The 48646-nt window shown below is 47.5% G+C and carries 39 protein-coding genes, 1 pseudogene and 2 riboswitches; of the genes and pseudogenes, 29 read left to right on the forward strand and 11 right to left on the reverse strand.

Going from position 1 to position 48646, the window contains the following annotated elements:
* The 3 genes and pseudogenes from PAEAM_RS19150 to sdaAA all read left to right on the forward strand — a co-directional run.
* Positions 1–1000 (forward strand): annotated as a pseudogene (locus PAEAM_RS19150) (collagen-like triple helix repeat-containing protein); the annotation flags it as partial.
* 135 nt (positions 1001–1135) lie between these two features.
* Positions 1136–1260: riboswitch (glycine riboswitch) on the forward strand.
* 4 nt (positions 1261–1264) lie between these two features.
* Positions 1265–1401, forward strand: a riboswitch (glycine riboswitch).
* A gap of 136 nt (positions 1402–1537) precedes the next feature.
* Entirely contained in the window at positions 1538–2227 is a 690-nt protein-coding gene (sdaAB, locus tag PAEAM_RS19155; protein ID WP_074093257.1) for an L-serine ammonia-lyase, iron-sulfur-dependent subunit beta, read from the forward strand.
* Positions 2217–3194, forward strand: coding sequence for an L-serine ammonia-lyase, iron-sulfur-dependent, subunit alpha (sdaAA, locus tag PAEAM_RS19160; RefSeq protein WP_100528607.1), 978 nt, complete (start codon positions 2217–2219; stop codon positions 3192–3194). Before sdaAB ends, sdaAA begins: the two co-directional genes overlap by 11 nt.
* Before the next feature lie 183 nt (positions 3195–3377).
* Here sdaAA and PAEAM_RS19165 read toward each other — a convergent pair whose 3' ends face one another.
* A complete protein-coding gene (locus tag PAEAM_RS19165) occupies positions 3378–5138 on the reverse strand; it encodes an alpha-glycosidase (protein ID WP_100528608.1) in 1761 nt (586 codons plus the stop codon).
* Between the two features lie 226 nt (positions 5139–5364).
* On the opposite strand from PAEAM_RS19165, the gene PAEAM_RS19170 reads away from it, so the two are divergent.
* The 5 genes from PAEAM_RS19170 (at position 5365) to PAEAM_RS19190 (ending at position 10053) form a co-directional block, all read left to right on the forward strand.
* Positions 5365–6048: a response regulator transcription factor gene (locus tag PAEAM_RS19170; protein ID WP_017690959.1), complete on the forward strand. Its 684-nt coding sequence runs from the start codon at positions 5365–5367 to the stop codon at positions 6046–6048.
* A gap of 26 nt (positions 6049–6074) precedes the next feature.
* The gene (locus PAEAM_RS19175; RefSeq protein ID WP_243391407.1) at positions 6075–7604 is read left to right on the forward strand and encodes a HAMP domain-containing sensor histidine kinase; all 1530 of its coding nucleotides are present in this window, start codon (positions 6075–6077) and stop codon (positions 7602–7604) included.
* Between the two features lie 85 nt (positions 7605–7689).
* Positions 7690–8604 (forward strand): ABC transporter ATP-binding protein, encoded by a 915-nt coding sequence (locus PAEAM_RS19180; protein WP_036672188.1) that lies wholly within the window; start codon positions 7690–7692, stop codon positions 8602–8604.
* Positions 8601–9317 carry an ABC transporter permease gene (locus tag PAEAM_RS19185; RefSeq protein WP_036672187.1) on the forward strand — a complete coding sequence of 239 codons (717 nt, stop codon included), beginning with the start codon at positions 8601–8603 and terminating at the stop codon, positions 9315–9317. Before PAEAM_RS19180 ends, PAEAM_RS19185 begins: the two co-directional genes overlap by 4 nt.
* A 1-nt stretch (position 9318) precedes the next feature.
* Positions 9319–10053, forward strand: a complete 735-nt coding sequence (locus PAEAM_RS19190) for an ABC transporter permease (protein WP_036672186.1) — start codon at positions 9319–9321, stop codon at positions 10051–10053.
* A 93-nt stretch (positions 10054–10146) separates the two neighbouring features.
* Here PAEAM_RS19190 and PAEAM_RS19195 read toward each other — a convergent pair whose 3' ends face one another.
* Positions 10147–10707: an acyltransferase gene (locus tag PAEAM_RS19195; protein WP_100528610.1), complete on the reverse strand. Its 561-nt coding sequence runs from the start codon at positions 10705–10707 to the stop codon at positions 10147–10149.
* Positions 10708–11386: 679 nt separating this feature from the next.
* Between PAEAM_RS19195 and PAEAM_RS19200 the strand changes: the two genes are divergently transcribed.
* A complete protein-coding gene (locus PAEAM_RS19200) occupies positions 11387–14095 on the forward strand; it encodes a PAS domain-containing hybrid sensor histidine kinase/response regulator (RefSeq protein ID WP_100528611.1) in 2709 nt (902 codons plus the stop codon).
* 163 nt (positions 14096–14258) lie between these two features.
* On the opposite strand, the gene PAEAM_RS19205 is transcribed toward PAEAM_RS19200, so the two are convergent.
* The gene (locus tag PAEAM_RS19205) at positions 14259–15212 is read right to left on the reverse strand and encodes an L-lactate dehydrogenase (RefSeq protein WP_036607494.1); all 954 of its coding nucleotides are present in this window, start codon (positions 15210–15212) and stop codon (positions 14259–14261) included.
* 545 nt (positions 15213–15757) lie between these two features.
* Here PAEAM_RS19205 and PAEAM_RS19210 point away from each other — a divergent pair.
* From PAEAM_RS19210 to PAEAM_RS19240, 6 genes are all read left to right on the forward strand, one after another.
* Complete coding sequence (locus PAEAM_RS19210) at positions 15758–16444, forward strand: hypothetical protein (protein WP_053061335.1); 687 nt, start codon at positions 15758–15760, stop codon at positions 16442–16444.
* A 135-nt stretch (positions 16445–16579) separates the two neighbouring features.
* Complete coding sequence (locus PAEAM_RS19215) at positions 16580–17401, forward strand: serine/threonine protein kinase (RefSeq protein WP_133120462.1); 822 nt, start codon at positions 16580–16582, stop codon at positions 17399–17401.
* Between the two features lie 160 nt (positions 17402–17561).
* On the forward strand, positions 17562–17810 hold the full coding sequence (locus PAEAM_RS19220; RefSeq protein ID WP_036672183.1) for a hypothetical protein: 249 nt from the start codon (positions 17562–17564) through the stop codon (positions 17808–17810).
* Complete coding sequence (locus PAEAM_RS19225; RefSeq protein WP_100528613.1) at positions 17811–18086, forward strand: hypothetical protein; 276 nt, start codon at positions 17811–17813, stop codon at positions 18084–18086.
* Between the two features lie 561 nt (positions 18087–18647).
* Complete coding sequence (gene map / locus PAEAM_RS19235; RefSeq protein ID WP_036607489.1) at positions 18648–19394, forward strand: type I methionyl aminopeptidase; 747 nt, start codon at positions 18648–18650, stop codon at positions 19392–19394.
* A 174-nt stretch (positions 19395–19568) separates the two neighbouring features.
* Positions 19569–20582, forward strand: a complete 1014-nt coding sequence (locus PAEAM_RS19240) for an NADP-dependent oxidoreductase (RefSeq protein WP_076215938.1) — start codon at positions 19569–19571, stop codon at positions 20580–20582.
* Between the two features lie 119 nt (positions 20583–20701).
* On the opposite strand, the gene PAEAM_RS19245 is transcribed toward PAEAM_RS19240, so the two are convergent.
* On the reverse strand, positions 20702–21187 hold the full coding sequence (locus PAEAM_RS19245; RefSeq protein WP_176873064.1) for a CcdC family protein: 486 nt from the start codon (positions 21185–21187) through the stop codon (positions 20702–20704).
* A 217-nt stretch (positions 21188–21404) separates the two neighbouring features.
* Between PAEAM_RS19245 and PAEAM_RS19250 the strand changes: the two genes are divergently transcribed.
* Genes PAEAM_RS19250 through PAEAM_RS19260 form a run of 3 tightly spaced genes read left to right on the forward strand, consistent with a single transcriptional unit; the run spans position 21405 to position 25167 of the window.
* Entirely contained in the window at positions 21405–22559 is a 1155-nt protein-coding gene (locus tag PAEAM_RS19250) for a HEAT repeat domain-containing protein (RefSeq protein ID WP_076254450.1), read from the forward strand.
* Entirely contained in the window at positions 22540–23982 is a 1443-nt protein-coding gene (locus PAEAM_RS19255) for a glycosyltransferase family 2 protein (RefSeq protein WP_100528614.1), read from the forward strand. The genes PAEAM_RS19250 and PAEAM_RS19255 overlap by 20 nt, the downstream gene beginning before the upstream one ends.
* Positions 23983–24036: 54 nt before the next feature.
* On the forward strand, positions 24037–25167 hold the full coding sequence (locus PAEAM_RS19260) for a hypothetical protein (protein WP_100528615.1): 1131 nt from the start codon (positions 24037–24039) through the stop codon (positions 25165–25167).
* Positions 25168–26243: 1076 nt separating this feature from the next.
* Here the strand turns inward: PAEAM_RS19260 and PAEAM_RS19265 are convergent.
* Positions 26244–26816 carry a TetR/AcrR family transcriptional regulator gene (locus tag PAEAM_RS19265; RefSeq protein WP_036607476.1) on the reverse strand — a complete coding sequence of 191 codons (573 nt, stop codon included), beginning with the start codon at positions 26814–26816 and terminating at the stop codon, positions 26244–26246.
* Positions 26813–27544 carry an MBL fold metallo-hydrolase gene (locus PAEAM_RS19270; protein WP_100528616.1) on the reverse strand — a complete coding sequence of 244 codons (732 nt, stop codon included), beginning with the start codon at positions 27542–27544 and terminating at the stop codon, positions 26813–26815. The genes PAEAM_RS19265 and PAEAM_RS19270 overlap by 4 nt, the downstream gene beginning before the upstream one ends.
* Before the next feature lie 430 nt (positions 27545–27974).
* Here PAEAM_RS19270 and PAEAM_RS19275 point away from each other — a divergent pair, with 430 nt between their 5' ends.
* The 3 genes from PAEAM_RS19275 (at position 27975) to PAEAM_RS19285 (ending at position 29329) form a co-directional block, all read left to right on the forward strand.
* Positions 27975–28439, forward strand: coding sequence for an RrF2 family transcriptional regulator (locus tag PAEAM_RS19275; RefSeq protein ID WP_047840338.1), 465 nt, complete (start codon positions 27975–27977; stop codon positions 28437–28439).
* 15 nt (positions 28440–28454) lie between these two features.
* Positions 28455–28637 (forward strand): hypothetical protein, encoded by a 183-nt coding sequence (locus tag PAEAM_RS19280; protein ID WP_047840337.1) that lies wholly within the window; start codon positions 28455–28457, stop codon positions 28635–28637.
* Positions 28638–28702: 65 nt separating this feature from the next.
* The gene (locus PAEAM_RS19285) at positions 28703–29329 is read left to right on the forward strand and encodes a nitroreductase family protein (RefSeq protein WP_036607468.1); all 627 of its coding nucleotides are present in this window, start codon (positions 28703–28705) and stop codon (positions 29327–29329) included.
* A 199-nt stretch (positions 29330–29528) separates the two neighbouring features.
* Here PAEAM_RS19285 and PAEAM_RS19290 read toward each other — a convergent pair whose 3' ends face one another.
* Positions 29529–30212: an S-layer homology domain-containing protein gene (locus tag PAEAM_RS19290; RefSeq protein WP_100528617.1), complete on the reverse strand. Its 684-nt coding sequence runs from the start codon at positions 30210–30212 to the stop codon at positions 29529–29531.
* Between the two features lie 146 nt (positions 30213–30358).
* The gene (locus tag PAEAM_RS19295; RefSeq protein ID WP_165789972.1) at positions 30359–31219 is read right to left on the reverse strand and encodes an AraC family transcriptional regulator; all 861 of its coding nucleotides are present in this window, start codon (positions 31217–31219) and stop codon (positions 30359–30361) included.
* A gap of 235 nt (positions 31220–31454) precedes the next feature.
* Here PAEAM_RS19295 and PAEAM_RS19300 point away from each other — a divergent pair, with 235 nt between their 5' ends.
* From PAEAM_RS19300 to PAEAM_RS19325, 6 genes are all read left to right on the forward strand, one after another.
* Positions 31455–32510, forward strand: a complete 1056-nt coding sequence (locus PAEAM_RS19300) for a lactonase family protein (protein ID WP_100528619.1) — start codon at positions 31455–31457, stop codon at positions 32508–32510.
* A gap of 368 nt (positions 32511–32878) precedes the next feature.
* Complete coding sequence (locus tag PAEAM_RS19305) at positions 32879–34756, forward strand: rhamnogalacturonan lyase (protein WP_100528620.1); 1878 nt, start codon at positions 32879–32881, stop codon at positions 34754–34756.
* A 482-nt stretch (positions 34757–35238) separates the two neighbouring features.
* Positions 35239–36318 carry a sulfate ABC transporter substrate-binding protein gene (locus PAEAM_RS19310; protein ID WP_100528621.1) on the forward strand — a complete coding sequence of 360 codons (1080 nt, stop codon included), beginning with the start codon at positions 35239–35241 and terminating at the stop codon, positions 36316–36318.
* A gap of 87 nt (positions 36319–36405) precedes the next feature.
* Positions 36406–37242, forward strand: a complete 837-nt coding sequence (cysT, locus tag PAEAM_RS19315) for a sulfate ABC transporter permease subunit CysT (protein WP_100528622.1) — start codon at positions 36406–36408, stop codon at positions 37240–37242.
* Positions 37243–37309: 67 nt separating this feature from the next.
* Positions 37310–38185, forward strand: a complete 876-nt coding sequence (gene cysW / locus PAEAM_RS19320) for a sulfate ABC transporter permease subunit CysW (RefSeq protein WP_100528623.1) — start codon at positions 37310–37312, stop codon at positions 38183–38185.
* 156 nt (positions 38186–38341) lie between these two features.
* On the forward strand, positions 38342–38581 hold the full coding sequence (locus PAEAM_RS19325) for a YezD family protein (RefSeq protein ID WP_036607453.1): 240 nt from the start codon (positions 38342–38344) through the stop codon (positions 38579–38581).
* 98 nt (positions 38582–38679) lie between these two features.
* On the opposite strand, the gene PAEAM_RS19330 is transcribed toward PAEAM_RS19325, so the two are convergent.
* Together PAEAM_RS19330 and PAEAM_RS19335 are read right to left on the reverse strand one after the other, a co-directional pair.
* Positions 38680–40218 (reverse strand): extracellular solute-binding protein, encoded by a 1539-nt coding sequence (locus PAEAM_RS19330; protein ID WP_100528624.1) that lies wholly within the window; start codon positions 40216–40218, stop codon positions 38680–38682.
* 344 nt (positions 40219–40562) lie between these two features.
* Positions 40563–42884 (reverse strand): helix-turn-helix domain-containing protein, encoded by a 2322-nt coding sequence (locus PAEAM_RS19335; RefSeq protein ID WP_100528625.1) that lies wholly within the window; start codon positions 42882–42884, stop codon positions 40563–40565.
* A 364-nt stretch (positions 42885–43248) separates the two neighbouring features.
* Here PAEAM_RS19335 and PAEAM_RS32540 point away from each other — a divergent pair, with 364 nt between their 5' ends.
* Positions 43249–45960, forward strand: coding sequence for an S-layer homology domain-containing protein (locus tag PAEAM_RS32540; protein WP_165789974.1), 2712 nt, complete (start codon positions 43249–43251; stop codon positions 45958–45960).
* Between the two features lie 983 nt (positions 45961–46943).
* Here the strand turns inward: PAEAM_RS32540 and PAEAM_RS19345 are convergent.
* On the reverse strand, positions 46944–47831 hold the full coding sequence (locus PAEAM_RS19345; RefSeq protein WP_100528627.1) for a hypothetical protein: 888 nt from the start codon (positions 47829–47831) through the stop codon (positions 46944–46946).
* A gap of 111 nt (positions 47832–47942) precedes the next feature.
* On the opposite strand from PAEAM_RS19345, the gene PAEAM_RS19350 reads away from it, so the two are divergent.
* A complete protein-coding gene (locus tag PAEAM_RS19350; RefSeq protein ID WP_036607442.1) occupies positions 47943–48371 on the forward strand; it encodes a GNAT family N-acetyltransferase in 429 nt (142 codons plus the stop codon).
* The last annotated feature ends 275 nt before the right edge of the window (positions 48372–48646 follow it).

Below are 48646 nucleotides of genomic sequence, written 5' to 3' on the forward strand. Positions count from 1 at the left end.
TACAGGTGCAACAGGCGTAACCGGAACAACCGGGACGTCCGGAGTAACGGGAGCAACGGGAGCGACCGGAGTCACAGGGGTTACAGGTGCGACAGGCGTAACCGGAACAACCGGGACGGCTGGTGTAACGGGAGCAACGGGAGCGACCGGAGTCACTGGGGTTACAGGTGCGACAGGCGTAACCGGAACAACCGGGACGTCCGGAGTAACGGGAGCAACGGGAGCGACCGGAGTCACAGGGGTTACAGGTGCCACAGGCGTAACCGGAACAACCGGGACGTCCGGAGTAACGGGAGCAACGGGAGCGACCGGAGTCACAGGGGTTACAGGTGCCACAGGCGTAACCGGAACAACCGGGACGGCTGGTGTAACGGGAGCAACGGGAGCGACCGGAGTCACAGGGGTTACAGGTGCAACAGGCGTAACCGGAACAACCGGGACGGCTGGTGTAACGGGAGCAACGGGAGCGACCGGAGTCACTGGGGCTACAGGTGCGACAGGTGCGACGGGAACAACCGGGACGGCTGGTGTAACGGGAGCAACGGGAACGACCGGAGCCACTGGCGCAACAGGAGCTACTGGATCGACAGCAGCTTCTGCCCCTGCGGATTCTTCCTTGTTTGCTAACAGTCAGACAGCGGCATTGGCTCTTCCATTGACCGGTGAAACGACCATTCAGACACTTAATGTACCCGTGGTGGCAGGTCAACGCGTGAAAATCGATAATAGTACACAAGTAGCGGTAGTTGTAGGGTCTAACTGGAGTATCGCATATAACGTTAACCTGAGACGTAACGGAGTTCTAATTAATCAATTGCAGCTCTCACGAACCGGTAATGCTTCGGGAACGTTGAGGTTTCTTTCTTCCAACACCTACGTGGATACTGCTCCTGCAACAACTACTAACGTATATACAGTAAGTATTGAATTTACGACAACTAGTAACGTCACGAGTGCCTCAGCGGAAGTGAGAAATATTAATGCTATTCGCTTCAGTTAAAATAGACATCGGACTTATGGTAATTACACGTTACTTTTGTTGACATATATGATATTGTGCATTACTCTATGGGTATACTTGATCAAAAATTTAGAAATGTACCAATTCGAATCGAATTAAAATAAATACAGCGGATGATAACGAGCGGGAGAGACCTGGATTAGCCGAGCACAATGGCTAGTGTTCAGGCACCGAAGGAGCAAGCTGCTGTGCACCCGGCGCAGTGGTTAATCTCTCAGGTAAATGTACCATCGTTGGACGCAACTCTGGAGAGTGCGCGAACTGCGCCACCCAAGGGGTATATGATCAGTCAGCCCGGTGAACTTGTCTGTAATCGCAGGCAGTTCACCCTTGTCGTGAGACACTGCTGATCGTGAAACTCTCAGGTATCGAGGACAGAGAGAGGGCCTAAGGCCTTCTTCTGTCCTTTTTTGATGTCATCATATCTAAATAAGGGACATTGTGGTGAAACTCCTGGATCGAAATGACGAATACATTTTACAAATATGAATCATGATTAATAATGGAGGGTTACAAGTGCGATTTAAAGATGTTTTCTCAATTATTGGTCCATCGATGACGGGGCCTTCAAGTTCACATACAGCTGGTGCGGCAAGGTTAGGAAGAATTGCTCGTCAGTGGCTGGGATGTACGCCAGATCGTGCCCGGCTGACGCTGTACGGTTCATTTGCAGATACGTATCAGGGGCACGGAACAGATTTGGCACTGATCGGTGGTCTGCTGGATTATGTCACAGACGATCCGCGTATCCCGGATGCAGAGCAATACGCAGAGGAAGCGGGCATGGAGGTTGAGTTTTATACAAGTGGCCTACCTGCTCCTCATCCAAATACGGTCAAAATTGAGTTGTGGCATGGAGAACGTGCCTGCTCCTTAATCGGTGCATCCATTGGTGGTGGAAGCGTATCCGTGCATTCGATGAATGATTTTCGTGTTCAGATTAGTGGTGAGTTTCCAACACTTGTTCTGCGACATGCGGACAAAGCAGGGGTGCTTGCATCGGTAACGTCCACGATCAGTTCATCCGGGGTTAACATCGGGTATATGCAGGTGGACCGGAAAGCCCGTGATGGCGAAGCGCTTACCGCGATGGAAATGGATGGTGTGCCTAATCCTGATATGCTCAAGCGTCTAAGGGAGCTGGACCATGTATTGGACATTCGTGTCATTGATTTGAAGAGAGGAGTTGATTCGGATGCGGTTTAAACATTTGCACGAACTGAATACGATCTGTACAGCAGAATCCAAAACCATTGCTCAGCTGATGATCGAGGAGCAGGTTCAGGAGACCAATACACCGGAAGCGGATGTTGTGAAGCAGATGTCTGAATATTATCAGGTGATGAAGGAAGCGGTACGCAAAGGGTTAACGGAAGATACGACATCACGCAGTGGATTAACAGGTGGAGACGGCAAAAAAATGGCTGAGTACATTCGCAAGGGTGAGACTTGCTCGGGAGATGCTTCCGCACTTGCCATGGCGTATGCCCTGTGTGTATCTGAAGTGAATGCCTCCATGGGCCGGATCGTGGCAACACCAACAGCCGGTTCCTGCGGCATTATCCCGGGTGTGTTTATTAGCTCACAGGAGCGGTTTGGCTGGACGGACGAACATTTGGTGAACGGGTTGTTCTGTGCGGGGGCGATTGGTTATGTTATTGCCAACAATTCATTTATCTCCGGTGCCGAAGGTGGCTGTCAGGCGGAAGTGGGTTCCGCTATTGGCATGGCTGCGGGTGCCATGGTTGAACTGCGTGGAGGTACACCGGAACAGGTTGTTCATGCCGTTGGTTTGGCGTTAAAAAATACACTGGGCCTTATCTGCGATCCGGTCGCAGGCCTTGTTGAAATCCCGTGCATCGTCCGTAATGGACTGGGTGCAGTTACGGCGCTGGCTGCGGCTGACATGGCCCTGGCCGGAGTGCGTAGTGCCATTCCGTCAGACGAAGTCATCGATGTCATGCTGGAAGTAGGCAGTGCGATGCCGAGCCGCCATCGGGAGACAGCCCAAGGCGGGTTGGCCCAGACGCCAACAGGCCGCAAAATGATGCAAAAGCTGGCTAAACCAAAGGCAAAGCGTGCCGAGCCTGAGCAGGAGTCGAAACCAGCGGATTCTGACACAACTACAAGTGGGGCGGACAATGCTCAAGTGGACAAGGGTACTCAGGTTTAAGCTGAACCGGGACCACCGATATATAAATCAGTGACATTATGATGTATAACGGCGAATACAAAAATACAAAAACAAGCGTCCGCGAACCCGAATCCGGGTTATGCAGGACGCTTGTTTTATGCTACCAGATGAAGCGAAGTTAGGATACTTATATTTGACTTCAGATGAATGTGTATTATGACTCTAGTTCTGGCTCACAGCCGTACTCAGTACGGCATATCCATACGCGGGCAATTCAATGGCGAGTACGCCATCTTCCTTGGCAGTACGATGGTTTCCGCCGAATAACTCGGTCCATTCCTCGTCACCAGCCTCCAGCTCGACAATAGCCGTCTCTTCTGATCGATTGAACAGAACCAGAATGCGTTCCTCCTCATTTTGCCGTTCAAATACCAGTTGGCTGCCATCATGACGAGCCTGCAGGAAACGAACGGTGCCTTCTGCACGCAGGGCAGGATGAGCATGACGCAGGGAGATCAGCTTCTGATAAAAGTCGAACAGCTCTCGGTCCTGCTTTGCTTCATCCCATTCCATGCATTTACGGCAACCCGGATCATGTTCGCCATCCATGCCAATCTCGTCTCCGTAATAGATGCACGGAGCACCCATGTAACTGAACTGGAATAACGCAGCCAGCTTCATCTTGCGCTGGTCGCCTTCACACAGCGTGAGCAGCCGCGTGGTATCGTGGCTGTCCAGCAAGTTAAACGCCACTTCGCTGGCCTGAAGCGGATAACGGGATAACTGTCGCCCGATGGAGTTTGCGAACTGTTCGGCGTGCATCGTATTTTTCACAAAGAATGCATTCACGGCATCGGTAAACGGATAGTTCATGGACGCATCGAACTGGTCGCCTTGCAGCCAGGAGGAAGACTCGTTCCATACTTCGCCCAGAATATAGGCATCCGGATTAGCCGCTTTGACTACACGGCGGAAATCACGCCAGAATGCATCGTCCACTTCGTCTGCCACATCCAGCCGCCATCCGTCCGCACCTACTTCCTTGATCCAATACTCGGCAACCTCCAGCAGATAGGCCTTAACCTCAGCATTCTCCGTATTCAGCTTTGGCATATGCGCTTCGAATCCGAAGGTCTCATACGTAGGAATGCCGTCCTTCACGTCCAGCGGGTATTCATGTACATGGAACCAGTCCTTATATTTGGATTGTTCTCCGTTCTTCTGTACATCTACAAACGGCGCAAATGTCTTCCCGGAATGGTTGAACACAGCATCCAGAAGTACGCGAATTCCGCGTGCATGGCACAGCTCGACCAGTCGTTTCACGGTATCTGCGTCACCAAAGTGCCGGTCTACCCGCAGGTAGTCTTCGGTATCGTATTTGTGATTGGTGGTGGCTTCAAAGATGGGGGTGAAGTAGATCGCATTAATGCCAAGATCGCTGATGTAATCCAGATGGTCGATTACGCCCTGAAGGTCACCGCCGAAGAAATTGAAAGGTGTCGGCTCACCACCCCACGGCTCTACCTTTTCCGGACTAATATCCGGGTTGCCGTTGGCGAATCGTTCAGGGAAAATCTGATAGAACACTGCATCCTTAACCCATGCAGGGGGTGTGAATACAGCTCCAGCATGAATATAAGGGAACTGGAACATACGACCCGGATCGTCCGGTTCTTTTTCCTGGAAGTCCGTCTCGGTCATCCAGATCTGTTCGTCTCCGTTTTTGAGCAGAAAAGAGTATTTCAGTCGGTGGTAGGGAGGTTTCACCTCACCCTCGAAGTAATCGAACATGGAGTCAGAGGTGAACTTTGTTAAGGGAACCAGCGCTTTGGTTGCATCCCACGCATATTTATCCCCGGTCAGGGCATGTACCTCGGTCAGATCATTCTTTTTGGCACGCAGGCGCAGATGGATTGTATCTTGGTCATAGGCATAGGCCCAGTTTCGTTTCGGTTGATGATAAATAGCTTCCAGCAACATAATGATTTCCTCCCGTCAGGTGTAGAACTAGTATGTACTTGGTAGACTTGATGGATATGACGTTACCCAAGGTAATGGATAAGCTATAATTAGCATGTGTGGTAACGTAAAGGCTTCAACATTGTTTCAACAAGACATGAATCCATATGTTATAGACAGCTTTTATCATGAAGATGTTCAGATATATCATTAACCCAATGGGGGCAGAAAGGAAACGAATATTCGGATGAAAACCAAACTGTTATATATTGAAGACGATACGGAAATTGCGACTTGGGTCAGAGCCGATCTGGAGGAGCGCGGTTATGAGGTGGTATGGCTCGGCAGTGGTGAAGGTGCAGCGGAGGCTGCTGTCGGTTGTTCACTCATTATTCTTGATGTCATGCTGCCTGGGCTGGATGGATTTACGGTGGGCCAGCGACTGAAAAAAGAACATCCCGCCGTGCCCATTGTCATGCTCTCGGCCAGAACGTCCATTGACGATAAGTTGCACGGTCTTGATTTTGCCGATGACTATGTGACCAAACCATTTCACCCCGATGAACTGGCTGCCCGGATTGAAGTACAACTGCGTAAGGCAGGAACAGCGGTCTCATCGGATACAGCCCTGAAGCTGGATCATCTCTCCATCTATGAGAAGGACAACCGGATCGTCAATGAGGAGACGGGAGATGAGATTATTTTATCGGGAAAACAGTTCCACATCTTCGCCTACCTGCTACGACATATGGGCATGATTCGAACCAAAGAGCAGATCTATGAAGCCGTCTGGAACGAGCCCTATCTGGATGGGGACAAAACTTTAATGGTACATATTCGACATCTACGCGAAAAGCTGGAGCTTGATCCGGCCAATCCTGTAGTTATTCAGACGGTCCGTGGTGTGGGATATCGTGTGAAGAAGCCATGATTCGGTTGTTCAGAGAACGGAAGATCATGAAGGGAGAACGAAGCATGGAGCAAAAGCAATCCGGGCGGCGCAAGCTTCGCTTTGGGCGGTCCTTGATGTCCAGATACATCCTCCTGATCTTGGCGGCTGTATTATTTGTGCCCGTTGTACTTCCGATCATATCCGTTATATATATTGTTGTAGTGAATAACACGGACACGAATATGAACCACGCCGCGCCTTACGGTGATGTTACTAAGATCAGTAACCTCTGGTCACATGAAGCGAAGAACCTGGATGGTGCTTCGGATGAAGAGATTAAGGCCCGGTTGGAGCAATTACATGGCTCGTATCCCAAAGCTTCCATGTATCGTGTGAAAGCGAGCGGTGAGACCCTCTTTATTCTCGGTAGTGAAGATGTAACGCTTCTGAAATCCACGTCGCCGGATGGCAGGACAGACACGACATTGAGATGGTCACTGGATTCCGGGCAAACGGCAGAGACCCGAATTCCAGCCTTATGGAATGTAAACAATACGGTGCAATTCATGAAAGAAGCTTCTTTTCGCGATCCACTGACCGTAGTTGCATATATTGGCGGAGCTGAGCAGGACAAAGGACAGGGATTCATGATCATTGAAGTGCCACGGTCACTTCTGCAAATGAATCAGAGTAACTGGCCGATGGAACTCTTGTATCTTGGTATCGTAATGACCCTCATCTTTCTGATCTTTATCATTATGTCGATTCTCTTCTTCGCACGCATTCGCAAACGACTTATTCGGTTGCAGACGGCCATGATGACCACAGGCAAGGAAGGTCTCCCGCTTCCGGTAGATATCCGCCGGACAGACGAGATTGGTCAACTAGAGGAATCCTTCAATCAGATGGTGCATCAACTGTCCGACAGCCGCCACCGTGAACGCGAAGAAGAACAATTGCGCAAACGTCTCATTGCAGGGCTTTCCCATGATCTGCGCACCCCGCTAACGGTGATTCGTGGACATATGCATGCTTTGCACAAGGAAGAGCTGAGCGAGCAAGGTGACCGTTCATTACATCGCATGGAAGCAAAGATGGAGGACCTCGGCGGGCTCATTGACAACATGTTATCCTACAATTTGCTCACAAGTGGGAAATATACACTGAAGCTGGAAGAGAAAGATATACTTCGGATCGTCAGGGAAACGGCGGCCGCCTGGTACCCGGTCTGGGAGAAAGAGCAATTCGATATTGATATTGACCTGCCAGAGGAACCGTTGATTTGGCATATGGATGAACAGGGCATGCGCCGTATTCTTGATAATTTGTTCCAAAACGTGATCCGTCATGCCGCCAACGGGAAATATATTGGTATATCTACTCAGGAGATTCAGGGTGAGACGGCCATCGTTATTCAGGATCGGGGTCCGGGAATGCAACAGAATTCCGACACAAAAGGCACAGGTCTAGGCTTATCCATTGTAGACCTGTTGATTCGTGAGATGGGTCTGCGCAAGCGGGTAGAAAGTTCCGATACGGGTGTCCAGACATATATCTACAGTGGTAAGGGAAACAGGGAAACAACAAACCGCTGAATTAGCTTTTTTAAACTAAACTTAAACTAGAGACTACTTTGGCTTTAACCTTGGAAGGTTACGATAGTTCTGAGGTGATCATACAGTGAGTGAAAATATTATTCAAACGGCTAATCTATGGAAAACATACCGGGACCGTGCAGCGGTCCGTGAACTTGATCTGCATATTAAAAAGGGAGATATCTACGGCTTCCTCGGTCCCAACGGCGCCGGCAAAACAACAACGATTCGCATGCTTCTCGGCTTGATTAAACCAACCAAAGGTGTGATCCGTGTCTTCGACAAGGATATCCGCAAGGATCGCATGGATATTTTGCGCCGTGTGGGTTCCTTGGTCGAATACCCGTCCTATTACGGCCATCTGAACGCAGTAGAGAATCTGGAAACTTTGCGCCGCATCATCAATGTACCAAAATCCAGAATTGCTGAAGTGCTGTCCATTGTAGATCTGACCAAGGATGCCAAACGTTCAGTGAAGGGGTATTCCCTTGGGATGAAGCAACGTCTGGGTATTGCCAGCGCTTTGCTGGGTGAACCAGAGCTGCTGATTCTGGACGAACCAACGAATGGGCTTGATCCTGCCGGTATTCAGGAGATTCGGGAACTGATCAAACGCATGCCGCTGGAACATGGCATTACCGTTCTGGTTTCCAGCCACTTGCTGAGTGAAGTCGAACAGATGGCAAGTCGTGTTGGTATTATCCGTGAAGGCAAGATGGTGCTTCAGGATACCATCGCAAGTCTGCATAGTCAGACGGGTAGCTCTATCCGATTAACGGTTTCCGAGCCGGAAGAGGCTATGAAGCTGGCGAGAGAACAGGGCCAATTTGGTCAGCAACAAGGTTCTGCATTAACTTTTCCTTATATGGATAACAGTTCAGTGGCACTGCTTGTGCGCCGATTAATTGAGCAGGATCATGATGTGTATCGTGTAGAGGAACAGCGTCAGTCGCTGGAAGATCTGTTCATGCGGGTCATTGGCGAGGGGGCTTCCATATGACCGGGCGTGCATTATCGTCAGACTGGCTCAAGATTCGGGGGAAAGGGATCTGGTTTCTTGTCTTTCTGGCCCCTCTTGGATTGACAGCGATGCAGGCGCTTAATTTTGGCTTACGGCTGGACTATCTGAAAGAGCAGTATGCAGATAACCTGTGGGGCGGATTATTGGGCAATGTGGTTGTCTTTGTGCCCTTGTCTCTGATGCTGGGAGCAACCATTCTCAGCTCCATGATCGCTAATGTTGAGCATGAACAGGGATCGTGGAAACAGTTGCTCGCGATGCCCATTCCCAGACCAGCCGTGTATTTAGCCAAGTTCCTGCTTGCTTGTGTGCTGCTGGTGATCTCCTGCCTGCTCTTAACCGCAGGCATTGTAGGTCTGGGTCTGATCCTCGGATTCCATGCCAGCGAAATACCTTGGACACATGCGATCAAGCTGGGTCTATTGCCTTTGGCTGGTGCACTTCCGGTGTTGTCACTGGAGTTGTGGCTCACGATGGTTAACAAAAATCAGGCGCTTCCCGTCACCCTGGGCATCGTTCTCGCGATAACGGGTATGTTCTCACTCAGTATCTCACCAATCTTTCCGCTCGCATGGGCACAGATGGCCTGGAATGGGCCTAATCCATACCTGTATGCAGGCATGGGGGCAGGTCTAGGGTTATTAATCCTGTTGCTGGGTATGATGCATTTTAGCCGGAAGGATGTGGCCTGATATGAGCTTTGCGACAACGTACTTCCGAATCTTGTCCGCTGAACGATTGAAAATGAGCAAATCGCCCATATGGCTCCTGATTCTGCTGAGTCCACTCATTGCGCTGCTCATCGGACTGTTGTCCACGCCATCGGGAAATTGGCAGGTATTGATGACCACGATGGTTTTCCTGCACGGATTGTTATTGTTACCGATGCTTACTGGTGTGTTTACGTCCTTTGTCTGCCGTTTCGAACATGCAGGTGGAGGGTGGAAGCAGATGCTGGTTTTACCGCTCACACGTTCAGGTGTATATGCAGGTAAACTGACGATTGTACTCATGCTTCTGGCGGGCACGCAAGTATTGTTGCTGATGTCCATTCTGCTGGCAGGCATGTTTCACGGCATTACGATGCCAGTACCTTGGGGATTCTTGGTAGGTAAACTGCTGCTTGGCTTGCTGGCCTGTATACCCCTGGCTGCCCTGCAGATGTTCGTTTCATTGGTGTGGAGCAGCTTTGCCGCACCGCTCGCACTGAATTTTGCATTGACCATACCGAATATTCTCATTGTAAACTCGGCGACATATGGGCCGTATTATCCATGGGCACAACCGATGATTCTGATGACACCAGTGGACGGCGCAGGTTTCGGAGCCTACAATGTTCCACTGATCACAATGCTGGCGGTTGTTGGAGGCAGTGCTGTTATTTTCATTGGAATCGGCATGATGTATTTTGCAAAAAAAGAAATCTGAAAAATCCGTTACACCCTTGGTTATCGTAGATCAAAATCCTCTTTAAGCAAAACATGCAAGCTCTATTGTATGTAGGCTTCAGGAGGATTTTTTCTAATGTCTGACCCACCCATCATGAATGGTTAACTCCCGAATGATTTTGGCTGGTGCCCCGGCTACAAGTGTATTTTCGGGTACATCTTTGGTTACCGTGCTTCCTGCTGCCACAACTGCATTTCTGCCAATGGTCACTCCGGGCAAAATAAGCGCGCCTGTACCAATCCAGGCATTATCATGAATCACAATCCGCTTGGCAGTCTGGCTCCCGTCATCCAGCGAGTCAATCCGGTGGTAGGCACTGTCGAATATGCTTGTTCGAGGACCAATCATGACATTATTGCCGATGGTCACTTCAACGTTAGCGGCAATCCCCACACCTGCATTAATCATGACGTCATCGCCAATCGTTAATCGCGCGCCTTTGACCACCGTTAACTGGGTTCCCCAAGGTTTTCCTATGATGTTAAGTCGTTTTCCTACCTGCAAATCACCCAATTTATTCAGATAAACCTTACCCCTGATTCGTGGCAGCAGGCCCATAGAGGGCTGAATTTTACCAAAGATGGCCAAACCTCTTAGTTTACCGTAAACAATTTTAACTCTGTTGGGCAGCATGATTCATCCGTCCTCTCCGTAATCAAAAAAACTTTTTTTAAAGATTATAGCCTTTTCGATACAAAATGTATCGTTAATTTTATATCGAGGCATCATAAGAGCGGCTTATCTCTCTTTCTTTGAGAAAATTTGTTTCAGGTGGGGGTCGGGTTCATCCTCTCAACTCCCTAACGAACCTGAGGAGTACTATTCAAGGATTTGAAGTGATCTCAGCAATCTAAGGAACCTGAGACATGTTATATCCAATGAAACAACCGTTTGCAGCGTATATAACAGGAGATTATGGAGATTAACGTGTCTGATGTTCCTTAAAATTTACAAAGGGCACATGGACGCCAAATAAGATGTCCTGGGTTCTTTAGAAAATCGTTTAGCCATCCGCCAGAATCGGCTGACTTGGACTTGAACTTCAAGCTTGTTAGAGGCTTAATTTGATCCTTGTATAAAATGTCTGCCTTTGCAGGCACCTCCTAAGTAAATCAAAATTCCAAGTATTACCTCACACATCATGTGAATTGAACCATAGATTACAAGCAAAATGAGACGAGAATCTGGTAAAATAAAAAAAGCTGTTTCTAGGCAGGCTTACATGGTTATTCGAGGGTAGGCCCATTTTTGTAAGGGATGATTAATCCCTCCTGTTAGATGAAGATATTGGCTGAGAAAAGAGGGGTAAGCCTTGGATATTAATAAAACGGAAACCCTGAAGCGCATTATTTCTGAGGGAAGTTCTTACCAATCACTGTTTTTTAACCATCCGGATGCCATTTATGTAATGGACATCCATGGAAACTATATTGATGCTAATCCCTCGGTAGAGCGGATATCTGGGTATACACTGGATGACTTGATTCGTATGAATCAGAGTGAGATCTGTCCTCCGGACAGTGAAAATTCACGCAAACAATACATTAAAGAGGTACTGGCTGGACGTTCAGTCAGTAATCCCATTACTTTTTATCATAAAGATGGTTCCCTGAAACAGGCAGAGATAACGTATGTGCCTATAACGGAGGGAAAAGAAGTTGTAGGAATCTATGGCATTGCCAAAGATGTTACCGATATCCTGGAAGTGCAACGTGAGCTTAAGGAGGCACAGGAGAAATATCAGGTGCTGGCTGACCATGCACAAGATCTGATTACAACTTGTGCTACGGATGGCGAGTTGTTATACGTTTCCCCTTCCGTGTACACCTTGCTGGGTTATAAGCCGGAGGAAGTCATAGGTAAGTCCTTCAAGGATTATTGTTATTCGGGAGATTATCCGGACCCTATGGATCTTTCCAAGATCGGCAATGGCTGCAAGATGCGTGTGTTGCACAAGAAGGGACATTATATCTGGATGGAGACATTGGCGAAACCTGTTGCTGGAGAGCGTGGCAAGAGTGTCCAGATTGTAAGCATCAGCAGGGATATCACCCAGCATAAGGATGCGGAAAGACGTCTTCGGGAAAGCCGTCAGCGATACAGATCGTTGTTCGAACATAACCCGGCAGCTGTGTATTCATTGAATCTGGAAGGTAAATACAGCGCAGTGAACAGCAAACTGGTGCAAATGTTGGATATTCCGCGCAATAAGCTTATTGGCCAATCTTTTTTATCCAATCTGGATAAATGCGAAGTGCAACATGGCAAACATTATTTTGACATGGTGAAGCAAGGCGAACCGCAATATTATGAGACCCGAGTCGTCAATTCAAGTGGTCGGAAGATTGAAGTATCTGTTACGAATGTGCCCATTATTGTGGATAAGGAAATGGTGGGCGTCTATGGGATCGTGTCCGATATTACCGAGCGCAAGGAATACACGGAACGGATTCAGGAGCTCAGCAAGCAACATGAGCTGATTCTCAACACGGTTACGGAAGGAATATTTGGTTTGGATGCGGATGGAATCACCATGTTTATGAATCCAGCAGCAGCTTCGATGTTCGGTTATGAGGCGAAAGAATTCATTGGCAAAAACTCACATCCCATCATCCATCACACCCGTGCAGACGGAAGTCATTTGCCACAAGAAGAATGCCCGATCCACATGACCGTGTTGGATGGACAGATACGTTCAATCAAGGAAGATGTGTTCTGGCGTAAAGATGGCAGCAGCTTTCTGGTGCAGTATCAGGTGACGCCGATTATTGAACAGGGACAGATTCAGGGCGCGGTGGTTGTATTTAATGATGTGACTGGCGAACGTGAAATTGTACGTGCCAAAGAGACAGCTGAGCTGGCAGCTCAGGCCAAGTCGGAATTTCTGTCGATGGTTAGCCATGAGATCCGGACACCGATGAACGGGATCGTGGGGATGACAGAATTGTTGATCGGTACCGATTTATCGGAAGAACAGCGTGAATATGCCGAGATTATTCGAGACAGCGGCGATGCTCTGCTGAACATCCTTAATGATATTTTGGACTTCAGTAAGCTGGAATCCGGGAAAATGGCACTGGCTTATGAACCATTTGCATTACGCAAGATGCTGGAACAGGTTGCCGAACTGTTTAAACCGCGTGCAGATGAGAAACATCTGGAGATCAGATATCGTCTCAATCCAAGCATTCCTGAGTTCATGGTTGGTGACGCCATACGTATCCGGCAGATTCTGGTGAACTTGGTTGGAAATGCGCTCAAGTTCACAGATCAGGGAAGTATTGAGGTTGCCGTGGATATTATCAAGGGCAGAAAGCCTGAAGACAGTGTTCTTGATTTTGCGGTGCAAGATACGGGAATTGGCATCCCCGCTGACAAGCTGGATCAGTTGTTTCAGTCCTTCTCTCAACTACACCCGGTGATTAACCGGAAGTATGGTGGTACCGGACTGGGACTGGTCATCTCCAAGCGACTCGTGGAGATCATGGGGGGCAGTATCAGTGTCGAGAGCATAGAAGGGGAAGGCTCGACCTTCCGGTTTGCTGTTCCTGCGGCGAGTGTAGATGCTTCAGCAGAACAGACAGCAAGTCAGTTCCATCATGATCGCACACGTCAAAGTGATAAGGTGGCCATGCGTATTCTGGTGGCGGAGGATCATCCGGTGAACCGGAAGATTTTGCGAGAATATCTGGAGAAGCTCGGATACCACGCAGATGTATGTACTAATGGTGTGGAGGCAATTGATGCCATCTCTCAGAATGCTTATGATATTGTCCTGATGGATATTCATATGCCTGTGATGGATGGACTGAAGGCGACAGACCTTTTACACCGCCTAATTCCACAGGATCGCATACCTCCAATCATCGCAGTTACAGGCAATGCCAAACGTGAAGATAAGGAAGCTTGTCTGGAGATTGGTATGCGTGACTTTATTAGCAAACCGGTTATGCTGAGTGAGTTGAAGCGGGTGTTACAGCAGTGGGGGCCAAGGGACGAACCTCAGCTTGCACCAAATTGAACAACTACTCAAATCAATTATGAAATTGATTCATCTGGCTGTGAAAAATAATAAACGCAAACATGCCAATAACACTCCATGCGAGGAGTCTTATTGGCATGTTGCGTTGGCAGGCTTTTGAAGTTGAGCTGAAGCATACAAAGTGGAGTTGTATACGAATGGCTTATACCAATGTCAGACGATTGATGTTACCTGATAGGATTTCACAGGAATTGTTGAATTTCTCACGTTCCGTTGCATCCAGATTCAATTCGATAATCTCCTGAATGCCATTGCCACCGATGATTGCAGGAACACCGACGCAGACGTTGTGTTGCTCGTACTCTCCGTCCAGAATAGCCGATACGGCGATGATCTTGTGTTCGTCATTGAGGATGGAACGAGTGATATGCGCGAGGGCGTTGCCGATCCCGAATTGGGTAGAGCCTTTACGGGTAAAGATCTCCCAGCCGGCATCCTTTGTTTTGCGTGCGATATCCTCCAGATCCAGATGTTTGAAGCGCTCCTTGTGCTGATCCATAATGTGCATAATCGGTTTGCCACCAATGGTCACATGGGACCAGGCCACGAACTGGGATTCTCCATGCTCCCCGAGAGCATAACCATGCACACTTCGTGGATCGATGGAGAAGACTTCAGACAGCAGTGTTTTGAGTCGTGAAGAGTCAATGGACGTGCCTGTACCGATGACGTGTTCGCGCGGGAGGCCGGATAATTTCCATACCATATAAGTTACTATGTCAACCGGATTGGCAGCGACGACAAAAATCCCGTTAAATCCACTGTTCATGATCGGGACCACGATGTCTTTGGCAATCGATTCCGCTTCCTCCAGAATATCCAGCCGTGTCTGTCCTGGCTTGGGATTTGCCCCGGCAGTTAAGATAATAACATCCATATTGCCACAATCGGCGTACGTGCCTGCATATACCTTGGTGCGGTTATGTGTGAAGTCCATACAATGGGAAAAATCCAGTGCCTGTGCTACAGCACGGTCATACGTCCGGTCCACCATCATAATTTCCCTGCATATCGATTGATTAATCATGGAATACGCACAACTCGAACCGACAAGACCCGCCCCGATCACCGCTACTTTGCCTGATTTGCCTAACACTGCCGTTCAGCCCCCATTTAGATTGATATTTATCCGTTACTCATGCGTCCTATGTTAAGTATAGTCCTTTATTTTATGCTGGAATCCACTTCTACGTTACATAAGATAACACATGAAAAAGCTGTGCAGCAATGATATCCGCTATCGCGGGAGCGTATTGGAGTAACGGAGTTAACAAAATTGACATGAATAATCCATAATCATAAGATTTGACGGCGTTTGCACCTGTGTCATTCGACATGACAGCATTCATGCTCGTTGTCGGATTGGGGGTTATTTGTGCGGATCATATACCTGACAAAACTTCTTAGGAATCCGCAGAAACAGAACAAAACCGCCAAAGGGATCTGCCGAGAAGCTGACGAATACATACGGACAAGCAAAAGATAAGCATACTTGATCCATGAGACAGGTTGCCCCGATCCGATGACGGTTCCATAAAGGAACGCTGAAGCCATAATGTTTTTATTCAAGAATCAATTTCATAACTCACTAAAGGTATTATGAAATTGATTCCCAAAAGACTTCATTCCGGGAGGGAATTAATGATGATTGAAGAAGCAGGAGCAACGACGGAAACGGCCAAGAGCCTGGGCATAGGTGCCAGTACTCTTCGTAAATATGCGGCGGCACTGGAAGAACAGGGATACCGGTTCGAACGGTCAGCCAACAAATCCAGACTATTCAAGTCCGACGACATCGAGTGCATTGAACGGCTGATGACTGAACTCAGAGAGCATAATCTACCCTTGGCTGATGCTGTGGTGACTGTATTGGCTCCAGAAGCACCTGTAGCTGTAGTAGAGGTGGATGTACCGGTGGTGGGAATTGAAGGTCTGTCAGAGGCGGAATGTGCAGCGACAGTCATGTCATCTGTACTCCCTGAAGAACCTGAAATAATGGGTAATCTGAGATCCTATGAAGGTCTGGGGCAACTGGTAAGTGAGGTGACTTATGGTGCTGTAGAACAACAGCAGGATGATCGGGTACAGCTGCTGCAACAGCGGGTCGATGAACTGGAGCTGACCCTTCAGCATCTGGCGGAGACACATATGGCGCTTCAGGAACAGATGGAGAAACAGCGTCTATGGATGAACGAGAAGCTGGAAGAGGAGCGGGATCGTGAACTCGTAACCAATCTGCGCAGTTTCCAGGGAAGAAAACGCAAACCCAAAGGAGTATCCCTGCGTATGTTGTTCGGGTTCCTGCCCAAGAAGCATAAGGAAGCTTGAGCAACAGGCATTTACCCATCGTGATTTTGCATTATGGGCCTGATATAATAAGCTCCATACAACATGAAGACTGGCAACGAACTGCTCAGTATAGATAAAGACTGAGTGGATTAGGAAGCTGGCGTGGGAGGATCTGTGGAGCTGCGACGAAGTTGGCAAAGATTGCTCGGACTATGGACGGATCGTCCTCGGCGGAAAGGCACGACCATTGCTGAGCGTTATACAATACAGGAATTGCTGGGTATGGGGAGCTATGGGCTGACATACCTGTGTACAGATGACCAGAACGGCAGGGAAGTGGCATTGAAGGAGTCCAAACCTAGCAAGGGCAGACTCTCTGCGCACCTGTTGGAGCGGGAGGCGGACGTGATGAGACGTCTGCATCATCCAGCGATCCCTGATCTATTGGATGTGTTCACATCCGGGAGACGAAGTTATATCGTTACCGAGTATATTCGTGGACAGACGCTGGAAGATTGCATATTTGAGCAAGGTCTTCGATATACGGAGCGGGAATGTGTGGAATTGGCAGGTCAACTGCTGGCTCCAGTGGCTCATGTGCATGAGCAGGGATATATTCATGGAGATGTGCGAATTCCCAATGTTATTTTACGTGAAGGGACGGTGCATCTGATTGACTTTGGCCTGGCGAGACGCTTGGGGGAGCCGTTGTTGCCGGAGCTAAAGCGACGTATGCGTGAAGTCCCTGAGCCTGAAGATGAACCGGCTACACCGGATCATGATTTGCAGGATATCGGCCACTTTCTTCTCTTTATGCTGTATTCGGCTTATGAGCCAGAGAAGGGCCGTGAACCCGCCAGCTGGCAGGAGGAACTTAAGCTTACGCCGGAATTGCACCAGATGCTGGAGCGACTCCTTGGACTCCGTCCAGGTTATGAAGGCGGAGCGATGGAGTTACAGGCAGAAATTGAGAATGTGTTGCTGAAATTACAATGAATAAGCTCTATAGGCGGACCTATATTTGTTATCTGTGACCTCTTCGTATTATATCTGCAGGGGTCTTTTTCCTTTTTGCTGAAAATGCAAAACGTATCAAAACAGTGGGTTAAATGATATAATGGATAACAATTACACGTTGAAGGAGGCGATTCATCTTATGCTTAAAAAACTGGAAGGCGATCATGCCGAATTATTCAAAACATGGTTTCATAGCAAAAAAGACACCATTGTGGATATTGAAGGTAAGCATTATTTAATCAAGCCGCTGGAAAACGTGGTTCAGGAAGAAATAGAAAGTGATCTGGAGCTCAAAGCTTTAATTATGCAAGCCAAAAAAGATATTTCTTCGGGTAGGGTCTACTCTACAGATGATATAATTGACGCAATTGAAAAAGGGAATTTATAGATGTTGATCCAGTGGACACCTTCAGCAAGACAGGCTCTCGCTCAAATCAGAAGTGTTCGTTTTACTCAGGAAGAGACAAAGCTCTATAAGATTGAACTAGTTCGAAGAATTGAGATGAAAGTGGCTGTCATGGCGGAATCCATGCCAGCTCAGGAACCATCCTGGCAAGGGACGTACCGGATATTAGTTGATAAATTTAAAGTGTATTATTCGTTCTCCCTGGATAAGCGAATTTGCTATATTGAAGCATTAAGACATCAAAATCAGCAAAATTGATACATACTTATATAGAAACAATAAAGGGGTGTTCTGTTAGCCGTGTGTATGGCTAGCGAACACCCCTTTATTACATATTCATTTATTGTAGGGTCCAATAAGCTGGTGTGATCATTACTCTTTAAAAGCAGTCGTGAAAGCCGCTTAGCTGGAGCTATATTTTCTGCTTTTGTAATACCCGGAGCCACTACGGCTATCCCGGTATTTCACATCTGAAGAAGAATAGCGCTTGTAGGAACGCTTGCCTGAGGAGCTGCTGTGACGTTTATATGAGCGCCTGTCTGAGGAGCTATGACGTTTGCGGTGAGATGAAGATTTGGAATCGATAAGTTTGCCGATAATCTTTTTGAACATGAGCTTTCACCCTTTCGACTTCAATTGTTTTAAGCATATACGTGGCTAGATCAGAAGGGGTTTCGATTTTTTCATGGATAATTGTATTCAATGGACAGGAGCTTGGCGTATAATAGGATGTTGCTGATTGCGCGGAATTTTTTATTTTGAGTGTTTAGCGTTACAATAGAGGACAGGATAAGATTTTAACGGACAGGAGTAGTTGTTATGATTACAATAAAGACCAAAGAACAGATTGAATATATGAAAAAAGCCGGAGAAATTCTCGCCGCATGCCATAGAGAAATTGCAAAGATGATTCGTCCAGGCATTACGACACAGGAGATCGACCAGTTTGCAGAAGCTTTTATGAAGAAAAATGGCGCTACGCCGGAACAAAAGGGATATAACGGATACCAATATGCGACATGTGCGTCGGTTAATGATGTGATCTGTCACGGGTTTCCGGGAAAATATGCATTGAAAGACGGCGATATCGTTACAATCGACATGGTGGTTAATCTGAATGGCTGGCTGGCGGATTCGGCTTGGTCATATGCTGTAGGTGAAGTGACTCCGGAAGCACAACATCTGCTGGATGTAACCAAAAACTCTCTGTACAAAGGCATTGAACTTGCCGTGGTGGGCAACCGGATCGGAGATATCTCCAATGCGATTCAAGTGTATGCAGAAGGTGAAGGCCTATCGGTTGTGCGTGAGTTTATCGGACACGGCATTGGTGAGAAGATGCATGAGGAACCACAAGTCCCTCACTACGGTCCGCCTCATCGGGGTCCGCGTCTCAAGGAAGGCATGGTTATTACGATCGAACCGATGCTGAATATTGGTACGTTCCGAAGTAAGCTGGATTCAGATGGATGGACTGCTCGTACTTTGGATGGAAGTCTGTCTGCCCAGTATGAACATACGATTGCGATTACGGCGGATGGTCCAGTGATTTTGACAGCACAATAATAGCCAAAAGCAGCTACAATGTGACGATATTTGCATATTTCAAGGCGGCCCACGTTTGTGAACCGCCTGTTTCGGTTTAAACTATTAAGAAGTGATAACACAGAGCCAGTGGTAAGTGATCTCAGCTGACAAGGGTTAACCTTGCGTCCACTTGGCAACAAGGAGGTAATTTTGGTGTCTTTAAATAAACAGATCGTACTTGCTTCTCGTCCCGAAGGTGCCCCATCCAGAGAGAATTTCAACTTCATTGATGCACCTCTTCCTGAACCGGAAGCTGGGCAAGTCCTGGTACGTACATTATATTTGTCGGTTGATCCATACATGCGGGGCCGCATGAAAGATACAAAATCCTATGCTGCACCGTACGCGTTAAATGAAGTGATTAAGGGTGGAGCCATTGGACAGGTTGTGGAATCTTCGGAACCGAATCTGCGCAAAGGTGACCTCGTATCCGGTATGTGGGGCTGGCAGCAATATGCCGCAGTGAATACGGCTGATCTTTCGCTAATTGATACCGAAGAAGCACCAATCACGGCTTACCTGGGTGCGCTGGGCCTGACGGGTCTGACGGCTTATTTTGGTATGGAGGACATCGGCAAACCGAAGGACGGCGAAACGGTTGTTGTATCGGGAGCAGCCGGAGCGGTAGGCATGATTGCAGGTCAGATTGGTAAAATTGTGGGAGCACGCGTGGTTGGTATTGCAGGCTCTGATGAGAAATGCGCTTATTTGAAAGAAAAGCTGGGCTTCGACGTGGTGTTGAATTACAAAAAGGAGCAGGATATGTCAGCGGCCATTGAACGGGCTTGCCCGGACGGTGTAGATGTCTACTTTGACAATGTGGGCGGGGACATCTCGGATGCAGTCTTGCGCCACATCAATCGGAATGCACGTATTCCGTTATGCGGTCAGATCTCGTCCTATAATCTGGAGAAACCGGATATCGGGATGCGACCACAGACGTTGCTGTTAACAAATACAGCATTAATGAAAGGTTTCCTGCTGGGTGACTATACGAAATCCTTCAAGGAAGGCCGCGCCAAGTTGGCGAAATGGATCAAGGAAGGTCATATCCAGTATGAAGAAAACATTGTGGACGGGTTCGAACAGACGCCGGAAGCATTCATGGGTCTTTTCTCGGGAGATAATCTGGGCAAGCAACTGGTTAAGGTTGCAGATCCTGAATAGATAATGAATGGTTTACATGTACAATTAGGTTGAAAATGAAAAGACACGTTCTGCACACCGAGGGTGCAGCAGAACGTGTCTTTTTTATCTGTAAATCTATGCGTGGTCTATGTAGGTGACTAGTGTTCGGCGACCAGCACTTCTTTGTAGTGTTTGTACATATATACACGCCAGCGTACAATCATGCCAAAAGCCAGCAGGAAGAACAATCCGCCTGTTTGCGGAATACTTACATATCGCTGAATGACTTCATGCAGGATCAGGCGTACGGCCAGCAATCCAAGCAAGATAAAAGCAAAGCTGCGAGAACGTGTGGCAAAAATTTCTTCACCTACTCGTTCAAACCGTGTACTGCGAATGAGGGGATAGGAGAAGAGGAACCAGCCCACCAGAAACGCAATGAATGCCCAGAGTAGAGGAACATGAGTCTCCGGTACAACAAACATGAGAAATCCTGTGCTCATGCCGAGCGGAGGAATAAGGATTTTACGAATGGTCACCGGTCTGTGACTGGCTTTCATGCGGATGAAGATGGCAAGCAGTGCCATGACAAGCATGCCCACGGTTGCTCCGATTTGCAGGTAGTACGGACTGATTTGAGCCACGTAGAACTCCCTCTTTCTGGAATAATATGTTATCCGGAGATCCGGAACCCAATACGAATTGCCGGAATTTTCAGTTCCTATTATATCACAAACGCAGAAAGCCGATAGAAAGCTTAGTGTATCATATACCCGATATGTATTCACAGGGTGTATTTGAAAATTTTGTATTATTGTGCCCGTTGTAAGGCCGTTTATTCGATTAAGGGGAAATCATGCAATGATTGGACAACAATGGATGTATATCAAGCTTATCGGCTCACATCATAGAGGGTGGCTTGCAGGTAATACAGATTGGTTAGTACATGTGGTCAGCCTCATATGTGCAAGTGTACTAGCTTTTTTGCTGGTTATCTACAGTTACATCTTATGGATGAAATATAGCAGTAGACGCAGGGAAAAGGTTAAGACGGTACTGATGCAGGAATTACTTTCCGAAGATTCGGTGTTACAGCAGTATCTGGGCCAAGGAGAAGTGAAAGCTGACTTACTGAATATGAGTGGAGATCAACAGAGCGTTTTGCAGCAGTTGTTATTGCAACGGCTCGCTCAAGGTCCGGCAGAGCATGAGATTCTGCGAATTCGTCTGTTATCCTGGCAAGTCTTTGGAAGTTCATACCGGTCGGTTCTGAAGACGGGAAAGTGGAGTGAACGGGTCAACACGTTGTTATATATTGAACAGTTTCATATGATAGAGCTTCTGCCCAGGTTAGAGGATATGCTCCGGGTTACTTCCTGTACGCCGCTTGAACGCTTCATCATATTGCGCATATATGCCAGAACCGGTTATTTCAGAATCGTGAAGGAATTGTTGCGTGAGCAATATGTATGGTCCGATTCGCAGTATCTGCAGATTCTGCTGTTGCTTACCGATTCATCCTGGACTCGTCTGAAGGATCATTTTAAGGATGTACCTTACCAGATCCAGTCTAATATCGTCCATGCCATTCGTATTCGAGATGACCAGACGGAGGGTGCCGTTGTTCTACTGGAGAAGCTCATTCTTGGAGAGGATGCGTTGCTGCGTACCCACGCTTATCAGGCATTGGCTCAAGTGAGCAGAGGTCGCGAAGAGTTGCTGAAGGGGCTATTGCTGGTATGGAACGAATCTGGTGAGGAGAGGCAACGCTCTGAAAGACTAACAGTGACCCAGCTTATGGGTACTGTTCATGCGGATGCTTTTATTCCTAGACTGAAGGTAATGATGGGTGATCCTTCTTTTCAGATCCGACAGGAAGCGGCGAACTCTCTTGCCCGGTACGAGCAGGGACTTGAAGAGCTCCGGGATACGGCTGTAAACCATCCGGATAAATATGCAAGGCAGATAGCGGAGGAAACGCTGGAAAGGATGCAGTATGGACGAAAGATGGATTGAGATGCTGCGGAGTTTTGTTTTGGCATGTTACGAGGGGATATTTATCTATCTGGTGTTAGCGATTGTGATGTGTAGTGTTCTGGTCGTTGCTGCCGCTCGCACAATGATCCGCCGGAGGGATCTGGACCCGCTGCAATATCATGAGATGTTGGATGAAGAACTGGCTCCTGCGGTATCCCTGCTTGTTCCGGTGCGGAATAGCGAGGATACGATCGTACAGCGAATCAGCTGTCTGTTGGATATTCAGTATGCACGTTATGAGGTTATTATCATTAATGATGGATCAGAGGATGAGACCATACGGCGTCTAAAAGAAACCTATGACCTGATGCCCATTCGGAGTAAAGTTCATTATTCGGGACTCGGCCAGAGGATAGCTCAGATTAAATGTGTCTACCAATCCAGATTACATCATCGTCTGGTTGTGATCGACAAGGCGTATGGGGGACGAATGGACTCCCTGAATGCAGGTCTGAATATCTCGCAATATCCTTATATCGCCTCTGTTGGACCCAGGACAGTTCTGGAACGAGATGCATTGGTGAAGATTATGAAACCCGTTATGGATGCTCTCCCAGGAGAAGAGGTCGTTGCTTGTAGTGGACGAGTAGATCTCATGGCCCCCAGAAATACGAATCAAACGGATTTAACCGACAACGGCGCAAGAAGGACGGACAGTACGTTGTTTGTAATGCAGACCATTGAATACGTGCGTGCTTTTCTGATTAGCGGTGTGGGTCTTGTTCGTTATAATATTAATGTGCTTTTATTTACGTCTGAAGTATTCGGTATATTCAAAAAGAACCGGGTGTTGGAAGTTGGAGGTTACAAGTGCGATGACCAGGTCGCTCACATGGAACTGGTGATGCGGTTACAGAAACATATGAAGCAGATTCGGGAACGTGGCCGTATTATATATATTCCCGATCCGATCTGCAGGGTAGAAGTACCCGGTACATGGCATCAGCTGTGCAGACAGCGTATCGGTTGGCACATGCAGCTTGCAAGCAGTCTATGGACTCAGCGGAGCATGATCTTCAATCCGGCTTATGGCTGGATGGGGATGGTATCCATCCCGTATTTTATTTTGATCGAATTGTTGGGGCCTGTGTTGGAAATGGGAGCGATCGTGCTGTTCATTGCAGGCATAGGGCTACAGTGGGTGGATATTAACCTATGCATCATTCTCGTTCTGCTACTGACCCTCTATGGTTCCTTGTTGTCCGCAAGTGTGGTGATGTTCGAAATATGGTGTTCACGCAAGGCATATACATCCCGAGAGGTGACACGTCTGCTGTTGTATGCATGTACGGAGACGTTCTGGTTCAGACCACTGAATAACATATCCCGTATATATGGCATGTTGCAGGCTATGGGATTGCGGAAGGCAGAGGAAAAGGACAACAGTCATGGATTAGGGTAATCTAACGATCGATCCTGACAATACCTTGGAACAGAGCAAGGAGGAATACGCTTCATGAAAAAAAGTTACAGGCCAGCCACGATGTGGACGTTGGCTTGTTTTACAGTGGTATCGGTGGTGCTGGTTGTCCCATGGATTATGTGGCAATCCCAGGCCCCGGTTTCACTGAACATCATGATTATTGACAAGAGCAGACCGGATTTGTCCTATCAGGGGCACAAGGGGTTGGTTTGGCTTCTGAATCAACAGAAGATTGTACAGCACACAGGGGAGTACTACTCGTATGAAGAGGATTATTACGGTTATGATCTTCAGAACGGGCTTCCACGGATGAAGCAACTGCTGCCTGATGAGGTGACAGATACGGATCTGATCTATCTGACGGCGAATCGGAGTAGTCTGTCTGTACAGAAGAGTGAAGGGAAACAAGGCGGAATCTATGAAGGATTAACGATATACGATGTGCAGAAAATCCGCGAGGCTGCGTATAAAGGGGTAACGATTGTTGCCGAATACAGTGCATTGGCAAATACGGCTTCCAAGATGACAAGAGAGCAACTATACCCCATCTTGGGTGTGGACAGCAGTGGATGGCAAGGGAAATCGGTATCTAATCTGCAAAGTATAGAAGAAGTACCCCGTTGGATTCGGACGAACTATGAGCAGCAAGAGAAGAAGAAATGGTCTTATCACGGAGCGGGTATGCTGCTGATCCATATGGATGGACAGGTCATGGTACTGGCGAAAGGTCCGGATGTGAAGACAGGCAATATACAGATTGCATTTACACCGGAAGGCAGTGATTGGAGCGGCATAACCCAGGATATACATTATAGTGGCTGGTTCGATATCATTGTGCCGCAAGAGAAGAACTCCATACTGGCCTGGTATAAGACGGATCTGACGGAGACAGGTGAGCAGAAGCTGGTGGATGCAGGAATTCCTGCGGAATTTGCTGCACTGGTCCGGTACGACGACTATAATCGGTCGTATTACATGGCAGGGTCCTTTGGAGAGATGAAGCATTATTCCTTCTGGCGTCGAATCCGGGGATGGGAGGTCGTCCGGTCCAAGCTTACGCCAGATCAGAAAGATATTCCGGACATGTTCTACTGGAAGGTGTATGTGCCCGTGATGAAGCATATTTTGAATGAAGTGCAGGATGGAAGGCAGCAATGGCCATAGATAGGTTATCGAGAACCGTTTCGATGGAAAAAGGGAAGCCAAAGTCCATTCCACCTTTCGAGAGGAACGGGAGATGTACATAATAGAGAAGTGCGTGTTGTGAGTGGCAAAAGTGTGGTTGAGAGACAGGGCGGATCAAGTAAGGATCAGATTGCTAGGTGAAATGGGACTGGGTAGATTGAATACGTTTCAGACCCTTTCCACCATGAACAATGGGAGTTGTAGCTAGATCCAAAACAAAAATTATCCCGCTGCGGCGTACATGTAGTGTGAGCTATAAAATGATTCGTATTAGGACACGTATTAAAACAAGTACTAAAGTGTGCATCACGAACAGGGTAAGCTCCGTATCTAGAATCGCAACAATGTGTGCACTGAACTGTAGCGTGATATATACATGAATAGTAATAAAACATGTACTACTATGTGCATTACGAGCAAGGTAAGATCCGTATCTAGTCATGTACCCGCATCCGCTTGATCAATACAATTTGGAGCATGATCGCTCCGTATTTAGCTCCATAACACAATGTGTGTCTGGACTTATGCGCCAATATGATGAGTGGACGAGTATCTATGACATCGTGATCTGAAGCACCGCATGTAGCAAGTTCTAACGAACTCAGCACATCTTATATGTCCTAATTTGGTACGTTGGTAAATGTAACGAATCACAGACACGTTAAATGACGGAATATACTCATTATTCCTGTCCCGCAGCCAGTTTTCTGCGAAATAGGACGTGTGGAGTTCGTTAGTTGTTGTTATTCGCTCTAATTGCCGTTATAGCGTGTCCTCGGTTCGTTAGATTTTGGTCAGAGGGCACCGATCATGGCATCGTGCAACCGAGGAGCCACTTTTCTCTGTATTAAATGAAATTGTAAAGAAAGAAATTATAAAGAACACAAGCGGATGAAAGATGAATTCAAAGTGGATGTTAATGTGTTAGAAGTCTTTGGCGCAACTATAACATTATTACTGTCAAAATCTATCTATGGGATGTACCCAGTACACGGCAATGTAAAAAGGACTGCAGATCCTCTGCAGTCCTTTTTCATGATGCAATGCGTGCCTTACTAGTCCTGGTGAAGATGCCGGAGTCCGTGGAGGAAGGCGGATACGGTCAGACGCAGACTTTCGTCCGGATCAAAGTCCATGCCGAAGCCGCCCTGTGCCTCAATGGAGGCAAATCCATGGCAGAGGCTGCGCAAACCACGAACGGCATGCAATGCTTCCGCTTCGGTTAAGGGGTAGGGCTGCAAGCTGTGCAGCAGCAACTCCAGCGTGGCTGTGCTGGCCGCGGCGAGCTGTGGCTCCTCGCGATCCGGGGCATGAAATGAGGCTTCGTACAGCCCGGGGTGCTCGCGGACGAAGCCAATGTATGCCGCAGCGATGGCCTGAATGGCATCATCGCCAGTGCGGTCAGCGATAGCCGCGGTTAATGCGCGGCTAAGCTGTTGCACGGACATCAGCGCCATTTCCTGGCGAAGCCCGGGAAGTCCGCTGATGTGGTTGTAGAGCGACGGCGAGCGCACATCCAGCCGCTGTGCCAACGCGGCCAGTGTCAGCGCCTGAAAGCCGTCGCTGTCAGCAAGCTGGGTGGCGGCGCTGAGCAGAGCGCCGCGATCCAGCCCTTGCCGGGGGCTCATAGTTGCCCCCCGGCAAGATCAAACCGCTGCTGAGCATCAGCGGTTGCCGCACGCATGGCGACCGCGGGCTGGCGCAGCATCCGTCCGTGGCCTACAGCCAGCACGGACGGTTCCAGCTCCGCCAGGCGCTTCGCGCTGACCAGAGCCGCTTCGCGGTTCCACGTCGCCAGCGCGGGGAACGGGAAGAGCGGGCGCACGCGGCCGGATACGGCAAGGCCGCCTTGCAGCTGGTACGCGTCGCCAGCGATGAGCACGCGGCTGCGCGTATCCATGAAGGACATATGCCCCGGCGTATGTCCTGGTGAGGCAACGGCGACCAGTGAACCAATCTGGTCACCGTCATCCAGCAAGTGGTTTGGCTGGGTGCGCACCGCTTTGGGCTTAGGCACGCCGCCGCGTACCGGGGTTTGTGGCTCACCGGGAAGAAGGGAAGTATCACCCGCCAATAGCCGGGCATCCCGTCTGGAGATGAAGACCTCGGCTTGGGGCAGTGCCTCTGTGAGACGATCCAACGCACCAATATGGTCGCTATGCGCGTGAGTCAGAATGATCTTGGTAATGGGCTTTCCAAGGGACTGGGCAGTTGCCAAAATCCCCTTAAGACTGACCGGTATTCCGGCATCAATCAGGGTTAAACCATCTTCCTCTTCAACCAGGTATACGTTCACAGGGAAGAGTCTTGGGAAAAACGTAACTTGAACGACAGCAAATTCTCGGGTAATACGCATCGTTAAACCCTCCTTAAAACTAATGGTATTAGTATAATAACTAATGGGATTAGTTTTAGCAATACCTGTTGTTTAATTTATTCAAATAAAAAAAATTTAAAATAATGATGCACTTTACAAAAAAAGCGTTTTCAAATTGGAGATTACCGATTATAATAATCACGTAAGCCCTTTCATATGTCTATCTTATTGGAGCCCTTCGCGTAGCGGAAGGCTCACTTTTTTGTTCTTTTTGGATTAAAATGAAGACGGGATGTTAATCCTAGCTTAATTGTGTTGATGAGCTGTAAGTATTGATATAACAGGAAAAATCACGTTTGATCTCCACGCTGGGTGAAAGTTGACAAACATAACTGTTATTCATATAATGACAGTTATACTTACCTTGAGTTGGAGTTCATCGGTGTTGTAAGCCGGGAAGGAGTAAGTTATGAACAGTGAATTTACCATAGCGGTGCATTGTCTTGTTTTTCTGTCGATGAGAGATGAGTGTATGGCCAATAGTGAAGATTTGTCCCAGAGTGTGGGTACACACCCGGCCAGAGTCCGTAAGGTACTTAGTGTTCTGCGCAAGCATGGTTACCTGACGACCAAGGAAGGTGCTCATGGTGGGTACTTGCTTAGCCGTCCGAGTGAAGAGATCAAGCTTGGAGAATTGTACAGACTGGTAGCTGGTGGTTCACTCGGTCCCAACTGGTGCTCAGGGGAGTCCGGTTCATCGTGTGTGGTATCTTCCAATATGCAGGATGTGATGGGGAACATATATAACGGAGGCGAAGAGGCGCTCAGCGCTTATTTTGACCGTATATCCATCCAGGATGTGAAAGAACGCATAGGTCATGGGGAAACGTTGAACTTATCGCTGAAGGGATTATCTGCAAAGGAGAAGTCCTGACGGAGTCCACAACGAATGGTCCTCCATGAATATGGTCTTGGTTTAGTCAGGCATGGTGGACAAGTTACGGCATGGGCGTATGCTCCGGTGAAAGATCCATTGATGTTCTCAAGCGATTCCGGGCATAACCTGAACACAGATGAGGAGAGATCGTCTGCGCTGATGTTATTTTCGGAAGGAAAATCCCTGGTAGAGTAAACTTCGAGATCACCTTGCGAAAGTAAAAGAAGTATAAACAAACTAGATTCTGGGGAGTGGAACACATGTCAGGCATTGAAAAAAATGAAACACTTCGCGTCATTAGCGAACGCCATGCTGTCAAAAAGTACGAAAAAGGGTTTGAATTGCCTGAAGCTGATCTCAATGCGATTCTGACAGCAGCTGCGGAAGCACCATCTTCATGGAACCTGCAACACTGGAGATTCCTCGTGATTGAATCCGAAGCAGACAAAGCGAAATTGCTGCCAGTTGCTTACGGTCAAAGTCAGATCGTGGAAAGTTCGGTTACGATTGCTGTTCTTGGAGACTTGGAAGCAAACCGTAACACCGTAATCTACGATCAAGCTGTTGAAGCAGGCGCACTGACTGCTGAGGTCCGTGACGCATTGGTTGGACAGATCAACGGTGCTTACCAAAGCCCGCAAATCGCTCGCGATGAAGCGATCCGCAATGCATCTTTTGCTTCCCAAAATATTATGATTGCTGCACGCTCCCTGGGTTACGATACATGTCCAATCGGTGGATATAATCCACAAAAACTGATGGAAACATTCAACATTCCTGCACGATTTGTGCCAACGTTGTTGATTACTGTAGGTAAAGCTGCACAGCCAGCTCGCCCGTCAGGACGTTTACCGTTGTCTGAGGTTGTTGTTAAAGGTTCTTTCTAAGTTAGAAAGTTAAATCTGATGATTGCATCAGTGATATAGGTATAATACAAACGGCCGCACTTTCCTGATGAGGGAAGGTGCGGCTGTTTGGCATATTGGATTTGGCATATTGGAGATTGTGAGGAAAAGGCCATTCATTGGGATTCCAATCGAGCGGATTCACCACTCAAGTGAGTTCTTAGCTTCCATCATGAAATGACTACTTCTCAGGTGTTTCCGGGATTTGTGGTGCATGGAACGATTCCATGTACTCGATTGCGTTATACATCATCACTGCTGCTTCGGCACGAGTAATCGTTTGTTTGGGATTGAAGTTTCCGTCGGCATCCAGTTCATTGATTTTGAGAACGAGTGAACGCTGAATGGCACCTTGATACTCTGGCGTAAGTTCCTGTTCGTCGGTAATGTCCACAGGTTTGATATTAATCATCGGCAGACCGCCTTTGGCCTCGATGCCTTGCATCAGGAACAGTGTGAATTGTTCACGAGTAAGCGGTTTGGACGGATCGATACCCTGTGACATCTGAATGCCATTATATTGCGCACGGATAAATGCATCACTGTACCATACGCCATCTTTTACAGCAGAGAAGTAGTCACTTGGTACCGGCATTTTGATAAAACGAATCGTGTCCAGATTCAGATTCAGTCCGTCCGCAATCAGTTGAATGCCTTGAGCGGTATTTAACTCCAGTTCAGGTTTGAACAAGCTGTCACTCACGCCTTTGATGAATCCATCCTGATGGAGAGATTCGATTTTGTCTGCGCCTGCGATACCTTGAATATCCGTGAATTGGGCCTGCGCAGCGTTGATCGGGCCTGCACTTAGAGACAGCGTGAGCAGAGCTCCCGCAGTTAATGTAGCAAGTATATTTTTTTTCATGATAGGTTCGCCTCACTTTTCCAGGGATGATCCCTTTATATAAAAGTTATTTGCCCCTATAGACGACCCTTCTGTTCAAAAGGTTGCTGCAATTTTCCAACTGAAATTCATAATCATCTGGATAGGGCTAAGAGAAGGCATTGTCTCTAACCTTTGGATTTATTTCGATAATCCGTGGGTGAACGTCCCATCATTTTGCTGAACAGACGGGAGAAATAGTACGGGTCCTTGAACCCAAGCTCCGAACTGATCTGCTTCACGGTCCAATCGGTAAAATCCAGATAGCGGCAGGAATGCTGGATCTTGAGCCGCAGGAAATAGTCGATGGGCGAATGCCCCGTAGCTTGCTTGAATAACTGAGAGTAATGAGGGACAGACAGCCGTGCGTGAACCGCCAGTTCCTTGAGGGTGATTCCATTCTCCAGGTGCTCCAGCATATATTGAACGGATTGTTCAGCCGCACGTTTGCTGCTCACGATCCCACCATCTGTCCCTGTCGTCTCCGGTCCATAAGCGAGCATGCCAAGCATATAACCAATAATCTGGGAGGCATACGTTATCGTCTGCATGGAGTAACCCGTCTCAAGTGCGTTGTAACATTCATGGAACAGCTCAAGCCATTTTTGAGCCTTGGCCGGTGGCATGGTAGTAATATGATGAGTTAACAAGGGTTCTATGTAGGATAAAGCGTGTTTCCCACGCAGATGAATCCAGAAAATGCTCCATGGTTCAGCTGCGTTGGCTCCGTACACATGAGGGACATGTGCAGGTAATATAACGAGGTTTCCCGGGCTGACATCATATGTCTTGCTGCCATCCAACGTATACCAGCCTGTGCCTTGGACACAGTACATCAGAATGTGTGATTCACAACCATCGGGACGATCACGGTAATGATGCTCCGCTTCGTGAAAGTAACCGATATCGGTAACATATAATCCGGACGTGACCGGATAAGCTGCGGTTTCTTGCAGCAGGGAGTCTGGAAGCACAATGAGTTTTTGCATACGAAATCCGTCAGATTTACGCTGTAGGGGTGGTCTGTTGTTAGGTCTCATACTTTGTATTATGGTGAGAGACGATAAGGGAGTCAATGCCAGATATGAGAGCGCTCACCGGGGTTGTTCTCGATTTAGAAAGCCACGTTACAGGAAGTGAAGCAGTTGCTCGTGAATTGGGTAAGTACATACCAGTGGGAAGAATCAGAACAGTGAATATACAGGATAAGGGAGAGATTTAGATATGGAGCCAGTCAAAACACAGGAAACGCTTTTCTACACAGGTACGTATGCGTCAGCGGATGAACCCGGAATATTCCTATGTGCGTTGAATGCGGATACAGGAGAGATGCGAATCGTCAATCACATGGATGGTGTGGATAATCCGTCTTATCTGGCGCTAAGCCCGGATGGAAACTGTCTGTATGTGGCGAGTGAAACGGACGAGGGAGAGGTGTTGGTCTATCGGAGAGATGCGGCAACAAGTGAGCTGCACCTGATGGATCGAAAACAGACCAGAGGGGCTTCTCCATGTTATGTGTCTATCTCCAAGGATGGTCAGTGGGTGTTCTCATCCAACTATAGCAGCGGCAGTGTCAATGTATTCCCGGTTGGCGATCAGGGGACGCTTGGTGAGATGAGTGCATGGGTGGAGCACACGGGAAGTGGAATCAACGAAGAACGCCAGGAAGGGCCGCATGCACACTCCATTCAACCCGATCCGTCCGGGCAGTATGCTGTCGTATGTGACCTCGGTCTGGATCAGATCATTGTGTATCGGTTGGAAGAGGGACGTCTGGTTACCCATCGTGAGATGGATCAGCCACCAGGCGCAGGGCCAAGGCATCTTGTGTTCCATCCCAACTCGAAGTGGGCATATGTAATCAACGAATTGGACAACACGGTTACGGCATTCCTGTACGATGAGCGCAGAGGGGAGTTCACTACGGTGCAGCACATTTCCACACTTCCAGAAGGGCATAAAGGAGAGGGTACGGCTGCAGACATCCGTGTATCTCCATGTGGACGTTTCCTGTATGCATCCAATCGGGGAGATGACAGCATCGTGCTCTATCATATTGACCAAGAGAGCGGTAAGTTGGAAGCCGTAGAGTGGACGTCCACGATTGGGCAGACACCGCGTAACTTTAATATTTTGCCAGGTGGGATTCTGGTCGTGGCGAATCAGGACAGCAATAACCTCGTAGGTTTCCAGATCAGTGAAGAAGACGGACGCCTGACACATAACGGGTTCAAGCTGGAACTGCCTCGTCCGGTATGTATTGCTCCTGTGGTATAAAAGTTGTAATACAGTGAAGTAAACGTGGAATATTACATCTAAAAAGTGGTCTATAAGCTGTGAAATCATGGAGAAACACATGGTTTTACAGCTTTTTTTAGTCTTTTTATGAGAACATAGGAATCGTCCCATATCCGTGAGTTAGTTGATTGCGATTCCAGTCGACTGAAGCAATTCGAAGAATGGGCAACGGCTAACCGAAGGAGAAATCCTTTGGTTTTTTTCATGTACCACCATCCAATTACTAAATTAGACCTATAGATGGAATTATATGTTTAATTTAAAATAAATATATTAAAGCGCTTACATAAAAAGATGGCGCTACAAGGGCATCGGGCTTACCAAACCAATTGGGGAGGCAATTGTTTATGGGGAATCGATCATCATTGTGGAAGCGCACATTACGTACAGTCGGAGTATCGTTACTGAGTTCAGCGTTACTGGTTACTTCGCTTGGCCTTGGCAGCACGGCGGTAACACATGCAGCGGGAGCAAGGCAGATGGAATATCTGGATCGCGGTGTGGTGGCTGTGAAGACCGGGACAGGTGTGTTTATCAGTTGGCGGCTTCTGGGAACGGAAGGATCGAATGTATCGTTTAACGTCTATCGGGATGGAACCAAGGTGAACCCTACGCCCATAACAAACAGCACCAACCTTCAGGATGCAAGCGGGACAAGCAGTTCCAAATATACGGTTCGCGCTGTCGTCAGTGGAACGGAGCAGGCTGCTTCAGCGGCAGCGAGCGTGTGGGGCAACAACTATCTGTCTGTTCCTCTTAGTGTACCCGCAGGTGGGACAACGCCCGATGGAGTAGCCTACACCTACAGTGCCAATGATGCCAGTGCAGGTGACCTGGATGGTGATGGTGAGTATGAATTGATCGTGAAGTGGGACCCTTCCAACTCTAAGGATAACTCCCAGAGTGGTTATACCGGGGAAGTGTTTATCGATGCCTACAAATTAAACGGAACACGCCTCTGGCGAATTAGTCTGGGCAAAAATATCCGAGCGGGTGCTCACTACACCCAGTTCATGGTGTACGATCTCGACGGTGATGGCAAAGCCGAAGTTGCGATGAAAACAGCCGATGGCACCAAGGATGGCACTGGCGTGGTCATCGGGGATGCAAGCAAGGATTACCGCAATTCTAGCGGTTATGTGTTATCTGGTCCCGAATTCCTGACGGTCTTCAATGGACAGACTGGCAAAGCGCTCTCCACAGTGAATTACGAACCGGCGCGTGGCAATGTATCCAGTTGGGGGGATAACTACGGCAATCGGGTGGACCGATTCCTTGCTGCCATTGCTTATCTGGATGGAGAGCGCCCAAGTCTGGTCATGGCGCGTGGGTACTACACCCGCACAGTGCTCGTGGCTTATAACTGGCGGAATGGACAGCTGACCAAACAATGGACATTTGATTCCAATACCTCCGGTAACTCGGGTTATGCCGGGCAGGGCAATCATAATCTGAGTGTGGCGGACGTAGATGGAGATGGGAAAGACGAGATCGTTTATGGTGCCATGGCAGTGGATGATAACGGCAAAGGATTGTACACAACAGGGCTTCATCATGGCGATGCCATGCATTTGAGTGACCTCGACCCGGACCGCCCTGGACTTGAGGTATTTCAGGTCCATGAGACACCGTCCAATGCCGGAGTTGAATTTCGTGATGCAGGTACAGGTCAGTTAATCTGGGGAGTTAAAACAACAAAGGATATTGGACGCGGCATGGCGGCAGATATTGATCCAAGATATAAAGGTGCCGAAGTATGGGCAGACGGCAGTCTGTATACGGCCAAAGGGCAGAAACTCGGGACAACCCTGCCGTCCTCCACGAATTTTGGCATCTGGTGGGATGGGGATCTGCTCCGTGAACTGCTGGACAGCAACCGAATCGATAAGTGGAACTATGCCAACAACACAACGGTGAATCTGCTCACTGCATCCGGCGTTTCTTCGAACAACGGTACCAAGTCTACGCCGAATCTGCAGGCCGACCTGTTCGGAGACTGGAGAGAGGAAGTGGTGTGGCGGACGAATGACAGCTCAGCACTGCGGATCTATACCACAACAGCAGTTACGGACAAACGCATCTACACGCTGATGCATGATCCAGTGTACCGTCTTGGCGTCGCTTGGCAAAATGTAGCCTACAATCAACCGCCACACACCGGTTTTTATCTGGGAGAAGGCATGAGCACACCACCGGTACCCAATATCCGGTATGCGGGCAGATGAGGAATGGACAAGGTGTGGCCGTCCAATTCCGTTTATGTTTTCAATAGCCAGCGAAGTATGGGATTCGCTGAAGGGAGCAACGGACGCTGGTTCGTTGTTCCTCTTTTTTTTGCCAATAGCCCAGAAATACGGTAAAAATCGGAAAAAACGTTTGACAGGTATATAGACTGCCTTTATTATACGTATATAACTTACTAAACAGGTAGGAATAATAAAAATGGATCTGTTTTCATTGTGAAAACAGTCATTTTACAGACAGATGCAACCATGCAACCTGAACAGAATAACGTTCTCACCGTATAGACGGAGGAACACCGCAGCGCATCCTTTTCAGATGGAGCATGCACGGCCTTAAGCCGGCATGACTTTATGGGGAGAAGTGCGCGGGGGTTCCTCCGTCTTCTTGTTTTTTTACGGGGCGTTCGATCCTGTTCAGCCGGCCTGAGGTAGTCATGCAGATCTATATCGGGGGAGTGTTATTCATGAAAAAGAGAGTTCACAAGGGTATTTTGGTTGGTCTGGCACTGGTGTTAACAGGGGTACTGGCAGCATGCGGATCGGATAGCGGCGGGTCCAGTGCGGCAGGAACATCGGGGGGAGCGGAAGGCGGCAAGGAAGGGGCCAAGGCCATCGAGCTGCTGAATGTTTCCTATGATCCAACGCGGGAACTCTATGAGCAATATAACAAAGCGTTTGCGGCGCATTGGTTGAAAGAGAAAGGCCAGGAAGTAACCATCAAGCAGTCCCATGGGGGCTCGGGCAAACAGAGTCGTTCTGTTATTGACGGACTGGATGCAGACGTGGTGACGCTGGCATTGGGATACGATATTGATGCGATTGAAGATAAAGGTCTGATTAATGAAGGCTGGCAGGATAAATACGAGCATAACAGCTCTCCGTATACCTCTACGATTGTCTTCCTTGTACGTAAGGGTAATCCAAAGGGCATCAAGGACTGGGATGATCTGATCAAAGGGGATACGCAAGTCATCACCCCAAATCCTAAAACGTCCGGCGGGGCGCGTTGGAATTACTTGGCGGCATGGGGATATGCCCTTAAGCATAATAACAATGATGAAGAGAAGGCGAAGGAATTTGTTGGTGAATTGTTCAAACATGCGCCTGTGCTGGATTCGGGTGCTCGCGGGTCTACGACAACGTTTGTTGAACGTGGCATCGGTGATGTGTTACTTGCTTGGGAAAATGAAGCTTTCCTATCGGTAAAAGAGTTGGGTCCGGACAAATTCGATATTGTCGTGCCATCGGTTAGCATCTTGGCCGAACCACCGGTTGCGATTGTGGACAAAAATGCAGACAAAAAAGGAAGCCGCGACGTGGCGGATGCCTATCTGAAATATTTGTACAGTGAAGAAGGACAGACGATTGCCGCTGAAAATTATTACCGCCCAACGCTGGACAGCGTGGAGGAAAAATTCAAAGATCAGTTCCCGGCGCTTGAGCTGTTCACGTTGAAAGATGTATTTGGCACATGGCGGGATACTCAGGCCAAACATTTCAATGACGGTGGTATCTTCGACCAGATCTATGTTCCAGGCAGCTAAGGTTGCTCTGTTCAATGAACACCTGATCAATCGCGCTGTGAGCGGCCAACCAGCCTTACCGGCTGAAGGCAGAGAGGATGAACGTGCATGAGCAAGGTGATGGTGGCGCGGAGACGCACATTGCCGGGATTTGGATTAACGATGGGTTACAGTGTGTTCTACCTGAGCCTGGTTGTACTTATTCCACTGGCTGCGCTGTTATTTAACTCAACAGGGCTGACGTGGGCAACCATGATTGAGGTTGCGACCAATCCCAGGGTGCTGGCTTCATTCAAGGTCAGCTTCCTGACCGCAGGTGCAGCGGCGCTGATTGATCTCGTGCTGGGGTTACTCCTGGCATGGGTGCTTGTTCGGTATGAATTTCCGGGCAAAAGGTTGTTTGATGCGGTCATTGATCTGCCTTTTGCCTTGCCGACAGCGGTAGCAGGGGTTGCTCTTACGGCGATCTATGCCGGCAATGGCTGGATTGGGCAGTTTGTAGAGCCTTTGGGCATCAAGCTCGCCTATTCACAGGCCGGGATTACGTTGGCGCTGATGTTTATCGGAATTCCGTTTGTAGTTCGCACGGTGCAACCGGTGTTGGAGGAGCTGGAGGCTGAGGTGGAAGAGGCGGCTGCCACACTGGGGGCAGGAAGATGGCGGATATTCCGCACGATTCTGCTGCCGGATCTGATTCCACCGCTGCTGACGGGTTTTGCTCTGGCTTTTGCCCGGGGGATTGGTGAATATGGCTCGGTTGTATTTATCTCAGGTAATATGCCGATGAAAACGGAGATTGCTCCCTTGCTGATCATGGCCAAGCTGGAGCAGTTCGATTATGCAGGTGCTACAGCTGTAGCTTTGCTGCTACTTCTGGTTTCTTTCATTCTGCTACTGATCATTAATTCCTTGCAACGTTGGAGCCGAAAGGCGGGCAGAGCATGACAATGAAGCATGGTGGAATAAGGATATTAAAAGACGTCACTCACCCAAACCAAAGGAGGTGCAGCATATGGCGGGGTCCGTTCCACTGAGCCCTGTTCCACCCGTAAAGACCGGGCGTGGAACTAACCGTGCAACAACGGAGGCTCCATGGGTCAAATGGTTGTTAATCGGACTGGCAAGCCTGGTACTCATATGGCTGCTTATTTTGCCACTGGCCATTGTGCTCATGGAGGCGTTGAAGCAGGGTTGGGGTGTATACATCGCGGCTCTTATCGAGCCGGATGCCATGTCTGCACTGAAACTCACGTTATTGGTTGCCGCGATTACCGTACCGCTGAATACGATATTTGGTGTGGCTGCTGCATGGGTCATTACCAAATTCCAGTTCAAGGGCAAGGGACTCATGATCACCCTGATTGATCTTCCTTTTTCAATATCGCCTGTGGTGGGCGGGTTGATCTTTGTATTGGTCTTTGGTTCGAATGGGTGGTTAGGGCCGTGGCTGTCCGAACATGATATCAAAATCATTTTTGCGTTGCCAGGCATTGTCATTGCAACGTTGTTTATTACCTTCCCGTTCGTAGCGAGGGAGTTGATTCCACTGATGGAGGACCAGGGAACCCGGGAAGAGGAAGCGGCGGTTACGCTAGGTGCTTCCGGGTGGCGAATCTTCTGGAATGTAACCTTGCCCAACATCAAATGGGGACTGCTGTACGGTATTATTCTGTGTAATGCCCGCGCTATGGGCGAGTTCGGAGCCGTATCTGTGGTGTCCGGGCATATCCGCGGGGAGACCAATACGTTACCACTTCATGTCGAGATTTTGTATAACGAATATCAATTTTCGGCTTCGTTTGCCGTAGCTTCCCTGCTCCTGATTCTGGCTCTCGCCACGTTGCTACTCAAGAGCTGGCTTGGACACAAAGCCGTTTCAGAAAAGTGATGATGAGAAGAAGAAAATACAGATTGACAGCTACTGGAAGCCCTGCTAATGTATAAACCAAGTATATAGGTTGGATAAGAATGATTTATAAATCCGTTGGATGACAGCGTACTTAGGAATATGGCGGGCAATAGCCCGAGAAGAGGAGGCGGCTCTATGGCTAAGCCGTTAAAAGTGGATGAGGTATGGTTGGACCGAATTGCCGGACAGCTGAATGACATGGAGTTTGGTTCATTGCATATCGTGGTGCACGAAGGTCAGATTGTGCAGATGGAGCGGACCGAACGCAAGCGTTTTGAAAACACGCCCTCAGGCAGCGCCTCCAAATCCGGAAGCACGGCACGAAGCAGTTCAGCCCGTTCACTGCGCGGATCAAATGCGAGTGCGAAGGGATAGAGAGTGACGTGGCGTCAGGAATCTAGGATTGGTGCATAGGAACACAAATGTATACTTTCCAGAAACTCATGGGAAATGCATGTTCCAGATCTTCCTACCTATTGTGCACGACTTGTCTCCATATGCTCCGTATACCAATGATTCGCTTCAAGCAGCACCTGTTGCCCACCTGCATCCATGAATTCTTCCACAAAGGTATCAAAATACCCCACAGGCTGATCGCCAGTGATGATGGAGATGTACGCTCTGTCTCTCATGCGAATCAATTCAGATGAATATTGAATCAGGGCAGGGGTTGCAACCTCCAGGCGATTATAGATACCATTCTCCGTCAACCCTGCAGATGCAGCCCACTGTTCACGTTTATCCGAGGGTGTACCTGGAACCGTCATGCCGATACTTGAGCCGATCATATTAATATAATTCTCCATTCTGTTGTATGGGTAAAGTAAATGGAACGAGTTTGAATCTTCAGCGCTCCAATTCCAGTGTTTTCCTGGAAGGCCATACTCCATTTTGATCTGCTCCTCCGGATCGGGGTTGGCACTTACATAATCGAGTATCTCCAAAATTTTCTCCAGTTTTCCCGGCTCCTTCGCAGCCTCAGCTCCTATAGCAATAAAATTCATCAGTAGATTGTTCCCTTTTGAACCGCTATGTCCATCAGGACCAATAACAGGAGAACCAAATACAACCTCTGCAGTTGCGTTCTTCTGTAGCAGTTCCTTAACATTAAACGAGGCCCCCACTGGAGTTTCTTGGCCATTTTCATTAAGGATACTGTAGTCTCCCTCTTGATTCCAATGATAATAGTTGCCCATCGAGGTCATCCCAATTTTTCCATTAATAAAAGCATGGGATAGATGTTTATAGCCGCCTTTATTTTCACCGGTTATGAACTCAGGGTCGATAATTCCGTCCCGATACCACTTTTGCATATAAGCCAATGCTTTTTTCATCTCAGGCTCCAAAGCACCGATCACGAGTTGGTTGTTTTTTTCATTAAAATACAGTTGCTCGGTGAAAACAGCCTGTCCAAAGGCACCAAACACGACATTTAAGCCCTCTCTGGATAGGCCATACGTATCCTGTTTACCATTTCCGTCCGGATCATCTTTGGCAAAAGCATACATAACCGTTTCAAATTCATCTAATGTCTTTGGCACCTCCAGACCAAGCTGCTTAAGCCAGTCCTCTCGGTATACAACAGGTGTTCGATAGATGTTGGTCTGATTAATAGCCGGAATTCCATATAAGGAGCCGTTTATTTTTCCATACTCTAGGTAACGTGAATCATAATCGCGAATTCGCTGTACGATATTTGGCGCATATTGTTCAAGAACTTCCGGGGGAATTTCCGCTAAGACCCCTTGCATTTGATACTTAAGTAGATCATGCGGTTGTCTGATCCGGAACAGATCGGGTATTTTCCCTTGAGCAAGCTCCAGGTCCAGCAGTTCCTCGTACCGCTTGTTCTCAAGATTCCACACCTTCAGATCGACATCAAACCTATCCTCAATATATGCAATCATCTCCGCGTCTTCAGGAACAGGGATATTTTGATGCATGGTCCAGGATATCGTATACTGCGGTGCTGTATCCTTCTCAGCGCTTGCTAGATGGTCTTGCTGTTGCACTTGTGCTGTTTCTCTTCCTAAAAAGGTACACCCACTTGTAAATACGAGAAGGAGGAGCATTGCGGAATATAAACATAGCGTTCTTAAATGGTTGATGTTCATAGCAGCTCCTTTACTAATTTTAAATTCTATATAGCTTCAATTTAACATTTACACAAAAACGGAGAGGACAGAGAGAACCTGAAGAAGCGAAGCTACAAGTTTTCTGTAAGAAAACTACTTCGAAAGCATACGCTATTCCCGGATTTCCCCTTTTAGAAAAGGGATCGAAGAAATCTGGGAATAACAGCGATCGGAAGGTTGTTCTGTCATCGGAGTGTCCGTGTAAATATTCCTAATTGATCCTATATAGATCCCTGTTCCATTAGATTGCGCATGAAGTTTTTTGGCGTACAGCCGTGGATTTCTTTGAACTTCTTAATGAAATAAGCAGGGGTTCGGTAACCAACCGTACTTGCGACCTGCTCAACTGTGATTTCACGCTGTGTCATGAGTTCCCGTGCGCGTTCCATTCTCTGATTCGTAACATATTCGGAATAAACAATCCCGGTTTCTTCCTTGAAAAGTTTACTGAGATATTTAGGGCTGATGAATACTCGCTCTGAGACATGATCCAGCGTGAGATCGCCTGATAAGTGCTCGTGAATATAGGCTTTGACAGCCGAGATGGTATCCACACTTCGTACCTCACTTCGCTTCTCCATCTGCATCACAAATTCGGTCACAAGATGAATCATCCATTCTGAATAGCGGTTGATATTGTAGAACAATGAAAATTGCTTGTACATATTCAATGAACTCGCCTCGGTGGGTTGCAGGCGCATCTGATTAATACACTCAGCGTAAATAGATACCGTTTTTAATAAGATGATCCGACTGTATTCGGCTGAATAGGGGCCTTCTTTTATTGTCGCGACCAATTCCTGAATGGCCTGAACCGTACCTTGCACATCCCGAGTCTGCAATTTCTTTTCAAAGTTTACGAGGTATGACTCCGGAATCTCCAGACCGCTGGCTTCCCTGTTCAGAAGATCAAGATCCTGAATGGCAGACTGCTCGGGGAAGAAGTAGCTGTATCGAATCAGGGTATTCGCCTGATGATAGCTTGTGTGAATCTTCGTGAAGTGCTCTACCCATCCGCCTAACGATAGTACAAATTCCAGACCAAATCTGCTGCTCGCCTCAGCGTGAATAAAGTCTACAATGTGATCAGAGAGCGGTTCTTCGGGTTGGTTGGTACAGATGATTACGGCTATTTTGTGATCCTGCAATTCCTCTGCCAGCAGTTGAGTTCCATCCATTTCTGCGATCTCCAGTTGCTGGATCATCGTATACAACGTATGCTGCAACTGTCGTGGCTGCAGATCCTTCCACTTCTCATTAACAGGGTCAATGACGATGCAACGGAAGCGAGAGTAGGCCATTGAAATGTGAATAGACTGGAGCTGTTCCGTAAGTTCCTCGGGTGTAAATCGGTTATTTAACATATTGAGCATGATACTATGCTTAATCATTCTGTGATTGGCCTGTAAAGTTTCTTCAAGACTATCAACTTTATTGGACAGACTGTTAAACGTTGTATCGATGAACCGATATTCGTCCTGCTTTAAGCTGGTTGGGCTATCCATCCGGCTCTTGATGTTATTCATGATTCGTTTAAGAGGACTATAGTTGGCCCTGGTAAAGATGGACGACATCGCTATTCCAACCGCAACAGCCAATAAACCGAGAAGAACCGAAATCTCCTTCAAGCTATCCAATTTATAATAGAAGCTTTCATTAGGTGTGGTTGTGTAGATTCTCCATGCATTTCCTTTAAATTGATCTTGGGTAACGACATGAGAGTCATAGTTAAATACAGGTGTGAAGCTCTCATCTGAAGAATGAAAGGTGAGCAGCGACTGCGTCAGATTCTCCTCCGTGGAGCTGCCTATCAACGTTTTGTCCGCGGCAGATATGACGGTTCCGTCCTGATCGATGATTAATGTATTTGCATAGTCAGCAGGGAGCATATTTTTAATGATCTGACTGATTGCTGATTCTTTGATATCAATCGCAATCATGGCCTTACTGTCTTGTCCAGACGATTGAAACGGGTAACTATGGACATAGGAAATTAGAGGACTCATCTTGCTTTGTTCCCGTGATTCGATATAAACATCCTGAGGCACCATGCGAGTCTTCATCCATAAGGAGCTTTCTGGAGTCTCTTTCATTGCAGCAATCCAATCCGTCGTATGATCCACACTCGAAGGCGTGTCCTCATAGAGCAATAGCCCATATACAGATGAGACGATGAAGTGGTTCTTCGTATCGTACACATGAATAGCTTCAATGAGATCGGAGTAATTTTGCACCATATTTTTGAGGGACTGTTCGATGTCCAGGATTTTGCTATGGTTTCCTTTTAAGCTATCTAAATCGATACTAGCGGCGTTACCGAGTGCCAGGGACAGATAGATCTGATTCACCTTCTGGATAACGGAGCTCTCAATAGTATTGACAGTGCTTTTCAGCGACAGCTGATTATTGATTCGAATCTCTTTGCTGTATTGATGGGAGAAGAAGAGGTATAGAATGGAGCCGAAAAGAAGCGCAATGACAAGAACGACAGCAAGGTAGGAAAGAACCATCTTGGATCTTACAGATTGAAATGGCTTATGCATTCTTTTTCCCCCTTCATGTCTCTTTTCTAAACAACTTCATCATTATATAGCAGGCCGAGGACTAGAAATCATGTTGATCGAAATTTAACAAACTCCCACTCCATAATTTACTTTCAGTTAATAAAGCGTTTACAAAAGTAGGTATTTTAATTGATAAATGTAGTATCTAACTCCATTTTTCTTGGCATATAAGCTCCGGAACGTACGATTTTGATATAAAACGGAATTTGTTCTATAGATGCGAAACGCTCCCTAATGCTACAGTAACGGCAGATCAGACATCTGTATAGAGTCTTTCTTACTCATTTGCAGATGCAGAAGCAAAAAAATAATTTACCATAACGGGAGCGTGTATTTGCAAGCCATGAGAAAACCACTTAAAAAGTCACTGGCATTACTTCTAATGTTGTCTATGGTAGGTCCGACATTTGCAGAGAAAAGTTTTGCAGCCGATCAGAAGATTCAGTTCTCTGATATTAAGGGACACTGGGCAGAAGCGAATATTCAAGCATGGGGTGATGAAGGATTAATTCGAGGTTACCTGGATCATTCATTTAAACCGAATACGTATATTACAAGAGCAGAATTTATGAATTTGGTAAACGGTGCCTTTGGATATTCCGGACAAGCTAAAATTACCTTTAATGATGTGTCTGAGAGTGCATGGTATTACGAAGCAATTTCTATTGCAAATGCGAATGGATATATAGATGGATACACCGATGGCACAATGAAGCCGCAAGATCCGATCACCCGTCAAGAAGCAGCTAAAGTGATCGCTGGCATTTTGAATTTGGAGTTAAATGAAACAGCAGCGAATGTATTTAGCGATTCATCGTCTATAGCGGCGTGGAGCAAGGGAGCTGTAGGTGGAGCGGCAGCAGCGAAAATTATCTCCGGATATGCAGATGGAACCTTCAAACCGCTTAATTCCATTACTCGTGCCGAAGCGGTGTCTGCGCTCGTTAAAGCTGTGGAAACAGATGCTACTACAGCTGCCAAACCAGCTAAGCCAAAAGGAACGGCAACCGCACTGAATGTTAATCCCCCGGCGGATGAAGCTCGGTTGTCCGCCGTGAAGCACGGAGCCAATGCCGGAGACGACACCTTAAAAAATATTGCGGAAACCAATCCGTTTATTGATATTTTGGACGGTTTTGATCAAGTATGGTCCATGAACCTAGCGGATTGGCGAGATGGAACAGCGGCAACTAAAATTGGAGCTGACGGAAAAAATGCAAAGTATGGAGATGGACCGACTCCATATTATGACGGCTTTAAGAATGATCCAACCGTAGCTGTTGCTGATCAGAAAACATATGCAAATGAAGAGATCCGAAACAAAGCGACTTGGGAAGCCAATATCAAATATGTAGAAAAGGTCACGCAAAATCGCACAGGTGAAGAGACATTGGCAGCCTACTATGATGACCAAAGAGATAAGATCTATAGCGTGATGGAGGGCTTTGGTCCGTTGGCTAACACGTATGTAGATATCATCAAGCCAAAGACAAACGTTGAACGAACGGTGGACGAAATGAATGTGGTATTGACCGAAGAAACAGTGGAAGATGAAAGCCAAGGCATTGGAGATTGGGAAGCAAAGACGGAACTTTCAGACTTGGTCCATTTAGTTGATCTGGTTCGATTCAAAATTCCTGCCTCATCTAATCCTTCTAAATATTTCTACTCTTCCCCTAGACCATGGAGAATGAATTCCAATGGAGAAGTGAAAGAAGTTGTTGACAGCAAAGGACTGCCTGTATGGGAAACCTTAGGTGAAGGTGAGAAAAAAGAAGTACCTCTGGCTTCAGGCGGAACCAAATCAACAGGAGAAAAACATTACCAGCAATACGAAACCAACGTTAAGCTTATTCCTGCGTTAACTTATGTCAAACGAATCGCTGAGGATGGAAGAGGAAAAGATGGCGCATTTCCGAGCGGACATACCAGTGCAGCTTACTTATCCGTATTCCCTTTGGCATACGCTACGCCAGAACGATTCTCTGAATTGTTAACGAGAGCAGCTCAGTTGGGCGAGAATCGAGTCGTTACAGGGATGCACTCACCGCTTGATATTATAGGAGGAAGAATACAGTCGACGGCCATGGCTGCCTATGCACTTAATCAGGCTGAGAACAAAGATGTGTTAGAGAAAGGTTATGAGAATGCAGGAGAAGTATTTGGAGCTGCAGCCAAGGAAAAAAATATGAGTCTGTATGAGTATGCACATACCGTAACAGAGGATTACACGTTCAAGAGTGCTTACGATGAACACAAATGGGAAGATCATGATGCCAATAAAGCCTTCTATAGAGAAAAGATGACTTACGGTCTACCACAAACCGGAACCAAAGGTTTGGCTCCAGTTGTACCGCAAGGAGCAGAAGCCCTGTTAGAAACACGTCAACCGTATTTAACAGATGAGCAACGCAGACAAGTATTGTATACAACATCCATTGACTCTGGATATCCTGTACTGGATGAATCCAAGGGCTGGGGTAGAATTGATCTGGTCACGGCTGCGGATGGCTACGGCGCATTCTTGAACAATGTAACTGTGGATATGGACGCTTCCAAAGGGCGCTTCAATGCAGAAGATTGGTGGAGAAATGATATCACCGGTAGTGGAATGCTCACGAAAAAGGGAACAGGAACCCTTACATTGACAGGGGAAAATAGCTACACTGGCGGAACATTGCTGCAAGCAGGAACGCTGGTAGCTGAATCTGCAACTGCTTTTGGTACAGGTGATCTGTATGTAGAAAATGGAACAGTTGTCGTTGATGTCGACGGAGCACTCAACTTAGATAGAAACTTTACCATGGATAACGGTACGTTGGAATTGGTAGTGACTGACAACAACAGTCAGCTGAATGTCGGCAGAAAGCTCTATATTGATGGAGGAAGTCTCAAACTCGACTTGTCCAACTATAAGATCGAAGGTTCCAAAGATATTACGTTAATCACCGCTAATGGAATTACAGGTGAATTCGACAGTGTAACTGCCGAAGGTTATGACGTGACTGTCACGTACGAAAAGGGCCGCGTCATTGCACATGTTGTAGCCAAATAAGTGAAGTAATTATCCATGATATAAAGTGAACTAAAGAATGTTACACATGCGACTTCGATGACAGAATAACCTTCCGATCATTCTTATCCCCAGATTCTTTTGATTTCCTTCTTCAAAGGGAAAAATCCGGGGATAAGCATATGCTTTCGATGGAGCTTTCTTTCAGAAAGCCTTTAGGCGTAGCGAATGCTTTCGAAGTAGTATTCTTACAGAAAACTTGTAGCTTCGCTTCTTCACGTTATTTCTGTCCTCTCCGTTTTTGTGTAATTATTAAAGTTCTTTTTATATCGTTCAATTCTTCGCAAGAAAAGATTATAGAAAAGGGCTTAAACTACAATGTAGTTTAAGCCCTTTTCGCGTACAGATACGTTGGATATAGGGGATGTTTTCAACACGTGCTGAAAGCCGAAGTGTATTCTGAACGTGTCCGGAGTAGGCAAGCGCTAAATACTGAATGTACGAGCTAGCGATCAGGACGTCGCAAAGACGATTTCCTATTTTCCTCTACCAATGAAAATTTTCGCTTCGTACGGGAGGGACACGAGGTTTCCTCTCAGTCGCGTTTGGAACAGAGCATGAGCAGGGGGTGAGCGCTAACGAATCTGAGGCATCTTATTTAAGGATTTGAAGCAGCCGCAGAAATCTAAGGAATCTGAGACACGTTATATCAAAATGTACGGCGTTTTAGAGCGTTTTTATCGAGCGATTTTGGGAAATAACGTGTCTGAGGTTTTTTACAATTTTGAAAGAGGACGTAGAGGCCAAATAAGACGTCCTGTGTTCCTTATAAAATCGATAGGCTACTCAATAGGATCAGCCAGACGGGCGCTCGATAATTTTGGGACACTGACATCCATCATCGTATAATGCCGAGTAAGGAGAAACGACCTGATCGGTGAAAATCCAGCCGAGGGAGGGCCGAGTCTCGTATCATCGAGGTGGGTATCTAAGTTTAATCATATGGAAGCGGCTGGATGCGTAGGTTATTCGTCAGTGCTGGTACCAGATGTACGACGTGTATTTCCTTCCAGTTCCGTAGAGACTTGCTTCGTTGGTTCCAGATCCGTATGTCCTGCGTAGGGACGATCACTTCGAGAGCGTGTTCCAGTCAACCCGAAACCCGAAGTAAATATAATCAGCTGTAGCCCAAGGGCATAGGGTGCAGCAACAGGTCCAATCAGATGGAGCAAGGAGCATAGCGCGATCAGCAAGGAGAGCATTTTGGTTACTGTACTTGACCTATCCCGTCGTGGGCTGGCCCAGAGCAGGTAACCATATATTATGGTGATCATCAGGGAAATTGCGCGAATCCATGGCAAGATGCTGTCCCATGAGTCTACATGGACGTCCAACATCCGCTGACGAAATACCAGATCTGAAACCAGAAAACCTGTAGCCGCCAGTGCGGCTGGTTCGGCTACGGGCCGAAGGATGGTCCAGACCGCTGTGCCCCAATGATCTGCATGAGTCTCCCGGCTGAGTTCATCCGATAATACGGTGCATTCCCGTTCCAATGCTCTGTGCATCAGTCCGATTCTGGCAGGATCATGATCCTTAATACAGTCACGGATCTGGTCCTGTAGCTGAGGGGATAGGTAAGATGCAGCTTTGCAGGCTAACATTGCTGTTATCAGATCGTCATGTTCGTGTTCCGATCGTTCATAATTCCGATTTTCCTGGATGGTAAGTTGTCCCAAGAGGGCTGTACTTATGTATAATGTATCTCGTATCCTTCTCATTCGCCTTTCGTGGCTGCGGCGAACTTCAGTGGCAGACCATATGTATATCCCCAGAAGCAAAGCCATGACTCCAAACAGCACAGCCACAGCGCCTGGGCGCGATGTAAGATCTTCAATCCAACGTTGAAACACACTTGTTCCTCCTTTGCACCAACTTCACGTATCAAGAAACACGCTTCACGTAAGCTTTCTCTCACTATTACACAGGAAGTAGATGAATTCAAGCAGAAAGGGGCACAATTCATGGATCATGTGAGTATTGAACACACACCACCCGCAGCGGTGGAGTATCTTGCCTTACGGCAGGTTTCGGGTCTTAGCCCGATGAGCAGGGAAGGGGCGGAGATTGGATTACCGAATAGCCTGTTTGCCGTATGTCTGCGTGAAGAGGATATGCTGATAGGCATGGGGCGAGTGATTGGAGATGGAGGTTGTTTCTTTCAGGTCGTCGATATTGCTGTACACCCGGATGTTCAGGGAATGGGGTATGGAAAACTGATCATGAGCGAGATTATGAATTATCTGCGTGAAGCAGTACCTGCCCGTGGTTTGGTCAGTCTGCTGGCGGATGTTCCGGCTGATCAACTTTATGCTCAATTTGGATTTGAATACACCAGCCCAAAATCGGAGGGCATGTGGTGGAGGCAGGGAGAAGAAGGACCGACTACCTAGCGGAACGGAAACTGAAATTTTGAGATAAGAATAGACTTATGTCGTATGAAACTATCTTAGTATAGCCGCATTTAGCGGCTTTTTTGCATGATTCGTGTTGAGTGCTAGCGGAGAGAGGGGATACTTAAGAGTGTCGGTGCTTCTTCCGCTATATAGATTGAACTGAAAATCTTTACGCCCGAACCAGTAGCCGATCAATTAATTCAAAAGGACTCTGATTGACCCGTTTCATGAAAGCTGCAACATGAGTACGGATGACGTAATACTTATGAAAA

This window comes from Paenibacillus sp. GM1FR (assembly GCF_002803315.1).
GTDB lineage: Bacteria > Bacillota > Bacilli > Paenibacillales > Paenibacillaceae > Paenibacillus > Paenibacillus amylolyticus.

Bases quoted from the DNA above. Each gene is read 5' to 3' on its own strand.
- sdaAA (WP_100528607.1), top strand. From the start codon at position 2,217: ATGCGGTTTAAACATTTGCACGAACTGAATACGATCTGTACAGCAGAA.
- PAEAM_RS19165 (WP_100528608.1), bottom strand. From the start codon at position 5,138: ATGTTGCTGGAAGCTATTTATCATCAACCGAAACGAAACTGGGCCTAT.
- PAEAM_RS19170 (WP_017690959.1), top strand. From the start codon at position 5,365: ATGAAAACCAAACTGTTATATATTGAAGACGATACGGAAATTGCGACT.
- PAEAM_RS19175 (WP_243391407.1), top strand. From the start codon at position 6,075: ATGAAGGGAGAACGAAGCATGGAGCAAAAGCAATCCGGGCGGCGCAAG.
- PAEAM_RS19185 (WP_036672187.1), top strand. From the start codon at position 8,601: ATGACCGGGCGTGCATTATCGTCAGACTGGCTCAAGATTCGGGGGAAA.
- PAEAM_RS19190 (WP_036672186.1), top strand. From the start codon at position 9,319: ATGAGCTTTGCGACAACGTACTTCCGAATCTTGTCCGCTGAACGATTG.
- PAEAM_RS19195 (WP_100528610.1), bottom strand. From the start codon at position 10,707: ATGCTGCCCAACAGAGTTAAAATTGTTTACGGTAAACTAAGAGGTTTG.
- PAEAM_RS19210 (WP_053061335.1), top strand. From the start codon at position 15,758: ATGATGATTGAAGAAGCAGGAGCAACGACGGAAACGGCCAAGAGCCTG.
- PAEAM_RS19220 (WP_036672183.1), top strand. From the start codon at position 17,562: ATGCTTAAAAAACTGGAAGGCGATCATGCCGAATTATTCAAAACATGG.
- PAEAM_RS19225 (WP_100528613.1), top strand. From the start codon at position 17,811: ATGTTGATCCAGTGGACACCTTCAGCAAGACAGGCTCTCGCTCAAATC.
- map (WP_036607489.1), top strand. From the start codon at position 18,648: ATGATTACAATAAAGACCAAAGAACAGATTGAATATATGAAAAAAGCC.
- PAEAM_RS19250 (WP_076254450.1), top strand. From the start codon at position 21,405: ATGATTGGACAACAATGGATGTATATCAAGCTTATCGGCTCACATCAT.
- PAEAM_RS19255 (WP_100528614.1), top strand. From the start codon at position 22,540: ATGGACGAAAGATGGATTGAGATGCTGCGGAGTTTTGTTTTGGCATGT.
- PAEAM_RS19260 (WP_100528615.1), top strand. From the start codon at position 24,037: ATGAAAAAAAGTTACAGGCCAGCCACGATGTGGACGTTGGCTTGTTTT.
- PAEAM_RS19265 (WP_036607476.1), bottom strand. From the start codon at position 26,816: ATGAGCCCCCGGCAAGGGCTGGATCGCGGCGCTCTGCTCAGCGCCGCC.
- PAEAM_RS19270 (WP_100528616.1), bottom strand. From the start codon at position 27,544: ATGCGTATTACCCGAGAATTTGCTGTCGTTCAAGTTACGTTTTTCCCA.
- PAEAM_RS19275 (WP_047840338.1), top strand. From the start codon at position 27,975: ATGAACAGTGAATTTACCATAGCGGTGCATTGTCTTGTTTTTCTGTCG.
- PAEAM_RS19280 (WP_047840337.1), top strand. From the start codon at position 28,455: ATGGTCCTCCATGAATATGGTCTTGGTTTAGTCAGGCATGGTGGACAA.
- PAEAM_RS19285 (WP_036607468.1), top strand. From the start codon at position 28,703: ATGTCAGGCATTGAAAAAAATGAAACACTTCGCGTCATTAGCGAACGC.
- PAEAM_RS19290 (WP_100528617.1), bottom strand. From the start codon at position 30,212: ATGAAAAAAAATATACTTGCTACATTAACTGCGGGAGCTCTGCTCACG.
- PAEAM_RS19295 (WP_165789972.1), bottom strand. From the start codon at position 31,219: ATGCAAAAACTCATTGTGCTTCCAGACTCCCTGCTGCAAGAAACCGCA.
- PAEAM_RS19300 (WP_100528619.1), top strand. From the start codon at position 31,455: ATGGAGCCAGTCAAAACACAGGAAACGCTTTTCTACACAGGTACGTAT.
- PAEAM_RS19305 (WP_100528620.1), top strand. From the start codon at position 32,879: ATGGGGAATCGATCATCATTGTGGAAGCGCACATTACGTACAGTCGGA.
- PAEAM_RS19310 (WP_100528621.1), top strand. From the start codon at position 35,239: ATGAAAAAGAGAGTTCACAAGGGTATTTTGGTTGGTCTGGCACTGGTG.
- cysT (WP_100528622.1), top strand. From the start codon at position 36,406: ATGAGCAAGGTGATGGTGGCGCGGAGACGCACATTGCCGGGATTTGGA.
- cysW (WP_100528623.1), top strand. From the start codon at position 37,310: ATGGCGGGGTCCGTTCCACTGAGCCCTGTTCCACCCGTAAAGACCGGG.
- PAEAM_RS19325 (WP_036607453.1), top strand. From the start codon at position 38,342: ATGGCTAAGCCGTTAAAAGTGGATGAGGTATGGTTGGACCGAATTGCC.
- PAEAM_RS19335 (WP_100528625.1), bottom strand. From the start codon at position 42,884: ATGCATAAGCCATTTCAATCTGTAAGATCCAAGATGGTTCTTTCCTAC.
- PAEAM_RS32540 (WP_165789974.1), top strand. From the start codon at position 43,249: ATGAGAAAACCACTTAAAAAGTCACTGGCATTACTTCTAATGTTGTCT.
- PAEAM_RS19350 (WP_036607442.1), top strand. From the start codon at position 47,943: ATGGATCATGTGAGTATTGAACACACACCACCCGCAGCGGTGGAGTAT.